We start from the raw sequence: 56551 nt of genomic DNA on the forward strand, positions 1-56551 counted from the left end.
CTCGAAGGAGCGGGTCCGCCAGATCGAGGCCAAGGCGATGGAGAAGATGCAGGTGCTGCTTGAGGGGGAAGCGGGCCGCGGTTTCGGAAGCGACAGGGCAAATCGTCAAGACGGTTGACCTCCGCGGTATGACGCGGGCCTGCCTATCACATCACTTCAATCAGCGTCCAAGTGCGGCCAGGAGAGCGAAACGGCCAGTATCCGAGCCCTGGCGGCGATAGGAGAAGAAACGGTCGTCGCAGATGGTGCACAGGTCGATGGTCTGGATGTTGGCGTCGGACAGGCCCGCGCCGGTGAGCTGACGGCGGCAGGCGTTCCAGAGGTCGAAACGTCGCGGTTCGGACGAGGCGAACGGGCGCAGGTCGTCGGGAAGCTGCTGAACCAAGTCGTCGCCGACCTGGTAGCAGCACGGACCGGCGGAGGGCCCTACCGCGGCAACCAGATCGGCAGATTGGCAGCCGAATCGCTCGGACATGAGGCCAACCGCGTTGGTCAAAATCCGATCAGCCAAAGCCCGCCATGAGGCGTGGACATTGGCGATCGCGTGCCGGCGCGGGTCGTAGATCAGGACGAGCGGGCAGTCGGCTGAGAGGGTCAGCAGGGGCGTGTATACTTCAGCGGTGACCAAACCGTCGCAGCCGGCGATGGTGTCGCTGCGGCCTTCCGCCCCCCTGCCGACGTTCGCGGCGTCCACACACGCGACCCGGCCGTGATGGACCTGCTCGGCGACGGTGAGCTTGCTGAAATCGAGTCCGAGTCTTCGGCAGAGCAGGCGGCGACGCTCGATGGCCCGATCCGCAGCCGGGCCGACATGGTCGGCAAGATTGAACGGATCGTCGCCGTCAAATCGCGTCGTGGTGATCGCGTGGATCAACCGGTCGAATCGCTCGAAGATCGGGAACGTCAGCTGCGTACAGGCCATCTCAAGTCCGCTCCATCTCCAACAGAACCTTGATGCTCCCGGGTCGCTGGGCAAGGGTGAAGGCCTCGACGCCATCCTGGATCGCGAATCGTCGGCTGATCATCGGCTCGACACGAACACATCCTTCTTCGAGAGCTTCGATGGCCGGTGCGAAGGGTCCGCATCGACTGCCGATGATGGTGATCTCGTTGATGACGGTGAGGGCGAGGTTGGGACCGATGTTTCCAGCGAAGGTGCTCTTGAGGATAACGGTTCCTCGCGGCCGGACGAGGTCCTGGGCGACGGCAAGGCCTTCCGGATGGCCGGTGCAATCGACGGCGACGTCGAAAACTTGGCGCGGCGTCGCCTCGTCGATGCGCTGGATTTGAAGTCCGAGTTGCCGGGCGAGATCCTGCTTACTGAGACTACGACCGAAAAGGTGCAGTTCGCCGACCCGAGGGGCGAGCACCTGGGCGACGAGCAGGCCCAGCCGTCCGGGCCCGAGAACGGCGACCTTTTCATTGCCGCTGAAGGCATGCTGGCGCGTGACCTGGAACGCGGCGGCGAGCGGCTCGATGAACACCGCCTGATCGTCGGAGACGCGGTCGGGCAAAACATGGAGGTTGTCGGCGGGAAGAGACAGATACTCAGCGAACGCGCCGTCGCGTCCGGCGATGCCGAGAACGGTCCGGTTGCGGCAGTGGTTGGGAAGGGATCGGCTGCACATGTCACACCGACGGCAGGGGCAGTTGATCTCGCCGACCACTCGCCGTCCGGCCAGCGGTGCGGACCCTTCGACGACGGTTCCGACGAACTCGTGGCCGGGCACACCGCAGAAATCCATGTAGCCTTTGACGATCTCAAGGTCGGTGGCGCAGATGCCGGCCTGAATGACCTTGACGAGGACTTCGCCGGATCCCGGCTGCGGGTCCGGATGGTTGGGATCGAAGCGCAACGTCCCGTCGAAAACGAGGGCCTTCATGCCGGCGCAAGCCCTCCAAAGGCGCTAGTCGTAGCGGATGACGCTGAACACGTCGTAGTCGTTGAGCTTGTCTCGGCCGTGGAGGAAGGCCAGCTCGATGAGCACAGCCACGCCCACGATATCGGCGCCAAGCTCCTTGACCAGGTCACATGAGGCCTTCATGGTCCCGCCGGTGGCGAGCAGGTCGTCGATCATGACCACCCGCTGACCGGGCTTGACCGCATCGGCGTGAATTTCGAGACTGTCGGTGCCGTACTCGAGATCGTAGGTAACGGCGTGTGTTTTGGCCGGGAGCTTTTTGGGTTTGCGGATGGGCACAAACCCGGCTGAGAGGGCCTGGGCGACGGCGATGCCGAAGATGAATCCGCGGGACTCGGCACCCACCACCAGGTCCACGTGCTGGCCTCGGAACCGGTGGGCCAGCAGCTCGACCGCCAAGGCCAGAGCCGCGGCGTCGCCCAACAGGGGCGTGATATCCTTGAAGATGATACCGGGTTTTGGAAAGTCGGGAACGTCGCGAATGAAACCGGCGAGATAATCGCGGCAGCTTTGCATGTCAGCCGAGCTCCTCCTGGACATAGAGTTCGAGTTTTGACAGAGCTTGTCGTTCGAGCTGGCGGACCCGTTCGCGTGTCAGTCCCACCCGCTGTCCGACCTCCTTGAGGGTGAGGGACTTCTCTTCGATCAGGCCGTAGCGGAGTTGGACGATCCGCGCCTCTCGCTCGTCAAGCTGGTCCAAGAGTTCTTTTACAACCTGCCGCTCGGTTTCGTCAAACAATTTCTCTTCGGGGCTGCCGACGCGGGTGTCGACGAGGATTTCGCTGAGGTCCATCTGCTCGTCGCCGAAACCGGCTGTGCCGCCGCTGGAAAGGGCAACGATGGCCTCCTGTACGGCCTTGGCCCGCTTGGCCGGCATCTTGAGGTCCTTGCGGATCTCCTCGGGAATCGCGGGTCGGCCCTTGAGGTGTTCCAGCTCGGACGCCTTCTGTCGCCAGCGTGAGATTTCCTCAGCCATGTAGGCTGGGATGTGTACGGGTTGGCCCGCTCCGATCAGGGCCCGGCGGATAGCCTGCTTGATCCACCAACTGGCGTAGGTGCTGAACCGCGAGCCCTGCTGCGGGTCGTAGCCTTCGACCGCGCGGAGCAGTCCGAGGTTGCCTTCCTCGATGAGGTCCGAGATGGGCACGCCGCGTCCGGAGTAGTTTTTGGCGATGTTGACCACGAGGCGCAGGTTGGCCCGGACCATGCGGTCGCGGGCCTGCCAGGCCAGATCGTTATCGGAATTGCGAAGCTGGGTCGCCAGTTCCTTCTCCTCGTCGGCGGTCAGGAGGGCGGTTTCGTTGATCTGGCGGAGGTAGACTTCCAACCCCTCTTCCGGGGCGAGCATCTTTTTATCCATTCACATGGTCCTATAATCTCGGGTCTTCCAGACTGATGTCCGCTGCTCATGTTGTCTATCGGCAAATGGGAAGGTCGGCGTTATGGTCTGGCCACCGTCATTATGCCCGGAAAGGCGATCGACCGCAAGGGTCGCGACGGTACCGGTCGGGGCGAAACGTAAAGCGGCCGGCGAAAGGGATCCTTCGCCGGCCGCCGATTTTTCCGAATTGTCCATTCCGCTGAAGCCTCAGGGTTTACTAATTCTCCTCGTTCTCCTGGTTTTCCTGCTTCCTCAAGGGAACCTGGACGCGATTGAGGCCGATGAAGCCGCCGCCGGAGTCCAGACCGCCGCGCAGCTCGCGCGGGGCCGGCTCTTCGCGACCGCCGGTATCCTGGCCTTCTTCGCTGGCCCACTCGGCCCGCTTCTTGGACAGCCCGATCTTGCGGTCCTGGGTGTCGACCCGGAGAATCTTGACCTCGATCTCGTCGCCGATCTTGAGTTCTTCCTGCGGGTTCTCGACCTTGTGGTCGGCGATTTCGCTGACGTGCAGGAGCCCTTCGAGGCCCGGTTCGAGCTCGACGAAGACGCCGAAGTTGGTGATCTTGGTGACCACGCCCTTGACGATCTGGCCGGGGATGTAGCGGGACGGCACGGCGTGGAGCCACGGGTCCTCGGTCAACTGCTTAACGCCCAGTGAGAGGCGCATCTTTTCCTTGTCCACGCCGAGCACGACGCACTTGATGCGGTCGTTCTTCTTGACCACTTCGCTGGGATGGGTAACCTTCTTGGTCCAGCTCATGTCCGAGACGTGCAGCAGGCCGTCGATACCTTCTTCCAGTTCGATGAAGGCGCCGTAGGTGGTCAGGTTGCGGACGGTGCCCTCGACCACGGTGTTCGGCGGGTACTTGTCGGCGACCAGTTCCCACGGGTTGGTCTCGACCTGCTTGATGCCCAGCGAGATTTCCTTCTTGTCCTTGTTGACGTCGAGCACAACCACGTCGATGGTGTCGCCAACGTTGACCAGTTCGCTGGGGTGGTTGATCCGCTTGGTCCAGCTCATCTCGCTGATGTGAACCAGGCCTTCCACGCCCGGCTCGATCTTGACGAACGCGCCGTAGGAGGTGATGTTGACCACCTCGCCCTGGACGCGGGAGTTGATCGGATACTTGTCCTCGATTCGCGACCACGGATCCTCGGAGAGCTGCTTGAGACCCAGGGCCACTTTTTCCTTTTCGAGATCGAAGCCGAGGACCATGACCTCGATATCCTGGTCGATCTTGACCATCTCGGTGGGATGGCCGATGCGGTCCCAGCTCATGTCGGTCACGTGCAGCAGGCCGTCCATGCCACCGAGGTCGACGAAGACGCCGAAGTCGGCGATGTTCTTGACCACGCCCTTGCGGATCTGCCCGATCTCGAGTTCGGAGAGCAGCTTGGCCTTGGCCTCGGCCCGCTCTTCTTCGATGAGTCGCCGGCGGGAGATCACGATGTTCCGCTGGGCCGGATCGATCTTGATGATCTTGGCCTCGATGCTCTGGCCGACGTACTCGCCGATGTCCACCGGGCGGCGGATATCGACCTGGCTGGCGGGCAGGAACACGGGCACGCCGATGTCCACCAGCAGGCCCGACTTGATCTTCCGCATGACCTTGCCGGTCACCTGGTCGCCTTCCTTGCAGGTTTCGATGATGCGTTCCCAGCCGCGGATGCGGTCGGCTTTGCGCTTGGAGAGGGCGACCATGCCGGTGTCGTCCTCGACCGTCTCCAGGTAGACCTCGATCTTATCGCCGGGGTCGATCTCGCTGGGTTCCTCGAACTCATGCAGCGGGACGACGCCCTCGCTCTTAAAGCCGATGTCGATGATGACACTGTCCCCAACCACCTCGATGATCCGGCCGGGCAGGATGGTTCCCGGTTTGAAGCTGGTGATGGTCTTGTCCACCGCCTTGTCCAGACCGCTGCCGAAGTCCTGCGTGCCCAGCGCTTCGCTGAGGGCCTTCTCCAGTTCCTCCTCGTTGAGGTCAATGTCTTTGATGATGTTGTGATCGACCATAAATCCTTGCCACCTAAACGTTTAAAAAGGTAAAATGTAACGTCCGCCAGCCACGCGCCGGCGGCCTATTTGCCATCGCTGATACTGCGGCCGCAAGCGGACATACCGCCAGCACGGCCAAAAGTCTTGATAGTATAGCACCCGCCAGGACGTTTGTAAACCGATTATTCAGCGACACTTGATCGTTGATCGTCGTGTGGGAGGCCGTGGCCGTACTGCCGGGATCGCCGGGCGCATCGGCAGCACAGAAACAGGGGCTTGCGTGCACAGGTTTTCCACAATCGCGATCCCAGCATTGATAAAGCCTGACCGGTAGTTATCGGACGAGGTGCAGCGGGAAAACCGGCCGTATCAGGCCTAGGATTACTTAACGTCCGATTAACAAGCGGCCGATAGAACAAATGCCATGTACCCGGACATCGCGGCTGGCGGCTTGCCCGAAAGTCCTGGTGCGGCAGTAACATAGACAAAAGCGCCCATAAGGAGGAGATATGCGGACCGTCGTCCACGTGACCCACGAAGCGGTAGAGAAGATCGGCGGCATCGGCGCGGTGCTGGAGGGATTGCTGACCAGCGCCGCGTACAACAAGGCGGTGGACCGCAGCATCCTGGTCTGCCCGCTTTTCACGACCGAAGGGCCAATGCAGACCCGGCTGGGTCGCGGCGGCGAGGTGCTCTACAGCTCGGTGGACGGCCACATCCGCAACGAGTGGGCTCTGAAATTCCGGAGCGTGGAACTGGAGCACAACGTGGGGATCGTCTACGGCCGGCGGACGTTCGTGAACTTCGACACCGGGCTGCGGGTCAGCCCGGAGGTCATTCTGATCGACCTGTCGCGGGCCGACTCCCGGAAGACCAACGAGTTCAAGGCCAAGCTGTGGGAGGTTTTCGGGATCGACTCGATCCGTTACGAGAACAGCTGGGACTACGAGCAGTGGGTGAAACTCGCCCCGTCGGCCCTGGCGGCGATCGAGGCGGTGGGCGGCGTGCCGCAGGACGGCCATTGCGTGATCACCGCCCACGAGTTCATGGGCATGCCGACCGCGCTGGGCGCGATCGCCAGTTCGCGACCCAACTACCGCACCATGTTCTACGCCCACGAGGTGGCCACGATTCGCAAGATCGTCGAGGACCATCCCGGGCACGACACGATGTTCTACAACGTGCTGCGGGCGGCCCGGCGCGACGACCTGTTCCTCGAGGACGTCTTCGGTCCGCAGGACCACTACTTCAAGCACGCGCTGGTCAGCGCGAGCAAGTACTGCGACAACATTCTGGCGGTCGGCGACTACGTGCTCAAGGAGTTGCGATTCCTGGGTCCGGAGTTCGAGCACGTCGATATCGAGCTGTGCTATAACGGCATTCCGGCCAGCAAGAGCGACATGAAGCAGCGGCTCTTGAGCAAGGCCAAGCTTCAGCGGTATTGCGAAATCCTGCTGGACTACCGGCCGGACTACGTGTTCAGCCACGTCTCGCGTCTGACGGTCAGCAAGGGGCTGTGGCGCGACCTTCGGATTCTCGAACACATCGAGCGGGCCTTCCGCCAGCAGAATAAGAGCGCGATTCTCTACATGCTCTCGACTGAACTGCCGCGGCGTCGGCGCGACGACATTCTGCACATGGAGCGATGGTGGCGGTGGCCGGTGGCGCATCGTGAGACCGCTCCGGACCTCTCGGGCGGCGAAGCGGCGTTGTACGCGGGCATTCAGGAATTCAACGCCAAGGCCCGGAACCTGAAGGTGCTGTTCATCAACCAGTTCGGCTTCGACCAGCAGAGCTGCGGCTTGCGGATGCCAGCGGACATGGAGTTCATCGACATCCGCCGCGGCACCGACCTGGAGTTCGGCCAGTCGGTCTACGAGCCATTCGGCATCGCCATGCTCGAGCCGCTGACCTTCGGCGGGATCTGCGTCGAGAGCAACGTCTGCGGCAATGTCGGCTTCCTGCATGACGTGTCGGGCGACGAGCTGCCGGAAAACGTGATCATCACGGACTACACGGACCTGGACGAACCCGCGGCGGAGATCGAGGAGTTGCTGCGGATCGACCAGACCAAGCGGAACCACGTCGAGCAGCGGGTGGCCCGGCGGATCGCCGAGCAGATCCTCCGCACGCTGCCTCGCGACAACGCCCACATGGAAAAGCTCATCGAGACCGGCTACCAGATGGCCAGTAAGATGAACTGGGACGTGGTCGCCCGCGACTACTTCCTGCCCGCGGTCGACCGCGCGTGCCGCAAGCAGCGTGTGCTCGAGGTGGCGTAAGGAAGGCGGCGGTTTTCCCCTGTGGAGAGTCAGCGGAGATCACGGAGATCATCCGCGCCAAACGCCCAATCGGTTCGTCCGGCGCCGGCGCTTCATCTTCCCCTGAAAATGACGGGCCGCGTTCAGGCTTCGATGTCAATGTGGGCGTTGGCTTCGGCCTGATCGTCGGGATCCTGGCCGTTGCCGTCCTCGGGCATGGCCTGGTGTTTGTGCCGCCCCTGCTGGTGCGATTCCTCCTCGTCGTGGCGGCGAACGCGGGTGCCTTCGGTCTCGAGGGTGTCTTCGACCTGGTGTTCCTGCTGGTCGGAGGCGCTGGCCTGCTCCCTGAGTTCCTCTTTCCGCCGGCGTTCTTCGACGGTCTTCTCTTCGGCCCGCTGCTTCTGGCTGACCGTAGCGGCGACCACTCCGGTCACGAGATTGGCTGGAGGTATTCCGGACATCGGGGGCCTCCCTTGGATCCGGCGACGGATCTATTCCTCGTCAAGCTCCTCCCCACCCGCGGGAATTTCGGTCTCGAATTCTCTTCGGCGATCGAGGAGGTGCTGCTTGAGCCTTTTGACGATGGCCGAGTGCATCTGGCTGACGCGTGATTCGGAGAGGTCGAGGGTCTTGCCGATTTCCTTCATGGTCATTTCTTCGTAGTAGTAGAGGAGGATGATCAGGCGTTCGGTCCGCGAGAGGCCGCGCATGATCAGCTCCTTGACGTCCTTCTTCTGCATTTCGACGACCGGGTCGTCGGAACGGCGGTCTTCGAGGACGTCGATTTCGCGGAGGTCCTTGTGGCTGTCGGCCTCGTTGCGCGGGCGGGAGAGGCTGATGAACGTGGTGCTGGTGGTATCGTTGATGACGCGGTCGAACTCCTCGCGCGAGAGGTTCATCCGCGCGCAGAGTTCCTGGTCGGTGGGCAGGCGGCCGAGTTCGGCCTGAAGGGCCTTGACCGCGTGATCGACGCGGCGCATGCGGTTGCGGACGATCCGCGGGACCCAGTCGCGTTCGCGGAGCTCGTCGAGAATGGCCCCGCAGATCCGCTGGGAACAATAGGTGGAGAACTTGACGCCGCGATCAAGGTCGAAGGCCTCGATGGCGTCGATCAGGCCGAGAATGCCGGAACTGATCAGGTCATCGAGATCGACCTCGTTGGGCAGTTTGGCCCAGACGCGTTCGGCGTTGTACTTGACCAGGGGGAGGTAGTTCTCGATGAGCCGGTTTCGCAGATCCACGCTGCCGGTGGCGCGATACTCCCGCCAGACCTGGTCGATGTTGGCATCCTTCTCCGCTACGGTCGCCGTCTGTTTCATAAGTCATCCTCCGTGAGACTGTGGGTCTTGCTGTAAAACCAATCCGTGGTTTACTTTTTGCCGCCGTCGGCGGCACTGGCCGGTTTCATGTCGTCCGCGGCCGCTGCGTCCTCCTGTTTGGACTGCATTTCGAGGTATTCGTTGATCGCGATCTGGGCCAGCCATCCGAGGACGGCCCCGAGCACGACGAACAGGATCAAGGCCCACCAAGCCCGGCGGAGAATGGTGGTCATGTCGTTGCCGGCCCAGAGGCCGGCCATGATGGCGGCCGAGAAGGCCAACAACCCCAACGATCCTGACGTCATCCTGACGATCATGCTTCCCTACGCTTCCTTGCGTTACGAGAACAGGCTGGCCACCTTTCGAAAGAACCCGACCTTCTGGGCGGGCACGTTGACGTTGCGGGCGAGCTTGGCGGCCAGGTTCATCAGGCAGTAGCTCGCCTGCGACTTGGGATACTCCAGGACGAACGGGCGGCGTTTTTTGACCGCCTGTACGACCGCGCCATCCTCGACGACGTATCCGGCGTCGTAGAGGGTCAGGTTGAGAAACTTCTTGGCGACCTGGGCGAGCCGCTGCTGGCAGGTACGGGCCTCCAGCCGGCTGGAAACGCGGTTCATGAGGACCGAGATGTGTCCCGAGGCGCCATCCTGAACGGCGGTTTTGATCATGGCGTAGGCGTCGGTAATGGCCGCGGGTTCCGGAGTCGTCACCACCAGGACCAGATCGGCCAGATCGACGAAGGTCATGACATTGCGGTTGATACCCGCTGCGGTATCGAAAATAACGAGGTCAGCCTGGGACTGGAGGTCCGATAACACCTGAACCAGGCGGTGGCGTTCGAACTCGGAGAGGTTGGCCAGTCCAGCCAGCCCGGACCCCCCCACCACGACCTGAAGGCCGCCCGCGACGGTGTGGATGATCTGGTCGAGTTCGACCTCGTTGTGGAGCACGTGGTGGATGTTGTACCGGCTGTTAACGTTGAGCAGGACATCCACGTTGGCCAGACCCAGGTCCGCGTCCACGAGGATGACGCGCTTGCCGCTGGCGGCCAGACAGATGCCGAGGTTGATCGAGGTGACGGTCTTGCCGACGCCGCCCTTGCCCGAGGCGACGGTGATGATCCTGGCCCTGGCGGGCAGGTTTCGCATCATTTCCCTGAGTTTGGCTGCCTGATCGTTAAGCATCCGAATATCTCCGTCAGGTTTGCGCCTGCGGGGTCAAGGGTTCGCCCGAGCCGCCGGGCGATCCGAATTCCGTACACTGGTCGAGAATGAGCTTGGCCAGCCGTTTGCCGCTGCCCAACTCGATGTCGTCCGGGACATTCTGTCCGGTGGTCAGGTAGGAGATTGAGCGGTCGAGCTTGCGGACGACATTCAGGAGCATGCCGACCCCGACCGCCTCGTCGAGCTTGGTGAAGACGACCTTGTGAATACCCAGAGGCGAGAACTGGTTGATGCTCGCCTGGAGGGTGGCGTGGCTGGAGGTGCTCGAGAGCACCAGGTGGACCTCGTCGGGCGAGGCGGCGTCGAGAAACGACTTGAGCTCCTGGAGCTTGATCCGGTCGTTCTGGCTTCGGCCGGCGGTGTCGATGAGGATCAGGTGGTGCTGCTGCTTGAACGACTCGATGGCCGACCGCAGTTCGTCGGGCGAGAGGACCACGCGAAGCGGAATGTTGATGATGTTGGCGTAGGTCCGAAGCTGATCGACGGCGGCGATGCGGTAGGTGTCGATGGTGATCAGGGCGACCGATCTGTTTTCGCGAAGGCGGAAGTTGGCGGCAAGCTTGGCGATGGTGGTGGTTTTGCCGACGCCGGTAGGTCCGACGAAGGCGATGACGCGGGGCTTGCCCGGCTGGCCGGCGGTGATCGGCTCGGGATCGGGGATCATCTTTTCGACGCAACGGGAGATGGCGGCGCGAACCAGTCCCTCGTCGCGAAGCTGCTCGGACGTCAACTCGTCATGGACCTGACGGGCGATGCCGTCGGCGAGTTCCTGAGCAACTTCCTGGTTGACCAGGCCCAGGTACATTGAGAAGAGTTCTTCGGGCACATTGGGCGTCTGGGACCGCCGCTGCTGGTCCACCAGTTCGCGGACCATCTGCTTGACCGCCTCGATCTCCTGCTTGAGCTGAACGGCGTCGGACGACGCGGCCGGCGGCATGGCCGGAGCGGCGACCGCGGGCGATGCGGGAACGGCCTCGTCGGTCCGCCCGGCCAATACGGTTTTGCGGACGCCGGGCGGCAGGACGTTGACGCCGGCGCCGGCGGTGATCTCGACCACGCGCCGGGCTCCCAGTCCCAGAAGTCCGCCCTTCTTGACCGTACGGGTGTTGAGGATGACCGCGTCGCGTCCCAGTTCGCGCCGCACCTGGGCGAGGGCGTCAGCCATGGAGTCCGCCTGGTAGGTCTTTAGCTTCATGTCGCTGCGCTCACATTCATGGATACCACGCCGTGGGACTTCAACTGCACGTCGCGTACGATCTCATTAAACGCCAAAACGGGTGTATTTGGAAGCGCCGATTCGATTAATCGGCGTAAATGGAGACGAATTTGCGGGGAGCAGAGGAGGATCATCTGCTGGACCGCGGAGTGCTTGTCGACCTCCTCCCGTACGGCGGCGACGATGGCGTTGGTCTGGCTGGGCGGCAGGGTCAGATAGGAGCCGGCGTCGGTGCGTTCGACGTGGGCGTTGACGGTGTCTTCGAGGGCCGGGTCGAGGGTCAGGCAGTTGACGGTGTTGTCGCGGTCCTGGACCTGGGCGCAGATGGTCCGGGCGAGGGCGTTGCGGACGTACTCGGTGAGTATCTCAAGGTCCTTGGTCTTGTTGCCCCAGTCGCCGAGGGTTTCGAGGATGGTCTGGAGGTCGCGGATCGGGACCCGCTCGCGGAGGAGGTTCTGGAGAACCTTCTGGACGTCGCCGAGCTTCAGGACCGGGCCGACGACCTCCTCGATGACGGCGGGGCATTTCTCCTTGAGGCCGTCGAGCAGCTTGCGGGCCTCGTCGCGGGTCACCAGTTCGCACGCGTGGCGTTTGATGACGTCGGTCAGATGGGTAGCGATGACCGAACTGGCGGGGACGACGGTGTAGTTGTTGCGTTCGGCGCGGGCGCGATCGGCTTCGGTGATCCAGACGGCGGGCAGTCCGAAGGCAGGCTCCTGGGTCGGTTCGCCGCCGATCCGTTCGCGGACGGCGCCGGAGTCGATGGCGAGGAACTGGCCGGGGAAGGCTGAGCCGCGGGCGATCTCAACGCCGCGAAGCTTGATCGCGTAGTCGTTGGCGTCGAGCTGCATGTTGTCGCGGATGCGGATGGGCGGGATGATCAGGCCCAGTTCGATGGCCATCTGGCGGCGGATCATGCTGATTCGGTCCAGCAGGTCGCCACCCTGGGACTTGTCGACGAGGCGGATCAGGCCGTAGCCGACTTCCAGCTCCATCGGATCGACGTTCAGGAGCGTCTCGACGGGCTCCTGTCTGGTCTCCGGTTTGGCCTTGGCGACGGCTGCGGCCTGGCGGGCGACTTCCACCTTCTTGGTTCGGGCCAGCAGCCAGGCCAACCCGGCGCAGGAGCCGCCAAGCATGAGCAGCGGGAGTTTGGGCAGCGGGGTGAGGGCGAGCATGCCGAGGAAACCGGCGGCGATGGCCAAGGCCACCGGCTTGGCGGTCAACTGGCCGAGCAGGTCCTCACCAAGGCTGCTGGTGGCGGTCGAACGGGTAACGATCAGGCCGGCGGCGATGGAGATGATGAACGCGGGAATCTGGGTGACCAGGCCGTCGCCGATGGTCAGCTTGGTGAAGGTCTCCATGCACTGGCGGACGTCCCATCCGTACTCGACCATGCCCACGTAGAGGCCGCCGAGAATGTTGACCAGAGTGATGATGATGCCCGCGACGGCGTCGCCGCGGACGAATTTGGAGGCACCGTCCATGGCCCCGTAGAAGTCGGCTTCGCGGGTAATCGCCTCGCGGCGGCGTCTGGCCTCGGGCTCGTCGATCAGGCCGGCGTTCAGGTCGGCGTCGATCGCCATCTGCTTGCCGGGCATGCCGTCCAAGGTAAACCGGGCGGCGACCTCGCTGATGCGGGTGGCGCCTTTAGTGATCACCACGAACTGGATCACGACGAGGATGATGAAGATGATCAATCCAACCGCCAGCGAGCCGCCGGCGACGAAGTTGCCGAAGGCCTGGATCACGTGGCCGGCGGCCGCGGTGGCCTCAGCGGCGCTGCCCGACCGTTCGCCGGCGGTGAGGATCAACCGCGTGCTGGCGGTATTGAGCACCAGGCGAAACAGGGTCATGGCCAGCAGCAGCGAAGGGAACGATGAGAACTCCAGAGGGTGCACGACGTAGATCGTAGTCAACAGGATGACCGCGCCCACCGTGATGTTGGTCGAAAGCAGCACGTCCATCAGGGCCGGAGGAAGTGGGATCAGGATGACCAGCACCAGCGACGTCGCGCCCAGCGGCAGCAGCAGACCGCGGTGCCGGTGCAGCACTCCGATCACCGGGATTTTGTCGAACGCCGCTGTCGCCATGTGTGTCGTCGGTTCCTATCGCCTGTGGTTTACGTAGCCGCCGCCCGGGCCGCAGCCGCCTTGGCCGTCGATCTACCGGAAAGTTCGTAGACATAGGCCAGGATCTCAGCCACCGCCTTGTAGAAGGTGGGCGGGATTTCCTGGCCGACTTCGCACGTCTTGAAGATCGCTTGGGCGAGCGGCTTGCGCTCGACGATCGGCACGCCGTGCTCGATGGCAATTTTGCGTATCCGCTGGGCCACGAAGCCCGCGCCCTTGGCCACCACCTTCGGGGCTGACATGGTGTCCGGATCGTACTTGAGGGCGATGGCCAGTTCCGTCGGGTTGGTCACCACCACGTCGGCCCTGGGCACGGCCATCTGCATCCGCTGCATGGCGAGCTGACGGGCCACGCGACGGCGGCGTTCGCGGACCAGCGGGTCGCCTTCCTGACGCCGCATTTCCTCCTTGACCTCCTGCTTGGTCATCCGCAGGCTCTGCTCGTGGCGGTATTTCTGGTAGATGTAATCGATGATGGCCAGTACCAGAAGGGCCGCCGCCAGCCTCACGCCGAGCGAGTACATCAGGTCGCCCGAGAGGCTGATGATCTGCAGGAAGTCCAAGCTGCTCATGGCCACGATCTGTGGCAGCCACGACTGGATGGTCAGGAACGCCACCGTTCCGATCACCAGCACCTTGAACACGCTGATCAGCAGCCGCATCAGCGACTGCATCGAGAAAATCTTGCCGAAACCGGAGATCGGATCGATCTTCTGGATATCCGGCTTGAGCGGGTGGAAGGTAAAGAGCAGCCCCACCTGCCCGAGGGTGACGATCAGGGCGACAAACAAGAAGGCCAGGCACAGCGGCCCGGCCGTCCAGACCAGGACGTGGGCGGCGAACTCGCCGAAGGTCATCATCGAGTCGATCGACACCAGATCGGGTCCGCGATACCCCAGCAGCAGCTGCATCAGTCCCGCCAGATCGTGGAGCAGACCGGGCGCGGCGATCTTCAGCGCCGCCATCGCCCCGAGAAGAGCCACCGCCGCGGTCAGGTCCTGCGACTTGGCGACCTGTCCCCGCTCGCGGGCCTGCTGGCGCCGTCGTGGGGTTGGGGCTTCGGTCTTTTCGCCTGCGTCTTCCGGAGGCACTGATTTCTCCTGCCGCTAGAACCCGAACAACCGGTGGACCTTGAGGAACACGTCATCGAACATCCGCATGAATATGTCGATTCCGGCGCCGAGGCTCACCACCGTCAGTAGAAAACCCATCACCGCCCGCAGCGGAAAACCCACGGAAAGGATGTTGAGCTGCGGAACGGTCCGGGCGACAAAGCCCAGGGCCAGAGTGGCCAGGAAAATGGTCACGATCACCGGGGCCGAGACCTGTATGGCCACTACGAAGGCAACCTGCACGATGCCGCTGAGCAGCACAAGGCCGTCTTCGCCGATCATGAAGCTGCCGGCCGGCAGCGTGGCAAAGCTTTTGATGACCGCGCCAAGCAGGGCGTGGTGGCCGCCGATCACGAGGAAGATGATCGTGGCCAGCCAGAAGAAGAGCTGCCCGAGCACCGAGGTCTCCTCATTGAACAGCGGGTCGAAGACCTGGGCCATGGCGATGCCCATCTGTTGGCCGATCATCAGACCCGCCAGTTCCAAGGCCGAGAATAGGGCCAGGATGGCGAACCCGAAGACCAGGCCGATCATCAACTCCGAGACGACGGCGGCGATCAGCACGGCCGGCTGGTTCGGGATGACGATCGCCGACGGATCGAGAAACGGCAGCACGACCAGGGAAATCACGCCGGTCAGCAAGGCCCGGATCTGTACCGGGATGCTCGCGCTGCCGAAGAACGGGGCGAACGCCACCAATCCGCCGATGCGGGCCATCACCATGGCCAGCAGCGGCAGGTTCAGCAGTGCGGTCAGCGCTTTGAGACTCTCGTCCATGTCAGTGTCCCGCTGAGACGTTGCCGAGCATGTCCCGGGCGAACTCCATCATCCGGCTTGATATCCACGGGGCGAAGACGACCACCGCGGCGGCCATCGCCAGCATCTTGGGAATGAAGCTGAGGGTCTGCTCCTGGATCTGGGTGACCGCCTGGAGCAGGCTGATCAACAGACCGACGAACATACCGATCAGGAGGATCGGAGCGGCCATCTGGAGCGTCACCATCATGGCGTATCGCGCCAGGTCCAGCGCTTCCGGTACCGTGATCGTCATCTTCCTTCCCTCGATCTTGACTGGTTGCGGACGACGGCTAGGCGAAACTGGACAGCAGGCTGCCCACCACCAGATGCCAGCCGTCGACCAGCACGAAGAGCAACAGCTTGAACGGTAGCGATATGAGCATCGGGGGCAGCATGAGCATGCCCATCGAGATCAGCACGGCGGCGATCACCATGTCGATGACCAGGAACGGCAGATAGACGCGGAACCCGATCACGAATGCGGTCTTCAGTTCGCTGGTCACGAACGCCGGCACCAGGACGCTGGTCGGCACGTCGCGCCAGCGCTCCACTTCCGGGTTGCCGGTCCGGGCGAGGAACATGAAGACGTCCTGCTCGTTGTTGGTCGCCTCGATCTGGCGGATCATGAACTCGCGGATCGGGCCCAGGGCGTTGGTCAGGGCCTGGCCCTGGTCGAGTTGGTTTTCGAGGTAAGGCGTGAGGGCGTCCTGCTGAACGCGGTACCAGGTCGGCGCCATCACCATGAAGGTCATAAACAGGGCCAGCCCGATCAGGACCTGGTTGGGCGGAAGCTGCTGAGTGGCCAGGGCCTGGCGGAGCAGCGCGAGCACGACGATGATGCGGGTGAAGCAGGTGACCATTACGAGGATGGCCGGCGCTAGTGACAGGACGGTCAGGAGGAACAGGATCTGGAGCGCGGTGGACATGCCCGTGCCGTCTTTGACCGGCGGAATCACCTGGCGGATGTCGGGGATGTAGGCCCCTTCGCCTCCGGCGGTCTGTCCCCACGCCGAAGCGGCCAGCGCAAGAACCGCCACCGCGATCGGAAGCACAAAACCCCTTCGCGAGCGGCGGACGGAACAACCATCAGAGACGATGCCTTCCATGGCTTAGCGCTGGCCTCCAATGCCCTTGAGACGGTTGATCTTATTTATCAACGAATTCAGCTCGGATTTCAACTCCAAAACACTTTCTTCTTCATTTTCTTTGCTGTTTTCGCGGTTTTTATCGGACGGATCGGGCTCGGAGTCCTCCTCTTCGAACCTCGCCCGCTCACCGGAGAACAGGCCCATGAAGCCGGCGGTGACACTGGTCGAGCGTCCCTGCTCAATCTGGCTGAGCAACTGGGCGACTTCGTCGGGATCGGAGACGGTCAGGAGATGGCTGACACTCTGCTCGCTCAGGCCAATCAGGACGAGTTTTCGGCCGACCTTGACCATGGCCAAGGCCTGTTTGGGCGAAAGGTAGGTTCGTCCGAGAACCTGGACGGCGGCCAACGATGAAAACATCCTGGCTCCCGGGTAGGCCTTACGGATCACCGCCAGAGCGACCACGATGAGCACGAGCACCAGGGCCAGGGCGGCCCACAGCGTTCCGCTGAAGGCGCTGAAACCGCCCTTCTCGTCGTTCCGTTCGCCGGACCGGAATTCCTCCGACCCTTTGATCGGGCTGTCCTCGACGCCCGGTTCATCGAGCGAGGCGGGGTTGTTGGCGCTGGAGGTCTCCTGTCCCGCGCATGGCAGAGCGGGACAGAAGAGACTCAGTCCGATAATCACGAGCAGGAAGCGCAGTTTTCCGTTCCGGCGAAGAAACATGGCCTGGCTGTATCCTTTGACGGCTGTGGGTCACTATTGAGTTGTGAACATGCGGTATTCGCCCCTTGAGGCGTCCGGCGATCGATCAAGGGGTCTGGTCGGCGACGATCTGACTGACCCGCACGCAGAAGTTGTCGTTGAGCACAAGGACTTCCCCGCGAGCCACCAACCGCTCGTTGACGTAGATATCGACGGGATCACCCGCCAGCTTGTCGATCTCGACGATCGAACCTTCGCCAAGCCGCAATACGTCCTCGACGAGCATGCGGGTGCGGCCCAGCTCGATCTTGACGTCCAGTTCGACGTCCTGAAGCAGGTCGACCGAGGTCGCGGCGGCGGGCTTGCCAGCTTGCGCAGCGGCCAGTTCCTTGGCCAGATCGGGAAGCCCGGCGGCTTGACTCTCAGCGGCGGGCGAAGACGGCTTCGGTTCGGCCGCCGACGGTTCGGCGGATTGAACCGGCTTGTCCTTTTTGGGTTCTTCCGGCGACATGAGTTCCTCTTTCGGCCTCCCTAATCGATGGGGGTGGGCATGTAATGGGCAATCAAAACGTCCTGGATCTTCCCTTTTCCAATCAGTTCTTCAAGCACGCCTTTGAACTGGCGCCGGAGGGTCGAAAGGCCGTAGTCGGGCTTGTCGGTCCTGGCCAGACCCAGGGCGCCGGCGTCGGCCCCGGCGATGATCGTCCGCATGCGGTCGCGGATGGTGGCTTCGTGGTGCTTGATTTCCTCTTCGATGCCGCCGCCCGCCGCTTCGCCGCCGTGTCCGCCGTGGCCGCCGCCTTCACCTTCGCCGCCGAGCAGGTGCTTAGGCACCAGGGCGTGGACTTCCATCTCGATCACGTAAAGGCGGTTGGTGTTGGTGTGCGGACAGCGGATTTTGGCGATGGGGATCTCGGCCGTCTCCTGGCTCTCCGGGTGCTCGCCCTCGCCGTGCTGCTCGACGATCTCGATGCCCATGGCCTCGGTGGGACTTTGTCCGAAGATCTTGATGCCCACGAACACGCCGACGACCATGAAGACCAGCATGCCGCCGACGATCCCGCCGCCCAGGACCAGCTTGTTCGACTTCTTCGGCGTTGCTTCGGCGGTCTTTTCCTCTTCAGCCTTGGCCATTGTTCAACTCCCTGTCGCGGCGTTACGTTCCGAAGTTGCAGCGGATGCTCCGGGCGTACTCGATAGCCCGCGAGACGACCACGTCCATCGGTTCGCGGACCAGGAGGCGGTCGCCGCTGGTCAACGTGATCAACGTATCCGGCGTCTGCTCGACGAACCGGATCAGTTCGGCGTTGACCACGATCTCCTTTCCGTTCAGCCGCGTAACCTTAATCATGTTCTTTCGTTACCGTCCCATAACCGCCATCGGCCGGATCGGGCGCTGACTTTCGTTACCGCACCATCGAGAGCAGTTCGCTCAGGAGCTGCTGCGAGGTGCTGATGACCCGACCCGACGCGCTGAACGCGGTGGTGGCGGTGATCATGCTGATGAACTCGCGTGTCAGGTCCACGTTGCTCAGCTCCAATGCTCCGCCGATCAGGCTCCCGGCCCCCATCGCACCCGGCGTGACCAGTGCCGGCTCGCCCGAGTTGGGCCCGGCCACGAACGCGTTGTCGCCCTGGGCGATCAGTCCGCCGGGGTTCGAGAAGGTGGCCAGGACCACCTGCCCCAGGGTCCGGGTCAAACCGTTGGAGAAGGTGCCGATAATGCGGCCATCATTGGCGATGGCGAAATCATTCAGCGTGCCCATCGGGAAACCGTTTTGCTGGTCCATCAGCGGACCGGTCGAATTGCCGCCGAGCGGCGTGAGTCCCTGGAGTTTGGAGAAGTCCAGCGAGACCACCACCGGGTCCACAGCCCCCAGGTCGGCCCGGTTGACGGTGACCGAATTGCTCGTGGTGCTGACCAGGGTTCCGGAGGTATCAAAGGTCAAGGTGCCCGATCCGACCACCGGCGAAAGGTCGCTGTCGTCCTGCGACTCGGCGTAGAACCGCCAGGTGTTGCCGGTGCTGGTCTTTTCGATCAGCGTGAAGGTGATGTCCACGTTGGCCGGGTTGCCCAGGGAGTCGTAGACCTGGAAGCTCGTGAACTCGCTGGCTCCCTGGACGTCCTCGTCGATCTCGACGCTGCCGTAGGTGACGGCTGATCCGCCGGAGCCGGTCATCGAGGTAATATTGATCACGCTGTCGGCTCCGAGATTGCCGACGATCTCAATCTCACCGTTGGCGTTGACGCTGATCCCCGCGGGCGGGTTCTGGGCGGTGCTGGTGTTGATCCCGCAGACGCTTTCGAGCCATTCGGTCAGTTCGGCGAGGGTGGCTCCGGAGTCCAGAGCGGCGGTGCTTCCGTTGGTGACGGTGAAGGTGGCCGGCTCCAGGTTCCGTCCGCCCTTGGTCGCCTCGACGGTGATCGTATCGCCGGCGGCGAACAGCGCCACACCCGGAGCGGTGGCGGAGGCAACCGCGGTCAGGGCGGTGTTGCCGGTGGCGGGCACCGCGCCTCCGGCGATTACGAGGGCCTGCGAGGTGGTGGTCGCGGGCGCCGCGGCCACAATCCCGCTGGCGTCGAGGTTGCCCTTGAACCCGGCTTGAGTGGTCGCCTGGGCGATGGACAGCCCGCCGACCGGGATGGTCAGGGCCGAAAGCGTGCCCTGGGCGATGTTGAAATTCTCATCCACCGCGAAACCGAGCAGCATGTTTCCATCGGCGCTCACGAGGCGCTGGTTGGCGTCGATCTTGAACGCCCCGTCGCGGGTGTAGACGCGACTGCCGTCGGAGGTCTGGAGCATGAAGAAGCCGTTGCCCTGGATCGCGGCGTCGGTGTTCACTCCGGTCAATTCGATCGAGCCGGTGCCGAAGTCTCGTTCGACGGCTCCGGTGCTCACGCCGAGGCCGAACTGCATCGGGTTGGTGCCGCCGCTGGCCGTGCCGGGCGGCGTGCCGAACGACATGGTCTGGCTCAACTGGGTCTGGAACGTGGCCCGCGAGCCCTTGTAGGCCACCGTGTTGACGTTGGCGATGTTGTTGCCGCTGACGTCGAGCCGGGTCTGCGAGGCATTGAGGCCCGAGAGCGCCGAATACAGCGTCGAAGTGATACCCATCGTTCAGGTTCCTCTCTGAAAAATCAGGCGGTTTCGCCGGTTGCGGTCTGGCCGTTGACCTGGATCACGTTGTCCATCGACAGGCGCTGGCCGCTGTCAAGTTCGAGGTGGACCTTTCGGTCCTCGACCTTCACCGCGGTGACCACGCCGGAGACCTCGTTGGCCGACCCGTCGAGTCCGACCACGACCTTGCCGATCATGGACGAGGCGGCAGAGAGACTCTGGTTGAGCGACAGGTTTTCCAGCGTTTCGCTCAGGCTCATCGTGCTCTGGATGTTCTGGATCTGACCGACCTGGTTGACCAGATCCTTGCTTGACATGGGCTCGAAGGGATCCTGCTGCTGGAGTTCCTGGATCATGATCTTCAGGAAATCCTCAATTTTCATGCCTTTCGAACCCGTCGTCGCGGTGCCGGTCGCGGCGTTCGCGGTTTGTCCAACTCCACTGATTGTGCTCATAACGTCCTCCATCTCCGGTCGCCGTCAGGCGACGATGTTGACTGTTTTGACATTGGTCCGGCTCCGGCCGACGGTCATCGTCGGTCGCGGGCTTTCCGGCTCGGTTCTCTCCGCTTCATCCTGCGGTCCCTGTTGCCGCTGCGGTGGCTGGCGGTCCTGCCGGCCCGAATCGAAATTCTGGTTATGCTGGCCATGCTGGTGCTGCGGGTTCTGCCACTGCGGGTGCTGGGCCTGCGGCTCGCGTGTCTGGATTTCGAAACGGTTGACCGTGATGCCCTGGCTCTCGAGGGCGCTGCGCAGCTGCTCGAACCGCTCGGAAAGCACCTGCCTGGCCTCGTGCGTTTCGGTCACGATGTTCAGCCGCATCTGGTTGTCGACCAGGCGAACGTCGATCTTCAGACGTCCGAGTTCCGGCGGGTCGAGTTGCACCGTCAACTGGCTCTGGCGTTCGCCGACGTTGCTGCGGATCACGTGCAGGATGCGGCCGATGTTGGCCTGGCCCGCCTGCGAGGCGTCCGCCTGACGCGAGACCAGGGTCTCGAGCGATTGGCCGAACGACGCGGCGGAAGTCCTGCCCGAGACGTCCGTTCCGCTGAGGGCAAGGTTCGGCGCCATTCGCGGAGCCGAGTCGCCTCCGCTGTTGCGCGAGCCCGAGCCGTCGAACTCGTCGGTCATGGCCCGGAGGAACTGCTCGGCCAGGCCCGTCTCGAATACCACCCGCCGATCGCCAGCGTTCAGCCAGTTGGCCATCATGGCCGTCCGGTCCGGGATCACCCGGGCGGCGATCCGCGTCGCCTCCTGCAGCTTTTCGGCCCTGGCGGCGGTCTCCAGTTCCAGCGGGGCCTCCGTCGCCGGATCGGCCAGTTTCTCGATGGGCGGCTTGTCCGAACTCACAGCCGGGGCTTTCGCCTCGGACCGTGGCGGCGCGGCCTCCTGCCCCGCCTCAACCGCGGTCTGTGAGTCCGCCATCGGCTGACTGGCGAGAGCGCTGACGGTGGCCTCCGTGCTCGCCCCGGGGGAAAATCCGTTTTTACTGCCGTCAACGCCCTTGTCGGAACCGGCGTCCTGCATCTGCCCGGAGTCAGATGATTTTTGAACGCCGTCGCCAGTATCATTCGCGGCGCCGCCCTCCGACGCCGACGCTTGCCGATCCGGTGCCTCCGTTCCCTTCGCCCCGTCGGTCCGCGCTCTCTCGCCATCGTTTCGCGACTCGTCGGATGTCCGTTCGGCCCGCGCGCGGGTCTCGTCGGGACGTTCCTCCGCCCGATCCGACTTGGCGCCCTCCCGCTCCTGGCCGGCGGCCAGGCGATGCGAATCCGGCGAAGCCGATCCCGCCGCCCCGCCGGCCAGCATCTGGGCGAAGTCGTCATCGTTCTGCAGCTGCACGCTCGACCGTCCCCGTTCGGGGCTCTGAGCGGTCAACGACTCTCTTGGTGAAACCTGGATCATCATGTCAGATGCTCTCGCTGTCCTTCTGCCCGTTCAGGATGATTTCCTGGGTGCGTATCCGTTCGGTGATCTGCCGGCGCTTCTCCTGCTCAGCCGGCGTGGCGAATTCCTGGAGGATCTTGGCCTGGTTCCGCTTCGGCATGCTCATCAGATAGCGGACCACGATCTCCAGGTCGAGTTTCATAAAGTCCTCTTTGACCTGGTCCGGCGGAAGCTGGGTGTACATGCTCAGGGCCTGGCGGAAACCCTCGTCCTCGTTGGCCTTCTGCTGGAGTTCGACCTGGCGGGCGAAGAGGCCTCGCTCGTCCTGGAACGCCTCGCGATCGCGGATGAGCTTGAGTTCGGCGTCCTTGAGGCGGGTCAGCCGGTCGTCGACCACCCGGAGTTGACGGTCGAGCATGGCCGAGCGCATCTCCACCTGTTCCAGCCCCATCGCCGGCGCCTCAGCCGCCGGCTGGGTCGTCGGCGTCTCCTCGTGAACCACCTCCACCATCTCCTTACCCGCCAGCACCGCGGCGATGGTGTTCGCCACATCAGCGTTGAGTCGTCCGGACAGCACGAGATAGCCGAACAGCCCGCTCAGCACGAGCACGACCGCCAACGACACCAGGGCCAGCAGGTGGTAGATCAGTTTCATGCGTCGGTATCCTCATCGCCCATCTGGCGGCGCCACGCGTACTTGGACGTCGCCACGTCGTCCAGGGCCAGCGTTTCCTTGCGCCGCAACTCGGCCATGAAACGCTCGCGGGTCCGCTCCTTGAGTTTTTCCATGATGTCCGTCTGCTTCTTGGCCTCGGCCAGTTCCAGCTTCGCCTCGTCCACCAGCTTCTGGGCGCCGGCCAGCGACTGCATTTCCGTGTGCCGCACCACGTGCAGGTGGTTCAGGTAACGGCGGTCGCCGATGAGGCGGTCCGGACTCAGCGTTCCAACCAGGTCCGTCTGACGGATGCTCTCGTAGTGCTGCTCGATCTGCTGATCGACGGCGGCCAGTTGGTCACGGGCCCGGACAAGCAGCGCGACGCGCTGGGCAACCTTCCGCTCCTGCTGCTCCTGGCGGAGCTTGCGAAGCTTGAGGATTGGTTCCAGCCTGAATTTGAATGCCGCCATCGACTATTCCTTTCCCGCCGGCTGTGCCGACCCGCTGCGCTTGCCGTGGGCATTCTGGGCTTCCTGGTCGATCTTTGCGTTGAGTTCGAGCAGCGCCTTTTTGGCCTGGCCAAAGAGCACCCGGTCCCGCATGCCCTGGCGCACGAAGTTGTCGATGGCCGGGTGCGTTCGCACCGCCAGATCGATCTCCGGATTGCTGCCCGGCACGTAGGCCCCGATGTTGACCAGGTCCTCGACGTCGTTGAAGATCGCGATCAGCCGCTTGATCCGCGAGGCCACGTCCCGGTGCGGCGAGTCCACCACGTCCGGCATCACGCGACTGACGCTTTCGAGCACCGAGATCGCCGGATAGTGTCCGCGGTTGGCCAGCGACCGCGACAGCCAGACGTGGCCGTCGAGGATTCCGCGGACCGCGTCGCTGACCGGTTCGGTAATATCGTCACCCTCGACGAGCACGGTATAGAAGCCGGTGATCGAACCCTGATCCGACTGCCCGGCCCGTTCGAGGAGTTTGGGCAGCATGGCAAAGACGCTGGGCGTATAGCCCTTGGTCGCCGGCGGCTCGCCCGCGGCGAGCCCGATCTGCCGCTGGGCCATCGCCAAGCGGGTCAGCGAGTCAACCAGCAAGAGCACGTTGAGCCCCTGGTCGCGGTAGTACTCGGCGATCGACGTCGCCGCCATGGTCGCCCGGATACGCAACACCGGCGACTGGTCCGAGGTGCTGACGACGACCACCGCCCGCTTGCGCCCCTCTTCGGTCAGATCGCGATCGAGGAAGTCGCGAACCTCCTTGCCCCGCTCGCCGACCAGGCCGATCACGATCACGTCGGCTGAAGTGTACCGGGCAATCATGCCCAGCAGGATGCTCTTGCCCACGCCCGGCCCGGCGAAGATGCCCATGCGCTGGCCCTTGCCGCAGGTCAACAGCGAATCGATCACGCGGATGCCCGTGCCCAGCGGCTCGGTGATGCGTTTCCGCGTGGTGGCCGAAGGGGCGGCATTGGTCAACGGGTAGTAATCCTGCGGGCAAATCTCGCCCAGGCCGTCGACCGGCTGCCCGAACCCGTCCAGCACGCGTCCCAGCATCGACATGCCCACCGGCACGTGCTGCAGACTGCTCGTGCAGCGAACGCGATCTCCCCGGGCGACACCGACCAGTTCGTCGTAGGGCATGATGACGGTCTGGCTGTCCTTGAAGCCGACCACCTCGCCCAGCAGCGGACGCCCCGTCCGCCGAACGATCTGGCACTGCGACCCGACCGGCACCGGCAAATCGTCCGCGGTGACCGTCAGGCCCGCCACGCCGGTAACCACACCGGTCAGCCCGAACGGGCTGATCTGCTCGAGCAGTTCGTGTTGTCGGGCGAACATCGTGGTCATGCCGTCGGATCATCCTCGCTCTGCGGCGGCGCATCGGGTGCTTCCTGAACCGCTGGAACCCGGCTCCAGGCCTCCGTTCTGGCCTCCATGCCCGGCACCAGGTGCTTGGCGATCATTTCGATCTGGGTGGCGATGCGGCCATCCACCTCGCCGCCCGCCGACCGGACCAGACAGCCGAACCGCTCCACCGACGGGTCGGCAACGAATTTGACGTTCTCCATTCCCGCGCGGAACTCGGCATGCTGAGGATCGAGTTGCTCCAGCGACTCGAGGTCCACCGGGTGCATGCGGACGACCACCTGGTGACTCGATGCCACCAGATCGACCGCTGACCGGACGGAGGCCAGCACCGCCTCCGGATCGTGCTCCACCGTCCGCCGGATCACCTTTTCCGCGATCGCCAGGGCCAGGGCGAGCAGGTCGCGGTAGGCCCGGCTCACCAGTTCGTGGCGCTCGCGGTCGAATTTCGTCAGGAGGTCCTCCAGCGATTTGCGGAGCTCAGCCGCCTGCTCCGCGTGCTGCTTTCGGCTCTCTTCGAGGGCCCGCTTCTGTCCCGCTTCGCGTCCTTCGGCCAGCCCCTGTTCGATCCCGGCCTTGCGGCCCTGCTCTTTGGCCTCCGCCTGGAGCTGTTCCGCCTTCGTCTTGGCCTGTTCGAGGATCCTGGCCGCCTCGGTCCGCGCCGTCTCCAACTCGGCGAGGCCCTGCCGGCGGATTTGATCGGCTTCTTCCCGCACGTCTGCGATATTGAACCGCGAGGGCCGAAGCCCCTCAACGCCCAGCATCCTGTTCTTCAGCACTACCGCCATAGTCATCCGTTACACAATGATGTCGCCGGCTCCGCCGCGACCGGCGATCACGATCTCGCCGGCGTCGTCGAGCCGCCGAACAATGTCCACGATCTTCTGCTGCGCCGCTTCCACGTCGGCCAGCCGCACCGGACCCATGTACTCCATCTCCTCGTTGATCATCGCCGCCGCCCGCTCCGACATGTTGCGGAAGATCTTCTCCTTGAGCTCTTCCGAAGCCGTCTTGAGGGCCAACGCCAGGTCCGAGTTGTCCACCTCCTTGAGCACCGTCTGAATGCCGCGGTCGTCCACCAGGTTGATGTCCTCGAACACGAACATCAGCCGGCGGATCTGCTCGACCAGCTCCGGATCGACCGTCTCGAGCTGCTCCAGGATCGCCTTCTCCGTGGTCCGATCGGCCAGGTTCAGGATGCTCGCCACCGTCTCGACTCCGCCGGCCTTCTCGAACGTCTGCGACACGATCGCCGAAAGCCGCCCTTCCAGGCCTCGCTCGACCTCGCGGATCACCTCCGGATTCGTCTGCTCCATCCGGGCGATCCGCACCACCACCTCCGACTGCTTCTCCTGCGACAAACCGCCGAGCACCTCGCCCGCCTTCTCCGGCGGCAGGTGCGAGAGGATCAGCGCGATCGTCTGAGGGTGCTCGTCCTGGATGAACGTCAGGAGGTTTTCGCTCTCAGCCTTGTGCAGAAACGCGAACGGCGTGGCGTTGACCGTCTGCTCGATGTGCTCCATCACCCGCTCGGCCTCTTCCTTCGGCAGCGACTGTTCCAAAAGGGTCTTGGCCAGCAGGATGCCGCCCTGCTCGGCGTACGACTGGGCGAGGGCGAGGTTGTAGAACTCCTCGACCACCGAGTTGCACAGGTCCGGCTTGACCTGCCCGAGCCCGGCGATCTCCCGCGTCACGTCCGTCACCGAGTCCCGGTCCAGCCGCTTGAGGATCTCGGCCGCCGCGTCCTCCGAAACCGTCAGCAGCAGGATCGCCGCCTTCCGGATCCCGGAAAGCCGCTTGTCATCCACCGCCTGTTTCGATTTCTGCTTCTGCTGGACCGCCATGCGTCTTGGGCTCCGTTATTTGTCCTGCACGATCCACTGCCGGACCAGACTCGCCGCCGAGTCCGGATCCTCCTTGACCAGCGTGGCAACCTGCTCGGCCATGTTCCGCACCCGCACCGTGTCCTCATCGACCTCGACACCCTGCAGGACCCCTTCGGTCTGTCCCGCCTCGCCCACCGGACCCTGGTCCGATTCGAGGGCCGGCGGCGGTTCGTTGAGGGCCTCCAGATCGGTTCGCGGCAGCGAGATGCTGGACGAGGCCTTACGGAGCATCATCAGCACCATGGCCAGACTCGAGAGGGCCAGCACCAGCAGGCCCGCCGGTTTGGCGTACTCCATCACGCCGCCCGGCAGCACGGTCCCGCCGGCCCCGGCCGTCGCCGCCGTCGCCGCCTCGGCGCCGGGCGTCTGCCGCTCGTAGTACCAGCTTGCCTGGACCTGGTTCAGGTCCGTTCCTCCGATCACCGGAAGAACGGTCTTGCGGATCTCGGCCAACTGGGTCTGGATCAGCGTGTCCAGTTGTTCGGGGCTGGGCTTCTCCTCGCTGCCCGTGCGGTCGCGGTAGACCTGGAGGAAGTAGCTTCGGGGAACGTTCACTGTCGCCTGGATCGACTTGACCTCATCGGGCAGCGTCTGACGGACGATCGTCGTCTTGTCCCGCTCGTTGTTGAATTCCGTCTCGCTCTCCTTCTCGGTCGACTGCTCCAGTTGTTCAGCGGAGCTGGCCAGCGCCACGCCCACGTTCGGCCGCACCCCCGGTTCGCCGCCCGAATCGCCCCGGCTGTTGGTGCTCTTGATTTCATGCTCCTTCGAGACCACCGGTTCGCCGAGCTTCTGCTCTTCGGTGTGGACCTTTTCCGACTCCAGTTCGACGTAGACCTCGACCAGCGCGTCCGGAATGCCCAGGACGTGCACGACCTTGTCCACGAAGTGCCGCTCGTACTCCCGGCGACGGTCCAGCAGGTCGCCGCCAAACGCCGAGTCGCTGCCCGGCGCCCGGTAGGCTGAGCCGTCAGCCACGATGTTGACCCGGTCCCGGGTCAACCGATCCACCGCCCCGGAAACCAGGTCCGCCACCGCCATGACCAGATGTTTGCTCGGCTTGTTGCCGCCCCGCATCTGCAGGTAGACCGACGCCGACGGGTCGCTGCTCGGTCCGTCCGAGAGCAGCCGCCGGCTGCCCTGGTTGATAATCACGTGCGCGTCGTGGACGTCGTCCATCATCGCCACCACCTGGGCCAGACGCTGCTCCAGCGCCAGTTGCCAGCGCCGCTGGCGGTCCTCGGAGGTCAGCCACATGTCCGACTCTTCAATGTACTTGCGCCACCCCTCGCGCATGTCCTTGGGCAGCGCGCCGGCCAACTGAAGCCGGGCCAGCAGGCGGTCGCGGTCCTGCCGGCGAACCAGTATCTTGTTGCCCTCCACCTGGTACGTCACGCCCCACGTGTCCAACTGGTTCTGGATCGACGCCACCTCGCCCGCCGAGAAGTCCTGTTCGAGCAGCGGGATCAGTTCCGGCGTGGCCGTACCCACGATCAACCAGACGAACGCCAGCCCCATCAGAACCAGAATCAGCAGGAACAGAATCTTGTCCCGGGCGTTCAGCGAACCCAGATGCTCCTGAATCTGAACCAGCGCCTTTTTAACGAACTCCATTTCGTTTCACCCCGTAAGTGCGCGGATCGTCACATCCGCATGTTGCGTATCTCCGTATACGCATCCACCAACTGGTTCCGTATCTGCATCAGCAGCGAGAAGGCGACGTCCGCCTTCCGCACCGCCGAGAACACCTCAGCCACGTTGGTCGCCTGACCCGTGGCCAGTTTTTCGGTCGCCGTCTGCGCCTCCTGCTGCAGACGGTTGACCTCGCTGATACTGTCGAGCAACTGCTGCTTGAAGTCCTTGCCGTCGGCCGAGCCCGCTCCACCCGCCCCACCGACTCCCTGGCCGCCCTGGGTCGGCCGGACCTTGCTCAGGTTGTTCAGAAATTCCAGTTTATCCACCATGCCTGCTATCTCCCGTCTCTATCCGCTCCACGTCACGCGAGCAGCCGCATCGAATTGGCGATCATCGACTTGGACAGTTCGTACGCCGCCAGGTTCGCCTCATACGCCCGGCCCGCTTCGATCGCGTTGATGTACTCGAACGTAGGATCAATATTCGGATACTGCACATGACCGGCGTTGGGACCCGAGGCGATCGCGTGCTTGTGGCCCGGCTCGTACTTGAGCCGGAAGTCCGAAGGGTCCTGTTCGACGCTGGCCACCGTCACGCCCAAACCGTCGCCGGCCGACGAACCGGGACGAAATACCACGAACCGACGGCGGTACGGATTGGGCCTGCCGTATTCGTCCTCGGTCACGTCGGACATGGCCAGGTTTCCCGCGACCACGTCCATCCGCGTCCGCTGGGCGACCATCCCGCTCGTGCTGATGTCCAAACTCGTAAACATCTAATCCTGTCCTCTATCCGGTGAAGCTAGAACCGCATCCGGATCGCCGTGTCCAGCAGATGGAACCGGCTCCGAAGCAGTTCCATCGCCACGTTGTGCATGATTCCGTTCCGGGCCATCTCCGAAACCTGCTTTTCGACGCTGCGGTTGTTGCCGTCGTGGAACAGCAGGTACTGGTCATGGTCGATCTGAGGTTCCCGGTCAATCGTCGTCTGTCCGGATTTCCGCTGCTCGACCATCCGCTGCAGGTCCGACTGAAACGCCTCGCAGTCCAGGTCCTGGCACTTGTAGCCGGGCGTATCGATGTTGGCGATGTTATTCGCCAGCAGTTCGTGGCGGGCCTGGCAAAACGTTGCCACCCGCTCCAGAACGCCTATCTCCGGCATGTCCAACAGCCCTGACATCGCTCAAACCTTTCCGTCCCGCGGCGCGGAACCCGTACTGCCGATTCCTACAGCAACCGCCGTACCAAATACCAAGTCGTTCATTTGCAGCGATTTAGGATTCGCGCCCGATCCCGCTCTATCGCACATATTGCGCCTCCCGCGCAAAACCTGCGCCGGCGTAGTTCATCTCGACCCCGTCTTCCTTCCAACGTTTCAACTTCAGGCCCAGCGTCCGCAGGCCGATGCCCAGAGCCCTGGCCGTCCGGGCCCGGTGGCCGTCGTGCTCGGCCAGCGTCTTGAGGATCAGGTCGCGTTCCATATCCTCCAGCAGGTGCCCGGGCCGTCCGCTCAGTTCCGTGTCGGCCCGCTCCGGTCCGCGAAGCCACGGCTCAATCATCTCAGCCGAGATCCGCTCACCGCAACTGAGCACCCACGCCCGCTCGATCAGGTTCTCCAGTTCGCGGACGTTGCCCGGCCATGCGTAGCTCTCGAGCAGGCTCATCGCCTCAGCGTCCAGGCGGGCCTGAGCCCGATCGTCCCGGCGGGCCAGACGCTCGAGGAAATGCTCCGCCAGCATCACGATGTCGTCCCGCCGTTGGCGAAGCGGCGGGATATGGATCGGCAGGACGCTGAGCCGGTAGTACAGGTCTTCCCGGAACGCTCCCTGATGCACCCATTGGCGGAGATTCCGGTTGGTCGTGGCGATGACCCGGACGTCGGCGTCGCGGGTCACGCTGCTGCCGACGCGTTCGAATTGCTTCTCCTGCAGCACACGCAGCAACTTGGCTTGGAGGGTCAACGGTATTTCCGAGATCTCGTCCAGCAACAGCGTCCCGCCGTCGGCGAGTTCGAAACGTCCCCGGCGAAGCTTGTCGGCCCCGGTAAAGGCCCCCTTTTCGTGCCCGAACAGCTCGCTCTCCAGCAGATTTTCCGAGAGGGCCGCGCAGTTGAGGCACAGCAGCGGCTTGCCCGACCGGGCCGAGGCGGCGTGAATGGCCCGCGAAACCATCTCCTTGCCCGTCCCGCTCTCGCCTTCCACCAGCACCGTGGCCTCGCTGCGGGCCAGTTGGGCGATCTGCCGGCGAAGCTGCCGCATCGCCTCCGATTCGCCGATCAGTTCGCGGCCGCGGCACAGGTCGCCCACCGTGCGGCGCAGGGCCTCGTTCTCCCGCTGAAGCTCGCGCTGCTGCATCGCCCGCTCGACCAGCAGTTCAATTTCCTCGGCCTCGAAGGGCTTTTGAATGTAGTCATAGGCACCCAGCTTCATCGCCTCGACCGCGGTGGCCACCGTCCCGTAGGCGGTCATCAGAATCACCGGCAGGTCCTGCCCGGCCGCCCGAAGCCGCCGCAGCAGCTCGACGCCGTCCATGCCCGGCATCTTCAGGTCCGTGATCACCAGGTCGAACGGGCCCTTGCGGACCGTCTCGAAGGCCGAGGCGGCCTGATCGAACGTGCGAACCCGGTATCCGGCCCGCCCGAGCGTGTGCATCAGCGAATCCCGCATCAGTTCCTGGTCATCAATCACCGCAATCGTTGCCATCGTCCTCTTCCTGTTGATCCGTCCGTTTGCTTGATCCCTTGACCGGCAGCTTGATCGTCACCTGGGCTCCGCCCATCTCGCTGCGCCCGACCGCGACGGCCCCCTCGTGGGCCTCCACGATCCGATGCACGATCGCCAGACCAAGGCCGGTCCCGTTGTCCTTGGTGGTGAAGAATGGATTGAAGATCCGGTCGGCGACTTCCGGGGCGATTCCCGGACCGCTGTCGCCGACGCTCAGCGTCACGCGCCCGCCGCGCCGCGAGAGGGCGACCGCCACCACGCCGCCTTCGCCCGCAGCCTCGATGGCGTTGCGCACCACGTTGAGCACCGCCCGCTGCATCATATCGCGGTCGCAGACCACCGTCGTCTGGGCCGGTCCACGATACGAAAGCTGCGTTCCGCGCGCCGCGACCAGATCACCGAGCAACCCGGTCGCTCCCTGCACGACCGCCACGAGATCCGCCTCGTGCATCCGCGGCTCGACCGTGTGGGTCAGGGCCAGCACTTCCGAAACCAGCGACTCGAGCATGCGGACGCCGCTGATGATCTTGTCGGCCAGGTCCACCGAACCGCCCAACTCGCGAAGATCTCGCTTCAGCAAATCGGCGTAAAGCCGAATCCCGCCCAGCGGATTCCGAATCTCGTGGGCCAGGCCGGCCGCCATCTCGCCCAAGGCCGCCAGGCGCTTACGCCGTTCGAGCTGGCGGTTCTTACTGGCCAGTTCCGAACGCAGCCGGCGGACCTCCCGCTGCAGGACGTCGTGGCTCTCGCGAAGCTTCTCCGTCGCCTCGTTGTAACTGGTCAGCAGCCCGAGCAGTTCGTCTTCCGTCAGATTGAGTTTCGCCAACGTCTCGCTCATGGCTTACCCGCTGATCTCCAAGTTCAGGCCCGCGCCGTTCGACGTCGGACGACCCGCCTGTCCGCCGCCGTACGCCTGCGTCGCCGCCCGGCCCTTCGAAGCCGCGGTGATCTTTCCAGCCACCTGCTGCTTGCGCGAAAACAGCTCCTGGCAGTCCTCCTGATCGTGGGTCAGCAGCAGGTTGAGCATCTCCTGAAGCTCACCCAAAAGCTGCTCGATCTCCCGGCGGCACTCGTCGTCGAGCTGTTCCCTGACCCGCTCCCAGTCCTGCTGGTACGGGGCCAACTGACGGTGCACCTTGCCGATCGTCTCGACGATCCGCTGGCGTTGCCCGAGCAGGGCCAGCAGCGCCTCGGAGTCCTCGGCTTTGATCAGGGCCCGCTGCTGCTGGGCCAGGTGCTGGAGTTGCTCGTAGCACTCCCTCTGTTGCTTCAGGAGCTTCAGAAGCTCAGGGCCGATGGCTGAGGGGCTTTCCACTTGTTCCACGATCCGCTCCGTCACACTAGAAATCGTTTGCCGTTTCCGTTCCCTGGGCCAGCGTGCTCATCCGGCTCTCCTCGAGCACGCCCGACCCGTAGTTCCACTCGATCCATCGCCGCCACTCCTGGCGGGAGAAGATCGTGCCCGGCCCGGTGAATGCCTCGTCAGGCAGTTGCTGAATCAGCCACTTCATCTGCTCCAGCACGGCCTTGATCTTGCCCCAACGCCCCAGCCGCTGGTAGGCGTTGACGATCTGCAGGTAGGCGGCCAGGGCGATCTGGTCCCGCTCGTAGTGATCGACCACCCGCTTGTAGGCCCGGACCGACTCATCGTAGTCGCCCAGGTCATAGAGGCAGTCGGCGTAGTAGAGGTAGGACAGCTTCAGATACGTATTCTCGAGGTCCGAAAGGTCCGCCAGCGAATCCAGCGAACGCATCGCGTCGAGGTACAACTCGGAGGCCCGGACCAGACTCGTCTTCCAGTTCAGCAGCAACTGCGACTTGAGCTCGCGATCGTTGGTCCGATCCACCTGCCGCAGGTGCTCTTCGGCCAGACGCCGGTAGGACTGGGCGATCAGGAACCGCGCCTCCGGACAGGCCCGATCATCCGGGTAACGCTGAAGCGACTCCTCCAGCCTCGCCGCGCACTCCTCGTATCTCTCCTGGAAGTAGCAGAGCTTGCCCAACAGGAACAGGGCCTCACGGAATTCGAGGGCCGAAGGGTCCAACTGCTGCTGGTTCGACGTGTCATCCACCATGGTCCGCAGCAGCGTCTCCGCCTCGCCGTAGTGCTCCGGTCCCAGTGTCATGAGGCACTGGGCCGTCAAGACCATCGCGCGAAGAGCCGGGAGCGTCCGAGGATACTCGTCGATCAGACGCTGATACTGCTCAATCGCCTTCTCCGGCTCGCCGCGACCCTGGTAGAGCTGCCCCAGCCGGGACAGGGCTTCGGCCAGGTGCGGGTCGGCCGGCCAGGACGCGACGAACAACTCCAGCATCGAGGTCGCCATCGAACCGTCGCCGGCCAGGTCGTAGCACGTCACCGCCTCCCACAAGGCGTCGGCCGACGCCCGATCGGCCATTCCGCGGCCGTGAGACAGCGAGATGAAGTCATCCGCCGCCTCGCGATAGTGCCGGCTGGCCCGTTCCCGAAGTTCGGCGGCCAGCTCCGGCGAGCCCACCTTCGCCAGTCTGCCCGAGAGATCCTCGGCGACCTGGCGATGCCACACCGCGATTTGACCCAACAACTCGTGGCGAACCCGCTCATCCTCCACCGCCGTCTGATCGTATTCCAGTTGGGCGAACGGCAACGCCTCTTCCAGGTTTCCGCCGTCGGCCAATTTGCCCGCCACCGAGGCGATCGAGGCCACGACGTCCTCGCGATTCATCAGGCGATTGTGGCCAACCTTCGCCAGGAGCGCGAAGGCCTGATCGTAGGCCATCCGCGACGCCTCGAAACGATGAACCCGGGCCAGGGCCGCAGCCCGACCCACCAGACCCGCCAACGCGTATTCGCTGCCGGGATGATACGTCATCACATCGTGGAAGAACGCCAACGCCTCCTCCGGCCGGTCGTCCTGCAGACAAAGCCGTCCCAGAAGGAGCGTCGTCCGGGCCTCCAGATCCCCTCGAGTCTCCAGCCGATCCAGGATGTTTCGTAACGAACGCTCCGCGGTGTCGATATCGCCTTTGGAGTACTCGCCGAACGCCAGAGCGTATTCCAACTCGTCCCGCTCGTCCTGTTCCGTAACCCGCGAGAGGACCTCGCGGATCAGCGTCACCGCCTCGTCGAATCGGCCCTGCCCAAAGAGCCGCTCCGCCTTCAGGCCCGCCGCCCAAGCCAGTTCCGAACCCGCCAGATGCGGCTCGGCCAGCAAGGCGTCCAGGACCGCATCATATTCTTCGTCGAGGCCGTGCCCGGTCTTGGGAAAGAGCCTGACCAGCGAACTCAGCAGAGCGATCCGGTCGCAGCCGTCGAGTTCCAGCGCCATCTTCAGATGGTCCACCGCCAGGCGATAGCGACCCAACACTTCCGCAATCTGCGCCGAGATCACCAGTTCATCGAGAGTCAGCGGCCGTCCTTCGGCCGAAGCGGTCAGGTGCTGTTGGGCCAGCATCAGAATCTTTGGTCGCGGCGTCCGCTGCGACATCTCACCCCGGTAAAGGGCCAGGGCCACCAGGTGGTGCAGATGACGTGCCTGGTCCTCCTCCAAGTCCCGTTCCGCCAACAGATGAAGCCCAAGCTTGGCCGAGTCGAAGTGTCGACCGCGGCTGAGCAACTCCTCGCAAAGACTGGCATATTCCGCCGTGCTGAGCTTTTTTTGACTCGAGAAGAGCTTCACCACGCCCAAACCGGTCAGAACCAGGGCCACGATCAGCGCGGGGATCTGCCACTTGTCGCTCAGATCCTTCAGAAGAATGTTCAGCCATCTCGGCTTCATCGGGGCTCCATCCCCAAAACCGGTTTCCCGTTCGTCCCGCCGATTCCCCGGCGGCTATTCAGTTGTCGCGTTCGCCGCTCGCGCCGCAATCTCATTCGCCAACGGGTGGCCCGGTAATTCCTTCACAGCCAGAGCGACCTCCTGTCGCCGACCCGTTCCGCGTGCGACGCCTGACCTCGCCGATCGGTCTGCGCAACGCCTCGGCGGTTCGTCGCGGAGACACTGCGTCCGATGCATGCGTCGTCAAATCCTCGTTTTCAACCCCAGTGACGGGTTCGGCCGCCGCTCAACCGGCGACCGCGTTCTGCTGCACCCGGCTCGCCAGGAGCCGCTTGATCTGCCCGAGAGGAAGACTGCTCTTGAGCCGCCGGATCTCCGCCAGCGTCTCGAACACCTCCGGGCCGTACAGCCGATGTCCTCCATCGGTCCACCGGCTTTCGCGAATCAGGCCCATGACGGTGTAGTTGTGAATCGTCTGACGGGAGAAGCCCGAATGCTGCACCACTTCGCCAATTCGGTAGAGCTTGGGCGGGATGATCTGCCCCACGTTCCCGCCTGCCTCGTTCCGCTGCTCCGCCGACACCCAATTTTCTCCTCTGCCGTCGCGTGATTCGTCTACGTTGAATTCCGTCATCCGACGTTCCACTTCCGTCTCCGAAAGACTGGAAGGCAGCCAGCTACCGCCCGTTCGCCAGCCTGCCGCACAGGCCTAAGCCTTATGTGTTTTATAAAACGTCTAAGTGAGGATTCCGTCAAGCGAATAAAGTCCTATAACCTAGAACTTCATAGGTTTTGGCATCGTGGTGGGCCTGCAGGTGTCAACTGGCAGCGAATGCGTTAACTTATTGTGAACACATCTGCCCTGACACTCCCCTTATTTCCCCCGTTTTTCCCCAGCTATCCCAGCTTTTCAACAACCTTTGAACAATTATTCGCCCTACTGCTTGAATCCAGCACCCTGGACAGCGGCGCAAGTTCCGATAATATAACAACATACACATGCTGCCTAACAAAATACAAACACCGCTTCTGCCGACTGGCTTTTTGCCCCTGGTAAGCCCCTTTCTGGCGGGTTGTTCGCAGCCGCACCAAATGCCACCGGCGCCTCGTTGCTGCTATTTCGGCAAACTGTCCCTTCAAACATGAAGGCGCTTGAAGGCATCCGGCCCAACCGATACAATCCGCCCCAACTGTCATGACAATACCCGGTTCGTCCGCTCTCGGAGGATAGCCCATGGCGACCAACCCATTGCGACTGGCCATGCTCGGCATGGTCGAGGGAAACGGCCACCCCTACTCCTGGTCGGCGATCATCAACGGCCGGTACGATGCCCAGGTAATGGCCGACTGCGGCTACCCGGTGATCCCGCAGTACCTGGCCGCCAACCAGAACAAGCTCGGCATACCCGGAGCCAAGGTCACTCACGTCTGGACCGACAATCCGGCTGAGGCGCCCAAGGTCGCCAAAGCCAGCTTCATCGATCAGGTCGTCTCAAAGCCCACCGACGTGATCGGACAGGTTGACGCCGTCTTTGTCGCCACCGACATCGGCTCCGAGCACCTTGAACGCGCCAAGCCCTTCATCGACGCCGGCATTCCCACCTTCATCGATAAGCCGCTGGCCGACAATCGCGACGATCTCCTGATGTTCATCGACCTTTACCGCCAGGGCAAGCCGATCCTCTCCACCTCGTGCATGCGCTATGCCAGGGAAGTCGAAGCCCTCAAACAGGCCAAGGTCGGCCAGCCGAAGCTGATCACCGGCTTCACCTGCAAGTCCTGGGCCCGCTACGGCATCCACGCCCTCGAAGGGCTCTACCAGCTTACCGGCCCCGGATTCGTCTCGGTCCGCGACGTCGGACAGGAGAACCGCCACACCGTCATGCTGACCCACCGCTCCGGCGTCGACTCGCAGCTCTGGGCCTACTACGACGCCTTCGGCGGCTTCGGCTCGTATCAGCTCATCGGATCCGAAGGCGCCGCCTACGCCAGGTTCACCGACACCTTCCACGCCTTCAAACGTCAGATCGAGGTCTTCATCGACTTCATCCGCAGCGGCGGCCGACATCCGTTCCCGCCCGAGCAGACCTTCGAGCAGATCGCGATCATCGCAGCCGCCATCGAATCGCACAAACGCGGCGGCAAGGAAATTGTGCTCGCCGACTTCATCCCCCCTGAGCATCTGCCCAGGTAAATCAATCCAGGAGGTCCACCGATGGGAATTCTCGACAGCTTCTCGCTCAAAGGCAAAGTCGCCATCGTCACCGGCGGCGCCGGGCTCTACGGACGGCAGGTCGTCGAAGCCGTCGCCGAGGCCGGAGCCACCACCGTCACCGCCTCGCGCAATCTCGAAGCCCTGGAAAAGGTGGTTGAGGGCCTCCGCGCCCGCGGTCTCGACGTGCACGCCGATCGGGTGGATCAGGCCGATGAGCAGTCGGTACGCGGTCTCGTGGAGCGGACCATCGACAAGCACGGCCAGATTGACATCCTGGTCAACAACGCGGTCCTGCGGCCACTGAAGGCCGGCAGCACCGATATCGAAGGCTTCCGCAAGTCGATGGAGGTCAACGCGGTCGGACTCTACATCATCACCGAACTCGTCTCAGCCCACATGAAGCAGCGGAAACAGGGCTCGATCGTTATGGTCGGCTCGATCCACGGCATGATCGGCGTGGACATGACCCTCTACGAAGGCCTCTCGATCACCGGCCTGTACCCCGACTACTTCTTCCACAAAGGCGGGATGGTCAACTACACCCGATGGTTGGCCGGAGCTCTCGGCGGCTACAACATCCGCGTCAACTGCGTCTCGCCCGGCGGCTTCCTCTCCGGTCAGCCGGAGGAATTCATCCGACGCTATTCGGCCCGGACGATGCTCGGACGCATGGCCAACGACGAGGACCTCAAAGGAGCCATCGTCTTCCTCGCCTCCGACGCCGCCGCCTACATCACCGGGACTAACCTTCCCGTCGACGCCGGTTACACGGCGAAATAGACGACATCGGTCACCGTACCGACAGCCCCGCTCACTCCTGCGGGCATCGCCACCGAAGCAAACCGATATCCCGCGGCGGACCGATCTGACCTTCCGGCGTGGGCAGGCAGCCTTGCGCCCGTCCGTACACCGTCAGGATCGACCCATCCGGCAGCAGCACCGACGACGTCGACTGCGGACTGGACCACCATGCCCCCTTGTCCCGCAGGTTGCCCGTCCACTCGTCCAGGATGATCCGCCGGTCCATGTCCCACGTCCGCCCCTCGTCACGGCTGACCATCGCCTCAATCCCGTACGTGGGGAAACCATCCGCATTGAACGGATAGCCGACTCGCACCACGTACGTCATCACCATCCGGCCGTCCGGCAACACCACGAAGCTGACGAAGTGCCGGCCGTAGTCGAACAGCACCCGCACCGGCGACCACGTGAGCCCGTCATCCTCTGAAATGGAGATTCCGAAACCCGAGTACAGGTCCGGCGGCTCCATGCCCTCCGGCTGACGCTGCGCCCGGTCGCGGAAGCGCGCAGGCAGATCGGTCCGGCAGTACGCCACGAGGTGCCCAGCCGGCGCCCGAACCAAGCCGACCTCGTTAACTCCCTGCCACTGAGGGACGGCGATCTCCTCGCCCCACGTGGCCCCTTCATCGTGGCTGAAGCGGATGTAGGCTTGGCTATAGTACCCTTGGGCCGGATACGCGTCGCCTTCATGGCTGTACGCCGTTTCGGCGATGCGGGTCACCTTGCCCGTCTTGGCGTCGCGATCGACCAGGTACGGCTCCCACTGCCAGCCGGCCCACGGCTTGCCGTTGCGGCCCGCGGGGATCGGACGAGCCTCCCACGTCCGGCCGAAGTCCGTGCTGACCCACCGTTTCTCCACCCCGGAGAACATCACCGTGCCGCCGCCCAGATACGTCAGAGAAAGCGGTGTATCGCCGAAGTTCTCGCCAAACTCCGGATTCCTCGCGTCGCTGGCGATGAGCTGCGGCTCGCTCCACGTTTCGCCGCGGTCGTCGCTGAACATCACCGCCGGCCTGCACGGCCGGTAGTCCAGGTAGGCCGCCATCAACAGCCGATCCTTCTCCGGCATGTACACCAGGTACGGCATGCCCACTACCCGGTTCCATCCCTCAGTGAGCACCTGGAACTCGGCGTCGAACTGGACGTACCGCTCGCCCTCGATCCGACGAAACGCATGAGACCTCCAACCCGCCTGCTTCGCCACGATGCCATCTCCTTCCAGCCGATCATTCTTGCCAACGACGCAGCCCGATAGCATAGCAGCTTGACCGGCCGTTGCCAGTAACGATTGGCTCAAAATTCGCATTCGCTCGGATGCAGTCCGACTCCCCCGTTGACGAGGCAGGGGTGTGGGTTACAATCGGCCGAAAGGCTTTCTTTCCCTGATGAGGACACGCTTGAACTACTCCTGGACCGGTCTGTCGCTTCGGGCGACGACGTTGCTGTTTTTTCTGGCCGGCGGATTCGCCGCAGCCATGCTGCAGAAGGTGCTCAATACCGCCCTGTGGCCGGGCAACCACGCTGCGCTGGGTTTTGCCCTGTTTCTGCTGCTGGGTGGCCTGCTGGGTCTTTCGCTGCCGGAGCTTCGCGCGGCGGCGACGCCTCTGCTGCAGCTTCAAGTGAGGGGCGAGGGGGCCGGCCGCCGCCCGGGGCAATTCCAAACGGCTCAGACCGCCCTAACGCTGTGCGGACTTCTACTGATCGTCGTCGCGATCGTCTGCTCCGCCGCCACCTCGTTGATCGCCGACTCGCCGCTGTACTGGTCCGACCGGCTGGCCCTGACCCGCTGGTCGTGGCCGCTGCTGGCCATGCTGCTGGCAGGCCTGCCCGCTTGGCCGCTGGGGGTGTGCCTGGGGCTGCTGGTGCAACTGGTGTACAGCGGTTTTGTCCGCCTTCATTGCCCAACTGGCCTGCAGGCGTCGCACCCGCGCGTCCAGCACGTGCTGGCTTCGGCGATCGCGTGGATGCTGGCTGGTCTGGTTGCCGGGTTTTTGCTGGGTAACCTCTCAGCCGACCGGTGGTTTGTTCGGTGGCACGTGCTGGTGCTGGTCCCGTGTCTGGGTTGGCTGGCCGGCATGCTGCCCGCCCTGGCCCGCAAGACCGCTGCGGTACCCGCCCAACCCGACGCGACGGAGGACCAACTGCCTCGCCCGGTCTCAGCCAATCTGCCCGAGGTGGCCACCGCGCCAAGCCAAACCGCCCTGCTGGCTGCGGGTGTGCTCGGTTGGCTGGGCCTCTGGCAGGCCTACCACTGGCACTTCGCCCTGACCAACTGGTTTCGGGATCCGCCGATGGCGACTCGGACGATGCTTCTCGCCGTTCTGCTGGGACCTCTGGCCGTTATGGCCGGACGGTTCTTGCACCGCCACCTGTGCAGCCGGATCGCGCCGTTGCGGCTGACCCCCATCGATCGCCAGGGCCTCTCGCTGGCCGTTCTGGCCCTGGTCAACCTGATCTGCCTGCCCCTGACGGTCGCGGCCGATGCCTCCCCTGCGACCACACAACTGCTTTTGTTGCTGATGCTTGCGATCTACGTCCTGTGCATCGAGTGCGCCTTGCCGGCCCTGGCCCTGGGCCGAACCAGCCGCTTTGATCTCTGGTCGGTCCTGGCCAAGGCCCTGGCGTTCGGCGCCGTACTGGCGATCGGGTCGCTGATCGTCTGGCATCGCACCTCGACGGGCAATCTGGCGGCCTTGGCCTTGGGTTCGATCATTGCGATCGCCGCCGCCGGCGTAGCCCTGATCTACGACGAGCCGCACGTCCGCGTCCGACGGCTGGCCCCGCCGACCGCGACGGCGATGAACGCGGCCACGTTCCTGTCGCTCTATGCCGTTCTTGTCGCCGTCGTGCTCGTAACACCCAAGCTCAAGCCCTACTGGCTTCGCGGCCAAGCCCTGGCTGCGGCTGAAACCCACAGCGGCAGTGCGTTTGTGCATGAGGGACCGCAAGGTCTTGTGATCAGTACCCCTGAATTGACGTTCACCGGCCGCAACGGCGGTGTATTGGGCGAGGAAAGCCTCCACCTGGCCCGCCTGCTGATCGAGCCGCTGGAGATCTCGCGAGCCGCCCGCGTGTTGCTCGTGGGTTTCCCTTGTCCCGCCGGGCAGGACGACGGCAGCCCGCTCGCGATGTGCATCCAGACCGATTTTCAGGTGGCGGCCGCCCGGCTGGCTTGCTCGTGGACCTCCACATCGACCGCTGACACAACCGCCCCAGCCTCCAAGCCTGCCGGGCCGGATGATCCCGAGAGTCTCACGAACTACCGAAAGCTGGATCGTCTGGATCTCCGGATTCTTCGAGACCGTTACGATACGGTGGTCGTCCTGCTGCCGACACCGAGACGCCCTGCCACGTGGCCGAAAATAGCCCTTACCCTCCAGAAGACGATCCGCCTAGCCGGCGACGTCGACCGCCTCTATTTCATCCTGCCCGGCAACTATGGCCCGGCCAATGGGGCAGTCCAAGCCGCACTGGCCGCTGCCGTACCCGACCAAGGCCTGATGCGGCTTGATATCTCCGGCCAATCCGGAGACTGGACCATTCTGGGTACTCATAGGGGCATTGAATCAGCAGCTACAAAATTACTTATGGTTAGCGATCCCTACTTCACACGTCGCTGACAACAAGTCTCTTCCGCCACCCCCTAACACTTCTGCTTTTATTAGAACATCATTACTAAATATAACTCCCCACCGCTGCAGTTTCACCACTAGACATATGGCATAGTTAATATAAGGAAACGAACACGATCATCGACGTCCCGCGCATTAAGTCGCCCTGCACAACCGTCGATAACAACACTGGAAAGCTGGGTTTGCAGTTACTTTGAAAGGTCGCCATGAAAGACAAGTCGCCCTGGCTGATTGAAGTGATTATTACAGCCATCGTCCTGCTGGTGATGGCTTCGGTGCTCGTGCCACACCACGGCGAGGCGAGTTCCAACCCGCCCTCGCAGGAAAGTTCGGCCGCCCGATAGCCGTGACGATCGGCAACCCGATCGGCACGCAAGCCCGCTGGACGACGGAGACAACGAGAGAGGGGTAAAGAAAATGAGTCTGACCGAACGCATACACGAAGTGCTTCTGACCCTGTTCGTGGTGGTCTTCCTGCTGGCCGTCTGGGGCCTGACCGGGGTGGGCGGAGCCGACAGTCTTCCCGTGAGCATCTGGACCGCGATCGGCGCCGTCAGCGCGGCCGGCGCCCTGCTCGAGATCTTCATGCACCTTCGCACCCGTCAAGCCCTGAAGGTCATGCGAACGCAGCTCGAGCGGATGTCCAACCAGTCGCAGGTCGGCATGGTCATGATCGACGACCACTGGCCGGTGGCCGGCCTGGCCAACATGCTGAACCACTACTTGTCCCGCATCCGCCAGGAAATGGACGAGCAGACCCGCCGGCGGCGCGAGCTCGATCTGCTGGTCGCCGCGGTCAATGCCGAAAAGAGCAACACCGAAGCCGTCATCAGGAGCATCACCGATCCGGTGCTCGTGCTCAACGCGTTCGGCGAACCGATCCTCTCGAACTGGCACGCCGAACAGCTCTTCGGCTTTTCGGCCAAGGAAGCCAAGGGCAAGTCTCTCGAGGACCTGGTGAATGTTCAGCGGATCCTCGCCCTGGTGACCGAGGCCCGCAGCGGCCGCAAGGAACCGATCCGCGACGAATTGTGGATTCGCGACCCGGCGGGAACCGACCGCTGCTTCGACGCGACGGTCTCTCCGGTATTCATCAAGGACGACGCCCCGTGGGCGATCGTGCTCACCCTGCACGACCTGACCCGCGAACGCCAGTTGGCGGAACTGAAGAACGAGTTCGTCAACCACGTCACCCACGAGCTTCGCACCCCCCTTTCGAGCATCCGCGCCTACACCGAACTGCTGCTTGACGACGAGCTTCAAAGCGCCAACCAGCGGGCCGATTTCTACCGCATCATCGATAATGAAGCCGCCCGTCTCGAGCGGTTCATCGAGAACATCCTGAACCTCAGCCGGATCGAATCGGGAGTCATGCCGTTTGTGCCCGTCCCGGTCGACCTGACTCACGAACTCAGGGAAGCAGTCGCCCTGATGCAGATGCAGGCCCGCGAAAGGCAGATCGATCTGACCCTGGAGGCGCCGGACAGCCTGACCGTCCAAGCCGACCCCGACCTGTTGCGCCAAGCGGTGCTCAACCTCGTGGGCAACGCGGTCAAGTACACGCCGCCCTCCGGCAGCGTCACCGTCTGCGCCTGGCCGGTTCAGGACGGCGTCTGCCGCATCGACGTCAGCGACACCGGGATCGGAATTGCCCCGCAGGACCAGGAACGGGTCTTCGAAAAATTCTATCGCACGCGGACCGGCCACCAGATCGCCCCGGGCACCGGGCTGGGCCTGGCCCTGACGCGAAAGATCGTCGAGGAACTCCACGGCGGACAGCTCACGCTCGAATCGACCCCCGACAAGGGCTCGAAGTTCACCATCAACCTGCCCCAGCCGGTCGACCTGACGGTCGAGGAAGCCCGGACGCTGGAAACGGTCTAGCCGCAGGGAGTCATGGAACGCCAGACGCAAACCATCATCATCGTCGATGACGAGCCTCACATCGTTCGCGTGGCCGAGTTGAAACTGGCTCGCGCCGGCTGGCACGTGGTCGCGTGCCACGACGGACAAGGGGCCTGGGAATCGCTGCAGCGACACTCACCGGCCATGGTAATCACCGACTATCAGATGCCGCAAATGGACGGGCTGGAACTGGCCCGAAAGATGGCCCGCGATCCACGCTTCGCCTCGGTGCCGGTCATCCTGCTGACCGCACGCGGCTTTGCCCTGTGCGAAGCGGACCTGGAGACCACAAACATCGTCAAGATTCTGAGCAAGCCCTTCAGCCCGCGCGGGCTCGTGGCTCTGGTTCGCCAGGAACTGGAGAAAGCGGTAGCGGAGGCGGTGACGTGACCCATGCGCACGCGGACACCGCCGTCCTCTCGCCGATGATCGAGCACGTGCGGGCGCTGTGGTCGCGGCTGGAAGGGAACGTCGGCTGGATGGACCGCGACGGCCGTTCGGATCTGGCCGGCTGCGACCCGGACCACTGGAATGCCCTGGAAGACGCCCTCGCCGAGTCGCTACGGCAGTGCGCTCCGGTCCAATTCCAGGCCGCTCGCCGTAGCGGCTTGGCCGTTCCCATTCTGTCGTTCGGAAGGTGCGTCGGCAGCGTCGCCTGCCTGGTCGCAGGCCGCTCAGTGGACGAGACGGACGCCCTTCTGGCCGTCTTCGCCGACCAGCTCCGCGGCGTGGAACGGCAGACACAGGACCGTTTCGAGTTGGACTCGATGTCCGAACAGCTTGGGCAAAGCTATGAGGAGCTGAGCCTGGTCTACAAACTCGGCGGCGGAACGAACCTGACCGACGGCCCGAAGGAGTATTTCCAGCGGTTCGCCGATGAACTGCTGGAGATCATCGGGGCCCGAACCCTGGTGGCCCTGATCCAGCCGCCCAAACAGGACTACAGCCAACCGTTCATCGCGGGCGAGGGACTCGGCTCGGAAGTACGGACCGAGGCGGTCGCCCGCTACGTGCTCCAACTCGCTTCGCGAACTGCGGGGCCGGTCATTCTGACCAACCTCTCGGCCCATCCGACGCTGGTGCAACTGACCGGAGGAACCGACCGAAGCATGCTGGCCGCTCCCTTGCGGGCGGGCCAGAGCGTGCTCGGCGTGATCGTGGCCATCGACAGGCACGGCCGGGACACGTTCGACTCGGCCGATGCCAAACTGCTCAACTCGGTGGCTGAGCAGACCGCTGGATTCCTCGAAAACCGTTTTCTGGTCCAGGACCTCAACGAGCTGTTCATCGGCCTGCTGACCAGTCTCGTCAGCACCATCGACGCCAAGGACCCCTACACCTGCGGACACAGCCAGCGGGTCGCCCTCATCTCGCGGTGCATCGCCGAATCGCTGGGCCTGGGCATCAACGAAATCACGGAAGTCTATCTGGCCGGGCTGTTTCACGACGTGGGCAAGATCGGTGTCGATGACGCCGTCCTGGCCAAACCCGGACGCCTGACCGCCGAAGAGTACGAAAAGGTCAAAGAACACCCGGTGATGGGGGCCAGGATCATCTCGGGCATCAAGCAGCTTCGCAACATCATTCCCGGCGTGCTCTACCATCACGAACGCTACGACGGCTCCGGGTATCCTGAAGGGCTCAAGGAGGATGCGATCCCGATGATGGGAGCGATCGTGGCCCTCGCCGACTGCCTCGACGCCCTGACCTCCGGCCGAACCTACCGCAGCGCCCTGAGCTTCGAAGCGGCCATTACCGAACTCACCAGGCCGGAAGAGAAGAAGTTCTCGCCGGCGATCCTGCATGCCCTGCTCGAATGCCCCGCCAACACGCTGGAGCGCCAACTCCAAGCCGCCCAATCGGAAAACAGAAGCAGCCAGCCCATCCCGTCGATCGGCTGGCTGCAGGACTATTAATTCACCGAGTAAGCGCTCAGTCTCTCGTCCACCGCACTCCGATCAGTGCGAAACCTGTCAGCAGCAGAGCCGCCAGGATCGCCGCCAGACCGCTGCACGGCAACGGCATGTCCAGATCATCCACCTGGGCATCCGTCTCCTTGGGCTGCTCGACCGGAGCCGCCGGCTCCGGGGTCTCGTCGGGCTCCGCAATCGGCTCCTGCACGTCGCGGACCGGCGAAGCCGCTTGTCCGCTCTCGGCGAACACCGCCACGACCGACTTGGGACCGTTCATGATGAAGCTCAGCGGATTGTCCGTGCTGATCTGGTCGCCTTCCCATCGGACGAAGCTCCACCCCTCCGACGGAGTGGCCGTCAGTTCCACGATGCTGCCGGCGGCGAACAGGCCGCCGAACGGCACCACCTCGCCTTCGCCGACGATGGAGATCGACAGCGGATGGTTGATCGTGTCGGGCCGGATGAACTCCGCCTGGACGGTCCGGTCGCGATTCATCAGCACGGCGATCGACGGTTCGTAGATGAACTCGGTGTCCAGATCGCCCCACCACCGCCGGAACTCCCAGCCTTCTTCCGGCTGGGCGACGAGGTCCACGAACGTATCGTCGTCGTAGATCGGCCCGTTCGGATCGCGAACGATCCGCCCCAGACCGGTGACCACCGGGGTCAGAATCCGCTGCTTGATGAACACGGCCTGAACCGCCTTGTCCTCGCCCATCACCACGGTCAGCGGATTGGTCGTGCCGGAGGCGTCGCCCTCCCAATGGTCAAACCGCCACCCCTTGGCCGGCGTCGCCGTCAGCGCCACGTTCTGATCCGGCGAGTAGTACGTATCTTCCGGATCCGGATTGACCGTCACCGTGCCGCCGCCCACCGCGCTGGCGTAGATTCGATACGCCGGCTCGAACTTGGCGACCACCGACGTGGGATGAACCACCTCAACCCGGGTCGGATTCTCCAGCGGCCTCTCAGCCCCGACCCACTCGCTGAACCGGTAGCCGGGGTACGGAACCGCGGTCACCGAAAGGTAACTCAGCTGCTGATAACTGAATTCATACCGATCTCGCAGCACCGCGCCGGCCCCTTCCGGCTCGGTCGTCGTGCTCACCAGGGCGCCTCCGCCGATCCCGATGACAGCGGCTTGGCTGAAGCTGTACGGAGTGGTGCATCCGTCTCCAGGCAGATCGATGCTGTACCATCCGTCGCACTGCCCGGACCACCCGAGATTGAAATGGTACAAGTAGTATCGCTCATCCTCGTTGTCGTCGTCCTGAATGTACTGGTAGCCGTCCAGAACGAACGCGTGTCCGCCAAATCCATTCTGGCCGCCGTAGAAGACCGGCCGTCCTTCATCCAGTTCCAGCCTCATCAGGCTTTCCCAGTCGCTGGTGGTGAGCATATAGCTCGGAACATACTGGACACTGCTCGAGTACTTCCAGTTGTTCCTCAGGGCATAGGGAACGCGACTCGAGAAAGCACCCGACCCGCCCAACTCCGCCGGCCCATAGTCCATGCCCACCGTAGCCCCGACGTAATAGCCGAGCCGCGCCACCGCGTCGATCTCACTGGTCGGGCTGCTCGGTGTAACGTATTGGCTGGTAATCGCCTGCCAGTTGATCGCAGGCTCGTCGGTCAGGTCGTCGATCTCCACGTGAAGGTCGAGCGAGGAGGTATAGTAGTTGACGCCGCCTTGCCCCTTGCCATCAAAGGGATATTTCCAGTAGTTCATGATCTGAGCCGTCGCGGTGGCCACACATCCGACCACGCAACGGGTTCCGCCATACATCGGACAGAACCGATTGTATGGATCCCCCTGGTCCCACCGCGTCGTAACCATCGGACCCACCTGGTTGATGACGGTGGTCTCGCCCGCCTGCGCGCTCAAGTCGCGAAACTGCTCCGCCCTGGACTCGACCGTGGTCCACAATGGGTTGGCCAAGTTCCGATCGTTGGCCCGCGCGCACTCGATCCTGCTGAGCAATTCCTGGTAGAGCGCCTTGGCCGTCGGATTGGCATTGGGATCGAAGGTGTTGGTCTCCGAATAGAAAAAGACCGGGACCACCCCATCCTCATTAACCACCACCAGATCACCGCCGGTGGGCAGACGGTATTTGTAGGCCACCACGTCGCCGGTCTCGCTGGCCAGTTCACCGGCGAAAGGCGTCGCCGGTTCCGGTGCGTTCGGGGTGGGAGTCCATCCCGCGCGAGCCAGGTGCCAGCCGGACAGGTACGCCCAGTCCGACGCCATCTGGTCGGCTGCGTCACGCGATACCGGCGCAGCCTGCACCATGCCGCTGATCGTCAAACCACAGAGGGCGAGAAGGGTGGAAAGGACAAAGAAGCTGCCGGACCTTCGGGGGGCTCCGGAAATTCCGTCTGCCATGGCATCCTCCAGGCAAATGAACGAGGTTCTCTGCAGGGGTCGGGCCTTTTCTACCGATCTTAAAGCCAAATCTATAAACAAATTACGTCATTCGACATCGCTTTTCAACAGAAAATTCCGCCCGTGTTCAAACAGGAAAGCCGCTGCGTCACACAGCGAACGCAACCCGATACGAACACGGGCGATAGGCCCCTGTGTCCCGGCAGCTACAGTTATTTGATATAACTGTCAGTGTACGACGCACTGACCGCATTGTCCCTTCCCGATATGACGGTTGCTTGTAACGGTTCACTGCCACGTCTATAATCGGGACGGCGCGATTGGCCGGGTGGCGGAATCGGCAGACGCTGGGGACTTAAAATCCCCTCCCCGAAAGGGGGTACGGGTTCGAGCCCCGTCCCGGCCAATACTCGATCCTGCCGCCGATGTTGCCCTTGACGCTGGAACCATCGTTGCGGATAATCCCACGGAATGTGTCGGCCCAGGGATGTGCCGGCCTGCATGGCAGATGGAAACAGGAACATCAGCGGTGTCCAAAAACGCATTGCTCATAGCCGCAGCAGGCCTTGTCCTGTGCGGATGCCAGTCCCAACTCACGTGCCCTCGAACCATCTACCTCGATGGGGCGGGTTGGTACAGCGGCCACTTTTCGGTTCGAAAAGGGCTTCGGGAGGCCGGATACACCGGCGACATCGAGCGGTTCGGCTGGTCCAGCATGCTCGGGCCGCTCCCGGACCACCTGCTGGCTGGTCCGGACCATCCGCGGGTCGACAATCTGGCTGACCGGATTACCCGGTTGCGGCGGGCCTGTCCCAAGGGGCAGATCGTCCTGGTCGGCCTCTCAGCCGGGACCGGCATCGTCATTCACGCCCTTGAACGTCTGCCCGTCGGCATCTCCGTCGACTACGTGGTGCTCCTGAGCCCTTCGATTTCAAGCCGCCACGACCTGACCCGGGCCCTGCAGCACATTCGCTACCGTCTCTACGCCACCAGCAGCCCGTATGACATGATCCTGGCCGCCGCGCCCAGCGCGGGCCTCGAGGGCGGTCGCCCGGCTGGGCAGGTCGGTTTCCAGACGCCCAGGATATTCACCTCCGGCAAGCGGGAGCTGTACGAGAAGGTGGTCAACCTGGCCTGGCGACCGGAGTACGCGGCGTGGGGCTGGGACGGCGGACACACCTCCGCCACCAACAGCGATTTCATCCGGGTGGTGATCGCCCCTCGGATCATGGACGAACAGCCACATCCTTTGGACGCCTCCATTGTGGAGCGATGAAGCGGGTTGCCGATGAATGGGTTGGTCAGACAGTGGATTGGCGCGGGTCTGCTCGCACTGGCGCTCGCCGGATGCTCCGGCAGCGAGTTTGAGGACCGCGGGCTCCATCACAAAGCCTATCAGGTGTATCTCAAGCAGGTCGAGGCCAGTCCCGGCAGCCGGTCCGCCGTCCGCGGCATGGCGAGGACCGCCCCGCTGGCCGCCGCCTACTGGCAGCGCCAAGCCTATGCAGCCGAGGGCGCCGACAACCTGCTCGAGTCCGCCCGCTCTCACAAGCGGGTCCTCGAGATCAAACCCAACGAGATCGGCAGCATCGCCGCCCTCCGTAACATCGCCAAAAACCACCCCGACGTCTACGCCCAAGTCCTGCCCAGATCGCCCGAAGTCAGCCTCGCCCAAGCGGACGCCGAAGTGAACGAATCTGCCACGCGTCCGTCCGTTCAGGACAGCGCCGAAGCTGAGCAACCGCAGCCCGAACCGCCTCCGCCGGCCCCGGAAGCCAAACCCGAACCGAAACCCAAGCCCATCGAATACGGTCCCATCAACCGCCCAATCCGGGCCAATCCGTACGAGTTCAAACCCACCGTCCGCCGCACAGATCGTGACGGCGAGTTCCTGTTCTCGCTGCGGGTGAGTTGCGAGGATAACCGCTATCCGAAGGAGGCAAGACTCAAGGACGGCCTGAGCGTCGAGTTGAAGGACACCGACCCGGATCCGCTCGACGCCGATATGAACGTCTACCTGCGCGGACGCCGGATCGGCAAATTCAAGAACCTCGCCGAAGGCGACGCCATGGTGGTCATGGGTGCAAGCTCGCGGATTTACGAGATCATCGTCCTGCACATTCACGATATGACCGAGACGGTCACCGTGGCTCTGCGACAAAGCGAGTAATGCCGCTTGCCGGGCGTCTTCGGTTTTTGCCTCTTCGCCATACGGCTTCTACGGCACGATGCTTCGGGCGTTGCTGAAGGCCGAGGCGCTGGGCAGCAAGCCGGTGTCCGTGCCGCTGGGAAACCAGAACCGCGCCTGACGCGCCCCGGATCCCAAGCCCTCGTCGGCGTCGCTCGGCCCATCCGGCTGATGCTCGACGTGGCCGTCGAAAAACAGCATGTTCAGCCCGTCCAGATGCCGGAACGCCTCCCGCCGTCCCGAGCGGAACCGGTACGAGAGGCTCGGACTTTCGGTCTCAACATCCTCTTCGTCCAGCCACGCCCCGTGGGTCGTATAGCTGTAGTCCACGTTGCTCATCCGCTGCGGGTTGCCCCGATCAATCTTGCAGGCGTCAGCCAGAAACACCTTCCAGGACGGATTGGCCAGATTGTCCAGCCGTGGGAAATGACCATCCGGGACGAACGGATGGGACCAGAACAGTGTGCCCGGGCCAAACCCGGTCCGCCGGCTCACCGGAACGTAAGTGAAGTAGCGGCAGGTTGCGTAGCTTGAGACGTAAGTCTCAATGTTGATCCGGCTGGCGTGATTCAAAAACGCCCGCCACTGGTTGGCCGGGCAACGGAACGCCCACCGCTTCGATTGGTCGTACCGCTCGGGTATGTCGGCCGGTACGTCCGTCACCATCATCGCCAGAAGCGGCGAGGCCCAGTCAAAAATGTGCACCGCCGGCCAGGCATCCCGCGTCGAGTTCCATGCGTAGTACCCGCCGTAGACGGGCCAGCCTACCCCGCCGGGATTGGCCCCATTGCCGCTGGTATTGGGCGATCCGGGCAGGTAGTCGTCGTATTCCCGCGCGTAGGCGGCCATCGCCTGCCCCAGCGCGTGCAGATTGCCTCCGCAGACCGTCTGGCGGCCCAACGCCCGGGCCGTGCTCAGCGTCGGCAGCAAGATGGCAATCAGCAGCACAATCACGGCGACCACCACCAGCAGCTCGATCAGGCTGAACGCCCCGCGCGCACCGGTTAACCCCGCGCTACCTCGCATCGTACCAGCCCTGCCTCTGTGATAACCGGCTGTCACTATACCATACACCGCCAATGGACGCCAACCTTTTTTGAGGCAATCTGAGCCGTCCCGGGCCCAGCCAGCGGCAAGAACCGCAGAACCCTCCGCACCCCCCTCCCATCCCACGCCGCCGCCCTTCCCGTTGCGCATCGCCCTGGGCCACTTGCCCGTTGCGACGATTCCGCCGACGACGTATAATCCTCACTCATGTCCACACAGAACAACAAACAGTCCAAACAGTCGGGTTCGCTCAGGTTCGTCGTGGCCGTCATGAGTCGCGACCGGGTCGGCATCGTCCGCGACGTCACAGCGGTCCTAAACCGCCAGAACGCCAATATCGACAGCATCAGCCAGACCGTCCTGAGCAACTACTTCGCGCTCACCTTCGTGGTCAGCTTTCCTGAGCCGATGGAAGACGAGGCGGTGCGCGAACTGCTCCGGTCGGCCGGCGCGGCCGGCGAGTTTGAGGTCGGCATCAAGACTTTCGAACCGGGAGTCGAGGACAAACCCGCCCTCACCGACGCCGACAGCTTCGTACTCACCGTCACCGGTCAGGACCGCCCGGGCATCCTCGGCCAGCTCGCCGCCTACCTGGCGGGCAAGGGCATCAACATCCTGGACCTCTACGTCCGCCGGCCCGACGCCGAGCAGTTCGTGCTGATCTCGCAGCTCGCCGTCCCGCGCCGGATGAACATCGCCCAGATCCGTCTCGACATCGAGGAACTCGGCCGGCGGATCCACCTCACGGTCGCCCTCCAGCACGAGAACATCTTTCGCGCCACCAACGAACTGACTCCCCCGTCCACTTTCTTTTAGGATCCCATCATGCTGCGTACGGATGACATTCTCTCCACCGTCCGAATGCTCCGCGAGGAGCAGCTCGACGTCCGCACCGTCACCCTCGGCATCAATCTCCAGGAGTGCGCCTCGTACGACGTCGATCACCTCTGCCAGAAAATCCACAACAAGATCCTGGCCAAGGCCCGCCAGCTCCTGCCCGTCTGCGAGGAGGTCGGCCAGAAATACGGCATCCCGATCGTCAACAAACGCCTGACCATCAGCCCGATCACATGGTTGATGGAAGGCCATCACGAGCAGGCCTACGTGCAGGTCGCACGCCAACTCGACACCTCAGCCCGGGCCGTGGGAGTCGATTTCCTGGGCGGCTTCACCGCGCTGGTCCAGAAGGGCATGACTCCCGGCGAGCGGGCCTATTTCAACGTCCTGCCCGAGGTGCTGGCCAAAACCGACGTGATCTGCGCCTCGGTCAACGCCGCCTCGACCAAAGCCGGGCTCAACGTCGATGCGATTCTCCTGGTCTCCGAGGCGATCAAGCGGGCGGCCGAACTGACCGCCGACCGCGGCGGGTTCGGCTGCGCCAAACTGGTCGTCTTCGCCAACATTCCCGAGGATAACCCCTTCATGGCCGGCGGGTTCCTCGGACCCGGCGAGCCCGAAACGGTAATCAACATCGGCGTCTCCGGTCCCGGCGTCATCAAACGCCGTCTCCAGCAGATGCTCCAGGACCATCCGGAGGCCAACCTCGGCCAGATCGCCGAGCAGATCAAGGAAACCGCCTTCCGGGTCACCCGCGTCGGAGAACTGATCGGCCGCGAGGTCGCCGCCAAGCTCGGCGTCGAGTTCGGCATCGTGGACCTCTCGCTGGCCCCGACCCCGCGGGTCGGCGACTCGGTCGGCGAAATCCTCCAGGTCATGGGCCTCCAGCACATCGGAAGCCCCGGCACCACCGCCGCCATCGCCCTGCTGACCGACGCGGTCAAGAAAGGCGGCCTGTTCGCCTCCAGTTCCGTCGGCGGCTTGTCCGGCGCGTTCATCCCTGTCGCCGAGGACGCCGCCATGGCCCAGGCCGCGGGCGACGGCTCGCTGACCATCGAGAAACTCGAAGCCGTCACCAGCATCTGCTCGGTCGGCCTCGACATGGTCCCCATCCCCGGCGACACCTCAGCCCAGGCCATCGCCAGCCTCATCGCCGACGAACTGGCCATCGGTGTGATTAACAACAAGACCACCGCCACCCGCCTGATCCCGGTGCCGGGCAAGAAGGCCGGCGAGGTCGTCCGCTGGGGCGGGCTCTTCGGCGAAAGCCCCATCCTCGACGTCCGAAATCTCTCGGCCGGACAGACCCTGATCTCCCGCGGCGGCCGAATTCCCGCCCCCGTTCACAGTTTGCGAAATTGAGATTTACCTGCGATCAGCCGGCGCGTAAGATGGGCGGGGGTTTCGGTTTCCCTGGTTCTGGAGGCGTGGTTTATGGTGAAAGTGGCGATCCTGGGCGCGTGCGGACGCATGGGGCGTCGGCTGGGCACGCTCGCCCATCAGGATGAGCATCTGCAGGTCGTCTGTGCGATCGAACGCGAAGGCCACGAGGATCGGGGCAAGGACTACGGCCGCGCCCTCGGCCTTGCGGACATGGGAGTCAAGGTCGGCCCGACGTTGACCGGTCACCCGCAGGTCATCATCGACTTCACCACGCCCGAAAGCACCACGGCTTGGGTCGAACAGGCCCGTGACAACGGCATCGCCCTGGTCATCGGCACCACCGGCCTGGGTGACCGCGAACTTGACCTGATCCGCTCGGCCGCCCATCAGATCCCCATCGTCCAGGCCCCCAACATGTCGGTCGGCGTCAATCTGCTGTTCCGGCTCGTCGGCCAGGTCGCCAAATCCCTGGGGCCCGAGTACGACATCGAGATCGTCGAGGCCCACCACCGCTTCAAGAAGGACGCCCCCAGCGGCACCGCGCTGGGCTTGCTGAGTTCCATCTGCGACGGAATCGGCTGCGACGCCAGAGACGTGGCGGTCTTCGGCCGCGAAGGCAAATCCGCCGAACGCAAAAAGGGCCAGATCGGCGTCCACGCCGTCCGCGTCGGCGACACCGTCGGCGAACACACCGTCTACTTCGGCACCCTCGGCGAGACCGTCACGATCGGCCACAGCGCCCACAGCCGCGATACCTTCGTGCTCGGCGCCCTGCGGGCCGCCCGCTGGCTCGAAGGCAAAGCAGCGGGACTCTATTCCATGCAGGACGTGCTCTTCGGAGATTAGCAAAGGGAGGTTCGCGCCATGTCGTCCATTCGGTTCAAATGCCCGGCCTGCGAAAAGGCCATCGAGGTTGACGAGAGCGACGCCAATCAGCGGGTGATCTGTTTCTACTGCCGCCAGGTCGTCATCGTGCCCGAAAAAAGCGACCCGCAACTCGTCGGAACCGGCGCCCCGGGCGGCGCCAACTACCGCCACATCTCCGAAGGCGGGCCGGGCCCCGGGCCCGGCCGGCCCGGCAGCAAGTTGATCGGCCTCACGGGGTTCGTCTGCATCCTGGCCGCTCTGGCGCTGATGATCGTCCTGGTCGGCTGGCTGTTCATCCAGATGATGCCCGAGCTTCAGCAGGCGGCCCAACAGGAGCTGCCTCAGGACCAGATCCAGCAGATGATGGCCCAACGGGTCCAGGAACTGATCCGGGACGATCCGATTCCCCTGACCCTCATGTCGCTGTCCATGATGGTTCTCGGACTTATCGGACTGGTCTTCGCCATCATGGGTATCGCGCTGAACAACGGCCGGGGCTTCGGCATTGCTGGAGTCGCCATCGTCACCGCCATCGTCGCGCTGCTGCTGTTGCGTCTGCTGATCGGCATCTAGCACTCCCGATCCAGCCGCCGCGTTCATCATGCGACGATCTCCCTGCGCCCCAATTGTCTCTGAACCGCGCCGGTTGCTTGTCTACCTAAAGCCACCCTGATTTCCCGCCGAAACATCAATCAGCCGGTTGTTAACGGCCTATCGGGGGACTTGACAAGGGAGAGAGTCAGCATGATCGCCAATCTGCACCACGTCCACCCGGAACGTCGACGGGAACCGAGGCTCAGGTACTCCTGGGAGGCCTTTCTGAATCTGCCCGAACACCGCGGCGGAATCATGGGACGCATGGTCGACCTCAACAGCGACGGAGCCGCCCTGCTGGTCGGTCGAGCCTGCACCCCCAACCCCGGCCAGCCGGTCGAAATGAAGCTCGCCTATCCCCGCGTCAGCGACGGCGAATTCCAGATCCTCAACGACCAGCGGTGGGCGACCGTCCTGCGAACCGAACCCTATAACGACGCCCTCAGTCGCGTCGTCCTCCGCTTTCACCAACGCCTGGAAGAAGCCCCAGCCGAGGCCAACGAATACGTTCTGCACTGACCGCCTCGGGGCCTTCACAGCGGCCGCGCGTCCGCTACCGGTATCCGTCCGGTGAACTGTCCCGGCCCTCGTCGTCCTCGTCGTCCTGGTGCTTCCACCGGTCGGCATCCTGGGCGTCGTCGATCTCCCGCTCCAGGTATTTGAACATCTTCTCCTGCATGGGGGCAAACTTCTGGTAGTAACCCACCGTCGTTTGGTAGGCCCGCAGCAGCATGTCCATCTTCAGCAGCGTCCACTTTTGCAGACACTCCGGCTCCCGGATGTTGTCGAACGGATTGCACTTGAACTGCATTCTGCCGTGCTCATCGATCACGCAGAACTCACAGTCTCGGCACTGGATCATATTTCTATCCCTCTCTGTTGGAAATCGTTGCGTTTCCCGCTATCATTTCCATTATACAAGCCTGAACCGACAAACCGACCAAAATATGGTCGAGCGGCCGAGGAGGCGAGACGAGCCAAGCATGACCTTTTTTCTGTTAATCACACTGATGCTATTTCTCCTGTGCAGCCAGTCGCTGTCGTGGGGTCCGGCTACGCACGTGGAGTTGGCCCAGTCGGTGCTGAGCCGGCTCTCGAGCCTCGGATCGGGCCTCGCCGATCTGCTCGGCAGATACCGCAGGGACTTCCTGTTCGGCAACGTCTTTGCCGACGTCATCATCGCCAAAAAGCTCAGCCCGCGCCGGCAGGCGGCGCACAACTGGGATGCCGGACGGCGCGCCCTGACCAACGCCGACGACGACCGTTCTCGAGCCTTCGCCTACGGATTTCTGACCCACCTGGCCGCCGATACCGTCGCCCACAACCTCTACATCCCGTCGCTGATCCGGCAGACCGGCTCCAGCGTCACGCTCGGCCATCTCTACTGGGAGCTTCGGGCCGACCGGCTCGTCGCCCCGGAGCACCGCACCACCGCCCGCCGGCTGCTGCGGCTCCGCAAGCCGGACCACGATCAAGCCATCGCCGATCACGTCTTTCCGGAAGTCAGGTGGCTCGGCCTCAATCGCGGCATTTTCACGAGTACCAACCGCATCACCAACGGTCCCAATTTCGGCCGGGCCATGGGCGTCTGGGAGGACATCTCGCGCTGGCAACTGCTGCCCGAAACGATCCAGCGTCACAAATCCGACGCCTGTGACCGGATGATCGACCTCCTGCTCAACGGCCACGCCAGTGCCCTGCTGCAGGAAGATCCCAACGGACTGGCCGTGCTGCAGCGGCTCCGCGACCAGCGCCGAAGCGCCTGAAAAGCCCCTTGTTCGGCAACGGGCCAGAATAATGCAAGGACCGAAGCGACATACTGCCGCCGTCCTGATCGCAATCGTCGCCCTCACGGTCTGCCCCGCCCTTGTCGCGGCGGCCGATCTGAACGACGCCGCCTCGACCTTCCTGGTCCTGGAGTTCCAGGGGCAAGGCACCGCCGGCCGCAAGCTCGCCGATTCGGTGCAGGTCCGTCTCCGCCGGCAAGCCACGTCGCTCCTGCCGGACGCCTACGTCGTCAGTTGGATCGAGATCGAAAATCAACTGGGCGGACAGATAGACACCCTTTCCGGCGGCCTGCCGGAAACACTCCCGCAGATCG

56 protein-coding genes, 1 tRNA gene and 1 pseudogene (1 of these 58 cut by a window edge) are annotated in these 56551 nt (G+C 63.7%); 18 read left to right on the plus strand and 40 right to left on the minus strand.

The window, feature by feature from the left end; translation table 11 throughout:
* Positions 1-160: 160 nt before the first annotated feature.
* The 5 genes from GXY33_11295 to GXY33_11315 all read right to left on the minus strand — a co-directional run bounded on the left by GXY33_11295 (position 161) and on the right by GXY33_11315 (position 5317).
* Positions 161-922, minus strand: coding sequence for a polyphenol oxidase family protein (locus GXY33_11295; protein ID NLX05717.1), 762 nt, complete (start codon positions 920-922; stop codon positions 161-163).
* A 1-nt stretch (position 923) separates the two neighbouring features.
* Positions 924-1883 carry an alcohol dehydrogenase catalytic domain-containing protein gene (locus tag GXY33_11300; protein NLX05718.1) on the minus strand — a complete coding sequence of 320 codons (960 nt, stop codon included), beginning with the start codon at positions 1881-1883 and terminating at the stop codon, positions 924-926.
* A gap of 24 nt (positions 1884-1907) precedes the next feature.
* Positions 1908-2438 carry an adenine phosphoribosyltransferase gene (locus tag GXY33_11305; protein ID NLX05719.1) on the minus strand — a complete coding sequence of 177 codons (531 nt, stop codon included), beginning with the start codon at positions 2436-2438 and terminating at the stop codon, positions 1908-1910.
* Position 2439: 1 nt separating this feature from the next.
* Positions 2440-3282 (minus strand): RNA polymerase sigma factor RpoD/SigA, encoded by an 843-nt coding sequence (locus GXY33_11310; protein ID NLX05720.1) that lies wholly within the window; start codon positions 3280-3282, stop codon positions 2440-2442.
* A 238-nt stretch (positions 3283-3520) separates the two neighbouring features.
* Positions 3521-5317: a 30S ribosomal protein S1 gene (locus tag GXY33_11315; GenBank protein ID NLX05721.1), complete on the minus strand. Its 1797-nt coding sequence runs from the start codon at positions 5315-5317 to the stop codon at positions 3521-3523.
* Positions 5318-5808: 491 nt separating this feature from the next.
* Between GXY33_11315 and GXY33_11320 the strand changes: the two genes are divergently transcribed.
* Complete coding sequence (locus GXY33_11320) at positions 5809-7581, plus strand: hypothetical protein (protein ID NLX05722.1); 1773 nt, start codon at positions 5809-5811, stop codon at positions 7579-7581.
* 122 nt (positions 7582-7703) lie between these two features.
* On the opposite strand, the gene GXY33_11325 is transcribed toward GXY33_11320, so the two are convergent.
* From GXY33_11325 to GXY33_11475, 31 genes are all read right to left on the minus strand, one after another.
* Positions 7704-8021 (minus strand): hypothetical protein, encoded by a 318-nt coding sequence (locus GXY33_11325; protein ID NLX05723.1) that lies wholly within the window; start codon positions 8019-8021, stop codon positions 7704-7706.
* Between the two features lie 30 nt (positions 8022-8051).
* On the minus strand, positions 8052-8879 hold the full coding sequence (locus GXY33_11330; protein ID NLX05724.1) for a FliA/WhiG family RNA polymerase sigma factor: 828 nt from the start codon (positions 8877-8879) through the stop codon (positions 8052-8054).
* A 50-nt stretch (positions 8880-8929) separates the two neighbouring features.
* Positions 8930-9196 (minus strand): hypothetical protein, encoded by a 267-nt coding sequence (locus GXY33_11335; protein ID NLX05725.1) that lies wholly within the window; start codon positions 9194-9196, stop codon positions 8930-8932.
* A gap of 21 nt (positions 9197-9217) precedes the next feature.
* Positions 9218-10066, minus strand: coding sequence for a MinD/ParA family protein (locus GXY33_11340; protein NLX05726.1), 849 nt, complete (start codon positions 10064-10066; stop codon positions 9218-9220).
* 13 nt (positions 10067-10079) lie between these two features.
* A complete protein-coding gene (gene flhF, locus GXY33_11345) occupies positions 10080-11300 on the minus strand; it encodes a flagellar biosynthesis protein FlhF (protein NLX05727.1) in 1221 nt (406 codons plus the stop codon).
* On the minus strand, positions 11297-13414 hold the full coding sequence (gene flhA / locus GXY33_11350; protein ID NLX05728.1) for a flagellar biosynthesis protein FlhA: 2118 nt from the start codon (positions 13412-13414) through the stop codon (positions 11297-11299). The genes flhF and flhA overlap by 4 nt, the downstream gene beginning before the upstream one ends.
* A 29-nt stretch (positions 13415-13443) precedes the next feature.
* Positions 13444-14544, minus strand: a complete 1101-nt coding sequence (flhB, locus tag GXY33_11355; GenBank protein ID NLX05729.1) for a flagellar biosynthesis protein FlhB — start codon at positions 14542-14544, stop codon at positions 13444-13446.
* Positions 14545-14559: 15 nt separating this feature from the next.
* Complete coding sequence (fliR, locus tag GXY33_11360; protein ID NLX05730.1) at positions 14560-15342, minus strand: flagellar biosynthetic protein FliR; 783 nt, start codon at positions 15340-15342, stop codon at positions 14560-14562.
* A 1-nt stretch (position 15343) separates the two neighbouring features.
* A complete protein-coding gene (fliQ, locus tag GXY33_11365) occupies positions 15344-15616 on the minus strand; it encodes a flagellar biosynthesis protein FliQ (protein NLX05731.1) in 273 nt (90 codons plus the stop codon).
* 37 nt (positions 15617-15653) lie between these two features.
* The gene (gene fliP / locus GXY33_11370) at positions 15654-16469 is read right to left on the minus strand and encodes a flagellar type III secretion system pore protein FliP (GenBank protein NLX05732.1); all 816 of its coding nucleotides are present in this window, start codon (positions 16467-16469) and stop codon (positions 15654-15656) included.
* 3 nt (positions 16470-16472) lie between these two features.
* On the minus strand, positions 16473-17177 hold the full coding sequence (locus GXY33_11375) for a flagellar biosynthetic protein FliO (GenBank protein NLX05733.1): 705 nt from the start codon (positions 17175-17177) through the stop codon (positions 16473-16475).
* An 85-nt stretch (positions 17178-17262) separates the two neighbouring features.
* Positions 17263-17667 carry a flagellar motor switch protein FliN gene (gene fliN, locus GXY33_11380; GenBank protein ID NLX05734.1) on the minus strand — a complete coding sequence of 135 codons (405 nt, stop codon included), beginning with the start codon at positions 17665-17667 and terminating at the stop codon, positions 17263-17265.
* Between the two features lie 20 nt (positions 17668-17687).
* Positions 17688-18290 carry a hypothetical protein gene (locus GXY33_11385; protein ID NLX05735.1) on the minus strand — a complete coding sequence of 201 codons (603 nt, stop codon included), beginning with the start codon at positions 18288-18290 and terminating at the stop codon, positions 17688-17690.
* A 22-nt stretch (positions 18291-18312) separates the two neighbouring features.
* A complete protein-coding gene (locus GXY33_11390; protein ID NLX05736.1) occupies positions 18313-18507 on the minus strand; it encodes a flagellar FlbD family protein in 195 nt (64 codons plus the stop codon).
* A 55-nt stretch (positions 18508-18562) separates the two neighbouring features.
* The gene (locus GXY33_11395) at positions 18563-20272 is read right to left on the minus strand and encodes a flagellar hook-basal body complex protein (protein NLX05737.1); all 1710 of its coding nucleotides are present in this window, start codon (positions 20270-20272) and stop codon (positions 18563-18565) included.
* 23 nt (positions 20273-20295) lie between these two features.
* Positions 20296-20730, minus strand: coding sequence for a hypothetical protein (locus GXY33_11400; GenBank protein NLX05738.1), 435 nt, complete (start codon positions 20728-20730; stop codon positions 20296-20298).
* A gap of 24 nt (positions 20731-20754) precedes the next feature.
* The gene (locus GXY33_11405; GenBank protein NLX05739.1) at positions 20755-22116 is read right to left on the minus strand and encodes a hypothetical protein; all 1362 of its coding nucleotides are present in this window, start codon (positions 22114-22116) and stop codon (positions 20755-20757) included.
* Positions 22117-22183: 67 nt separating this feature from the next.
* Positions 22184-22816: a hypothetical protein gene (locus GXY33_11410; GenBank protein ID NLX05740.1), complete on the minus strand. Its 633-nt coding sequence runs from the start codon at positions 22814-22816 to the stop codon at positions 22184-22186.
* A complete protein-coding gene (gene fliJ, locus GXY33_11415; protein NLX05741.1) occupies positions 22813-23286 on the minus strand; it encodes a flagellar export protein FliJ in 474 nt (157 codons plus the stop codon). The genes GXY33_11410 and fliJ overlap by 4 nt, the downstream gene beginning before the upstream one ends.
* A gap of 3 nt (positions 23287-23289) precedes the next feature.
* Positions 23290-24666: a FliI/YscN family ATPase gene (locus tag GXY33_11420; GenBank protein NLX05742.1), complete on the minus strand. Its 1377-nt coding sequence runs from the start codon at positions 24664-24666 to the stop codon at positions 23290-23292.
* Positions 24663-25472 (minus strand): hypothetical protein, encoded by an 810-nt coding sequence (locus GXY33_11425; protein NLX05743.1) that lies wholly within the window; start codon positions 25470-25472, stop codon positions 24663-24665. The genes GXY33_11420 and GXY33_11425 overlap by 4 nt, the downstream gene beginning before the upstream one ends.
* Before the next feature lie 9 nt (positions 25473-25481).
* Positions 25482-26492 carry a flagellar motor switch protein FliG gene (gene fliG / locus GXY33_11430; GenBank protein ID NLX05744.1) on the minus strand — a complete coding sequence of 337 codons (1011 nt, stop codon included), beginning with the start codon at positions 26490-26492 and terminating at the stop codon, positions 25482-25484.
* Between the two features lie 51 nt (positions 26493-26543).
* Positions 26544-28184 (minus strand): hypothetical protein, encoded by a 1641-nt coding sequence (locus GXY33_11435; protein ID NLX05745.1) that lies wholly within the window; start codon positions 28182-28184, stop codon positions 26544-26546.
* A 29-nt stretch (positions 28185-28213) separates the two neighbouring features.
* Positions 28214-28534 carry a flagellar hook-basal body complex protein FliE gene (gene fliE, locus GXY33_11440; protein NLX05746.1) on the minus strand — a complete coding sequence of 107 codons (321 nt, stop codon included), beginning with the start codon at positions 28532-28534 and terminating at the stop codon, positions 28214-28216.
* A gap of 32 nt (positions 28535-28566) precedes the next feature.
* Complete coding sequence (flgC, locus tag GXY33_11445; protein NLX05747.1) at positions 28567-28980, minus strand: flagellar basal body rod protein FlgC; 414 nt, start codon at positions 28978-28980, stop codon at positions 28567-28569.
* A 26-nt stretch (positions 28981-29006) separates the two neighbouring features.
* Entirely contained in the window at positions 29007-29384 is a 378-nt protein-coding gene (locus GXY33_11450) for a flagellar basal body rod protein FlgB (protein NLX05748.1), read from the minus strand.
* Between the two features lie 118 nt (positions 29385-29502).
* Positions 29503-30906 carry a sigma-54-dependent Fis family transcriptional regulator gene (locus GXY33_11455; GenBank protein ID NLX05749.1) on the minus strand — a complete coding sequence of 468 codons (1404 nt, stop codon included), beginning with the start codon at positions 30904-30906 and terminating at the stop codon, positions 29503-29505.
* The gene (locus tag GXY33_11460; protein ID NLX05750.1) at positions 30884-31765 is read right to left on the minus strand and encodes a sensor histidine kinase; all 882 of its coding nucleotides are present in this window, start codon (positions 31763-31765) and stop codon (positions 30884-30886) included. The genes GXY33_11455 and GXY33_11460 overlap by 23 nt, the downstream gene beginning before the upstream one ends.
* Before the next feature lie 3 nt (positions 31766-31768).
* Complete coding sequence (locus GXY33_11465) at positions 31769-32251, minus strand: flagellar protein FlgN (GenBank protein NLX05751.1); 483 nt, start codon at positions 32249-32251, stop codon at positions 31769-31771.
* Between the two features lie 16 nt (positions 32252-32267).
* Positions 32268-34685, minus strand: a complete 2418-nt coding sequence (locus GXY33_11470; GenBank protein ID NLX05752.1) for a tetratricopeptide repeat protein — start codon at positions 34683-34685, stop codon at positions 32268-32270.
* 286 nt (positions 34686-34971) lie between these two features.
* A complete protein-coding gene (locus GXY33_11475) occupies positions 34972-35268 on the minus strand; it encodes a MerR family transcriptional regulator (protein ID NLX05753.1) in 297 nt (98 codons plus the stop codon).
* A gap of 651 nt (positions 35269-35919) precedes the next feature.
* On the opposite strand from GXY33_11475, the gene GXY33_11480 reads away from it, so the two are divergent.
* Both GXY33_11480 and GXY33_11485 read left to right on the plus strand, forming a co-directional pair.
* Positions 35920-36879 (plus strand): Gfo/Idh/MocA family oxidoreductase, encoded by a 960-nt coding sequence (locus GXY33_11480; GenBank protein ID NLX05754.1) that lies wholly within the window; start codon positions 35920-35922, stop codon positions 36877-36879.
* A gap of 21 nt (positions 36880-36900) precedes the next feature.
* Positions 36901-37680: an SDR family oxidoreductase gene (locus GXY33_11485; GenBank protein ID NLX05755.1), complete on the plus strand. Its 780-nt coding sequence runs from the start codon at positions 36901-36903 to the stop codon at positions 37678-37680.
* A gap of 31 nt (positions 37681-37711) precedes the next feature.
* Here the strand turns inward: GXY33_11485 and GXY33_11490 are convergent, their stop codons facing one another.
* A complete protein-coding gene (locus GXY33_11490) occupies positions 37712-38905 on the minus strand; it encodes a hypothetical protein (GenBank protein NLX05756.1) in 1194 nt (397 codons plus the stop codon).
* 181 nt (positions 38906-39086) lie between these two features.
* Here GXY33_11490 and GXY33_11495 point away from each other — a divergent pair, with 181 nt between their 5' ends.
* The 5 genes from GXY33_11495 (at position 39087) to GXY33_11515 (ending at position 45154) form a co-directional block, all read left to right on the plus strand.
* Positions 39087-41321: a hypothetical protein gene (locus tag GXY33_11495; GenBank protein NLX05757.1), complete on the plus strand. Its 2235-nt coding sequence runs from the start codon at positions 39087-39089 to the stop codon at positions 41319-41321.
* 218 nt (positions 41322-41539) lie between these two features.
* On the plus strand, positions 41540-41677 hold the full coding sequence (locus GXY33_11500; protein NLX05758.1) for a hypothetical protein: 138 nt from the start codon (positions 41540-41542) through the stop codon (positions 41675-41677).
* A gap of 73 nt (positions 41678-41750) precedes the next feature.
* Positions 41751-43217: a PAS domain-containing protein gene (locus GXY33_11505; protein NLX05759.1), complete on the plus strand. Its 1467-nt coding sequence runs from the start codon at positions 41751-41753 to the stop codon at positions 43215-43217.
* A gap of 12 nt (positions 43218-43229) precedes the next feature.
* Complete coding sequence (locus tag GXY33_11510; protein ID NLX05760.1) at positions 43230-43628, plus strand: response regulator; 399 nt, start codon at positions 43230-43232, stop codon at positions 43626-43628.
* Positions 43625-45154, plus strand: coding sequence for an HD domain-containing protein (locus GXY33_11515; GenBank protein ID NLX05761.1), 1530 nt, complete (start codon positions 43625-43627; stop codon positions 45152-45154). The genes GXY33_11510 and GXY33_11515 overlap by 4 nt, the downstream gene beginning before the upstream one ends.
* Positions 45155-45170: 16 nt before the next feature.
* On the opposite strand, the gene GXY33_11520 is transcribed toward GXY33_11515, so the two are convergent.
* Positions 45171-47534, minus strand: a complete 2364-nt coding sequence (locus GXY33_11520) for a hypothetical protein (protein NLX05762.1) — start codon at positions 47532-47534, stop codon at positions 45171-45173.
* Between the two features lie 322 nt (positions 47535-47856).
* Between GXY33_11520 and GXY33_11525 the strand changes: the two genes are divergently transcribed.
* The 3 genes and pseudogenes from GXY33_11525 to GXY33_11535 all read left to right on the plus strand — a co-directional run bounded on the left by GXY33_11525 (position 47857) and on the right by GXY33_11535 (position 49329).
* Positions 47857-47940: transfer RNA gene (locus GXY33_11525), tRNA-Leu, on the plus strand.
* Between the two features lie 123 nt (positions 47941-48063).
* Complete coding sequence (locus tag GXY33_11530) at positions 48064-48810, plus strand: alpha/beta fold hydrolase (protein NLX05763.1); 747 nt, start codon at positions 48064-48066, stop codon at positions 48808-48810.
* A gap of 432 nt (positions 48811-49242) precedes the next feature.
* Positions 49243-49329: pseudogene (locus GXY33_11535) on the plus strand (energy transducer TonB).
* 423 nt (positions 49330-49752) lie between these two features.
* Here GXY33_11535 and GXY33_11540 read toward each other — a convergent pair.
* Positions 49753-50748, minus strand: a complete 996-nt coding sequence (locus GXY33_11540) for a prepilin-type N-terminal cleavage/methylation domain-containing protein (GenBank protein ID NLX05764.1) — start codon at positions 50746-50748, stop codon at positions 49753-49755.
* A 291-nt stretch (positions 50749-51039) separates the two neighbouring features.
* Between GXY33_11540 and GXY33_11545 the strand changes: the two genes are divergently transcribed.
* The 5 genes from GXY33_11545 to GXY33_11565 all read left to right on the plus strand — a co-directional run bounded on the left by GXY33_11545 (position 51040) and on the right by GXY33_11565 (position 54969).
* A complete protein-coding gene (locus GXY33_11545) occupies positions 51040-51585 on the plus strand; it encodes an ACT domain-containing protein (GenBank protein ID NLX05765.1) in 546 nt (181 codons plus the stop codon).
* 9 nt (positions 51586-51594) lie between these two features.
* Entirely contained in the window at positions 51595-52968 is a 1374-nt protein-coding gene (locus tag GXY33_11550) for a PFL family protein (GenBank protein ID NLX05766.1), read from the plus strand.
* A gap of 72 nt (positions 52969-53040) precedes the next feature.
* On the plus strand, positions 53041-53835 hold the full coding sequence (locus tag GXY33_11555; protein NLX05767.1) for a 4-hydroxy-tetrahydrodipicolinate reductase: 795 nt from the start codon (positions 53041-53043) through the stop codon (positions 53833-53835).
* 18 nt (positions 53836-53853) lie between these two features.
* A complete protein-coding gene (locus GXY33_11560) occupies positions 53854-54429 on the plus strand; it encodes a hypothetical protein (GenBank protein NLX05768.1) in 576 nt (191 codons plus the stop codon).
* Positions 54430-54600: 171 nt separating this feature from the next.
* Positions 54601-54969 carry a hypothetical protein gene (locus tag GXY33_11565; GenBank protein NLX05769.1) on the plus strand — a complete coding sequence of 123 codons (369 nt, stop codon included), beginning with the start codon at positions 54601-54603 and terminating at the stop codon, positions 54967-54969.
* Positions 54970-55003: 34 nt separating this feature from the next.
* Here GXY33_11565 and GXY33_11570 read toward each other — a convergent pair whose 3' ends face one another.
* Positions 55004-55312: a hypothetical protein gene (locus tag GXY33_11570; GenBank protein NLX05770.1), complete on the minus strand. Its 309-nt coding sequence runs from the start codon at positions 55310-55312 to the stop codon at positions 55004-55006.
* 121 nt (positions 55313-55433) lie between these two features.
* On the opposite strand from GXY33_11570, the gene GXY33_11575 reads away from it, so the two are divergent.
* Positions 55434-56216, plus strand: a complete 783-nt coding sequence (locus tag GXY33_11575; protein ID NLX05771.1) for a zinc dependent phospholipase C family protein — start codon at positions 55434-55436, stop codon at positions 56214-56216.
* A gap of 31 nt (positions 56217-56247) precedes the next feature.
* Positions 56248-56551, plus strand: partial view of a hypothetical protein gene (locus GXY33_11580; GenBank protein NLX05772.1) — the start only. The gene runs 971 nt beyond the window's last position; 304 of the gene's 1275 nt are visible here — the first part of the coding sequence; it begins with the start codon at positions 56248-56250; the stop codon falls past the right edge of the window.

It is taken from the genome of Phycisphaerae bacterium (genome assembly GCA_012729815.1).
Taxonomy (GTDB): domain Bacteria; phylum Planctomycetota; class Phycisphaerae; order JAAYCJ01; family JAAYCJ01; genus JAAYCJ01.

What these genes read in the sequence shown, in the direction of transcription:
- GXY33_11295 (NLX05717.1), bottom strand. Translation starts at nt 922, where the DNA reads ATGGCCTGTACGCAGCTGACGTTCCCGATCTTCGAGCGATTCGACCGG.
- GXY33_11300 (NLX05718.1), bottom strand. Translation starts at nt 1,883, where the DNA reads ATGAAGGCCCTCGTTTTCGACGGGACGTTGCGCTTCGATCCCAACCAT.
- GXY33_11305 (NLX05719.1), bottom strand. Translation starts at nt 2,438, where the DNA reads ATGCAAAGCTGCCGCGATTATCTCGCCGGTTTCATTCGCGACGTTCCC.
- GXY33_11310 (NLX05720.1), bottom strand. Translation starts at nt 3,282, where the DNA reads ATGGATAAAAAGATGCTCGCCCCGGAAGAGGGGTTGGAAGTCTACCTC.
- GXY33_11315 (NLX05721.1), bottom strand. Translation starts at nt 5,317, where the DNA reads ATGGTCGATCACAACATCATCAAAGACATTGACCTCAACGAGGAGGAA.
- GXY33_11320 (NLX05722.1), top strand. Translation starts at nt 5,809, where the DNA reads ATGCGGACCGTCGTCCACGTGACCCACGAAGCGGTAGAGAAGATCGGC.
- GXY33_11325 (NLX05723.1), bottom strand. Translation starts at nt 8,021, where the DNA reads ATGTCCGGAATACCTCCAGCCAATCTCGTGACCGGAGTGGTCGCCGCT.
- GXY33_11330 (NLX05724.1), bottom strand. Translation starts at nt 8,879, where the DNA reads ATGAAACAGACGGCGACCGTAGCGGAGAAGGATGCCAACATCGACCAG.
- GXY33_11335 (NLX05725.1), bottom strand. Translation starts at nt 9,196, where the DNA reads ATGATCGTCAGGATGACGTCAGGATCGTTGGGGTTGTTGGCCTTCTCG.
- GXY33_11340 (NLX05726.1), bottom strand. Translation starts at nt 10,066, where the DNA reads ATGCTTAACGATCAGGCAGCCAAACTCAGGGAAATGATGCGAAACCTG.
- flhF (NLX05727.1), bottom strand. Translation starts at nt 11,300, where the DNA reads ATGAAGCTAAAGACCTACCAGGCGGACTCCATGGCTGACGCCCTCGCC.
- flhA (NLX05728.1), bottom strand. Translation starts at nt 13,414, where the DNA reads ATGGCGACAGCGGCGTTCGACAAAATCCCGGTGATCGGAGTGCTGCAC.
- fliR (NLX05730.1), bottom strand. Translation starts at nt 15,342, where the DNA reads ATGGACGAGAGTCTCAAAGCGCTGACCGCACTGCTGAACCTGCCGCTG.
- fliQ (NLX05731.1), bottom strand. Translation starts at nt 15,616, where the DNA reads ATGACGATCACGGTACCGGAAGCGCTGGACCTGGCGCGATACGCCATG.
- fliP (NLX05732.1), bottom strand. Translation starts at nt 16,469, where the DNA reads ATGGAAGGCATCGTCTCTGATGGTTGTTCCGTCCGCCGCTCGCGAAGG.
- GXY33_11375 (NLX05733.1), bottom strand. Translation starts at nt 17,177, where the DNA reads ATGTTTCTTCGCCGGAACGGAAAACTGCGCTTCCTGCTCGTGATTATC.
- fliN (NLX05734.1), bottom strand. Translation starts at nt 17,667, where the DNA reads ATGTCGCCGGAAGAACCCAAAAAGGACAAGCCGGTTCAATCCGCCGAA.
- GXY33_11385 (NLX05735.1), bottom strand. Translation starts at nt 18,290, where the DNA reads ATGGCCAAGGCTGAAGAGGAAAAGACCGCCGAAGCAACGCCGAAGAAG.
- GXY33_11390 (NLX05736.1), bottom strand. Translation starts at nt 18,507, where the DNA reads ATGATTAAGGTTACGCGGCTGAACGGAAAGGAGATCGTGGTCAACGCC.
- GXY33_11395 (NLX05737.1), bottom strand. Translation starts at nt 20,272, where the DNA reads ATGGGTATCACTTCGACGCTGTATTCGGCGCTCTCGGGCCTCAATGCC.
- GXY33_11400 (NLX05738.1), bottom strand. Translation starts at nt 20,730, where the DNA reads ATGAGCACAATCAGTGGAGTTGGACAAACCGCGAACGCCGCGACCGGC.
- GXY33_11410 (NLX05740.1), bottom strand. Translation starts at nt 22,816, where the DNA reads ATGAAACTGATCTACCACCTGCTGGCCCTGGTGTCGTTGGCGGTCGTG.
- fliJ (NLX05741.1), bottom strand. Translation starts at nt 23,286, where the DNA reads ATGGCGGCATTCAAATTCAGGCTGGAACCAATCCTCAAGCTTCGCAAG.
- GXY33_11420 (NLX05742.1), bottom strand. Translation starts at nt 24,666, where the DNA reads ATGACCACGATGTTCGCCCGACAACACGAACTGCTCGAGCAGATCAGC.
- GXY33_11425 (NLX05743.1), bottom strand. Translation starts at nt 25,472, where the DNA reads ATGGCGGTAGTGCTGAAGAACAGGATGCTGGGCGTTGAGGGGCTTCGG.
- GXY33_11435 (NLX05745.1), bottom strand. Translation starts at nt 28,184, where the DNA reads ATGGAGTTCGTTAAAAAGGCGCTGGTTCAGATTCAGGAGCATCTGGGT.
- fliE (NLX05746.1), bottom strand. Translation starts at nt 28,534, where the DNA reads ATGGTGGATAAACTGGAATTTCTGAACAACCTGAGCAAGGTCCGGCCG.
- flgC (NLX05747.1), bottom strand. Translation starts at nt 28,980, where the DNA reads ATGTTTACGAGTTTGGACATCAGCACGAGCGGGATGGTCGCCCAGCGG.
- GXY33_11450 (NLX05748.1), bottom strand. Translation starts at nt 29,384, where the DNA reads ATGTCAGGGCTGTTGGACATGCCGGAGATAGGCGTTCTGGAGCGGGTG.
- GXY33_11455 (NLX05749.1), bottom strand. Translation starts at nt 30,906, where the DNA reads ATGGCAACGATTGCGGTGATTGATGACCAGGAACTGATGCGGGATTCG.
- GXY33_11460 (NLX05750.1), bottom strand. Translation starts at nt 31,765, where the DNA reads ATGAGCGAGACGTTGGCGAAACTCAATCTGACGGAAGACGAACTGCTC.
- GXY33_11470 (NLX05752.1), bottom strand. Translation starts at nt 34,685, where the DNA reads ATGAAGCCGAGATGGCTGAACATTCTTCTGAAGGATCTGAGCGACAAG.
- GXY33_11480 (NLX05754.1), top strand. Translation starts at nt 35,920, where the DNA reads ATGGCGACCAACCCATTGCGACTGGCCATGCTCGGCATGGTCGAGGGA.
- GXY33_11485 (NLX05755.1), top strand. Translation starts at nt 36,901, where the DNA reads ATGGGAATTCTCGACAGCTTCTCGCTCAAAGGCAAAGTCGCCATCGTC.
- GXY33_11495 (NLX05757.1), top strand. Translation starts at nt 39,087, where the DNA reads ATGAGGACACGCTTGAACTACTCCTGGACCGGTCTGTCGCTTCGGGCG.
- GXY33_11500 (NLX05758.1), top strand. Translation starts at nt 41,540, where the DNA reads ATGAAAGACAAGTCGCCCTGGCTGATTGAAGTGATTATTACAGCCATC.
- GXY33_11505 (NLX05759.1), top strand. Translation starts at nt 41,751, where the DNA reads ATGAGTCTGACCGAACGCATACACGAAGTGCTTCTGACCCTGTTCGTG.
- GXY33_11510 (NLX05760.1), top strand. Translation starts at nt 43,230, where the DNA reads ATGGAACGCCAGACGCAAACCATCATCATCGTCGATGACGAGCCTCAC.
- GXY33_11520 (NLX05762.1), bottom strand. Translation starts at nt 47,534, where the DNA reads ATGGCAGACGGAATTTCCGGAGCCCCCCGAAGGTCCGGCAGCTTCTTT.
- GXY33_11540 (NLX05764.1), bottom strand. Translation starts at nt 50,748, where the DNA reads ATGCGAGGTAGCGCGGGGTTAACCGGTGCGCGCGGGGCGTTCAGCCTG.
- GXY33_11545 (NLX05765.1), top strand. Translation starts at nt 51,040, where the DNA reads ATGAGTCGCGACCGGGTCGGCATCGTCCGCGACGTCACAGCGGTCCTA.
- GXY33_11550 (NLX05766.1), top strand. Translation starts at nt 51,595, where the DNA reads ATGCTGCGTACGGATGACATTCTCTCCACCGTCCGAATGCTCCGCGAG.
- GXY33_11555 (NLX05767.1), top strand. Translation starts at nt 53,041, where the DNA reads ATGGTGAAAGTGGCGATCCTGGGCGCGTGCGGACGCATGGGGCGTCGG.
- GXY33_11560 (NLX05768.1), top strand. Translation starts at nt 53,854, where the DNA reads ATGTCGTCCATTCGGTTCAAATGCCCGGCCTGCGAAAAGGCCATCGAG.
- GXY33_11565 (NLX05769.1), top strand. Translation starts at nt 54,601, where the DNA reads ATGATCGCCAATCTGCACCACGTCCACCCGGAACGTCGACGGGAACCG.
- GXY33_11570 (NLX05770.1), bottom strand. Translation starts at nt 55,312, where the DNA reads ATGATCCAGTGCCGAGACTGTGAGTTCTGCGTGATCGATGAGCACGGC.
- GXY33_11575 (NLX05771.1), top strand. Translation starts at nt 55,434, where the DNA reads ATGACCTTTTTTCTGTTAATCACACTGATGCTATTTCTCCTGTGCAGC.